Annotated in this window: 50 protein-coding genes and 1 pseudogene (2 of these 51 cut by a window edge); 19 read left to right on the top strand and 32 right to left on the bottom strand. The window is 49.4% G+C overall.

Features of this window, described 5'->3' with window-relative positions; genetic code table 11:
* From AC1S5B_RS20705 to AC1S5B_RS20715, 3 genes are all read right to left on the bottom strand, one after another.
* A protein-coding gene (locus tag AC1S5B_RS20705) for a two-partner secretion domain-containing protein (RefSeq protein ID WP_482037594.1) crosses the window boundary here: on the bottom strand, positions 1 to 4,340 show its 5' portion. Its footprint begins 1,753 nt before the window's first position; the window shows 4,340 of its 6,093 coding nt (coding positions 1–4,340); the start codon lies at positions 4,338 to 4,340; its stop codon lies beyond the left edge, outside the window.
* A 75-nt stretch (positions 4,341 to 4,415) separates the two neighbouring features.
* Complete coding sequence (locus tag AC1S5B_RS20710; protein WP_482037595.1) at positions 4,416 to 7,034, bottom strand: CHAT domain-containing protein; 2,619 nt, start codon at positions 7,032 to 7,034, stop codon at positions 4,416 to 4,418.
* 468 nt (positions 7,035 to 7,502) lie between these two features.
* Positions 7,503 to 7,817 carry a TniQ family protein gene (locus AC1S5B_RS20715; RefSeq protein WP_482037596.1) on the bottom strand — a complete coding sequence of 105 codons (315 nt, stop codon included), beginning with the start codon at positions 7,815 to 7,817 and terminating at the stop codon, positions 7,503 to 7,505.
* Between the two features lie 280 nt (positions 7,818 to 8,097).
* Here AC1S5B_RS20715 and AC1S5B_RS20720 point away from each other — a divergent pair, with 280 nt between their 5' ends.
* A complete protein-coding gene (locus tag AC1S5B_RS20720) occupies positions 8,098 to 8,310 on the top strand; it encodes a hypothetical protein (RefSeq protein WP_482037597.1) in 213 nt (70 codons plus the stop codon).
* On the top strand, positions 8,234 to 9,013 hold the full coding sequence (locus tag AC1S5B_RS20725) for a transposase (RefSeq protein WP_482037598.1): 780 nt from the start codon (positions 8,234 to 8,236) through the stop codon (positions 9,011 to 9,013). The genes AC1S5B_RS20720 and AC1S5B_RS20725 overlap by 77 nt, the downstream gene beginning before the upstream one ends.
* On the opposite strand, the gene AC1S5B_RS20730 is transcribed toward AC1S5B_RS20725, so the two are convergent.
* The 6 genes from AC1S5B_RS20730 to AC1S5B_RS20755 all read right to left on the bottom strand — a co-directional run bounded on the left by AC1S5B_RS20730 (position 8,994) and on the right by AC1S5B_RS20755 (position 14,170).
* Positions 8,994 to 9,386, bottom strand: coding sequence for a hypothetical protein (locus tag AC1S5B_RS20730; RefSeq protein ID WP_482037599.1), 393 nt, complete (start codon positions 9,384 to 9,386; stop codon positions 8,994 to 8,996). The genes AC1S5B_RS20725 and AC1S5B_RS20730 overlap by 20 nt on opposite strands.
* 142 nt (positions 9,387 to 9,528) lie before the next feature.
* Positions 9,529 to 12,066: a CPBP family glutamic-type intramembrane protease gene (locus AC1S5B_RS20735; protein WP_482037600.1), complete on the bottom strand. Its 2,538-nt coding sequence runs from the start codon at positions 12,064 to 12,066 to the stop codon at positions 9,529 to 9,531.
* Positions 12,067 to 12,118: 52 nt separating this feature from the next.
* Positions 12,119 to 12,328 (bottom strand): type II toxin-antitoxin system HicB family antitoxin, encoded by a 210-nt coding sequence (locus tag AC1S5B_RS20740; protein WP_482037601.1) that lies wholly within the window; start codon positions 12,326 to 12,328, stop codon positions 12,119 to 12,121.
* 40 nt (positions 12,329 to 12,368) lie between these two features.
* The gene (gene purB / locus AC1S5B_RS20745) at positions 12,369 to 13,664 is read right to left on the bottom strand and encodes an adenylosuccinate lyase (protein WP_482037602.1); all 1,296 of its coding nucleotides are present in this window, start codon (positions 13,662 to 13,664) and stop codon (positions 12,369 to 12,371) included.
* A gap of 70 nt (positions 13,665 to 13,734) precedes the next feature.
* The gene (locus tag AC1S5B_RS20750) at positions 13,735 to 13,860 is read right to left on the bottom strand and encodes a hypothetical protein (protein WP_482037603.1); all 126 of its coding nucleotides are present in this window, start codon (positions 13,858 to 13,860) and stop codon (positions 13,735 to 13,737) included.
* 25 nt (positions 13,861 to 13,885) lie between these two features.
* A complete protein-coding gene (locus tag AC1S5B_RS20755; RefSeq protein WP_482037604.1) occupies positions 13,886 to 14,170 on the bottom strand; it encodes a hypothetical protein in 285 nt (94 codons plus the stop codon).
* Between the two features lie 173 nt (positions 14,171 to 14,343).
* Here AC1S5B_RS20755 and ilvD point away from each other — a divergent pair, with 173 nt between their 5' ends.
* Positions 14,344 to 16,032: a dihydroxy-acid dehydratase gene (ilvD, locus tag AC1S5B_RS20760; RefSeq protein WP_482037605.1), complete on the top strand. Its 1,689-nt coding sequence runs from the start codon at positions 14,344 to 14,346 to the stop codon at positions 16,030 to 16,032.
* A 41-nt stretch (positions 16,033 to 16,073) separates the two neighbouring features.
* On the opposite strand, the gene AC1S5B_RS20765 is transcribed toward ilvD, so the two are convergent.
* Positions 16,074 to 18,062: a DICT sensory domain-containing protein gene (locus AC1S5B_RS20765; protein WP_482037606.1), complete on the bottom strand. Its 1,989-nt coding sequence runs from the start codon at positions 18,060 to 18,062 to the stop codon at positions 16,074 to 16,076.
* 154 nt (positions 18,063 to 18,216) lie between these two features.
* Complete coding sequence (locus AC1S5B_RS20770) at positions 18,217 to 20,139, bottom strand: glycoside hydrolase family 10-like protein (RefSeq protein ID WP_482037607.1); 1,923 nt, start codon at positions 20,137 to 20,139, stop codon at positions 18,217 to 18,219.
* Between the two features lie 196 nt (positions 20,140 to 20,335).
* Here AC1S5B_RS20770 and AC1S5B_RS20775 point away from each other — a divergent pair, with 196 nt between their 5' ends.
* Positions 20,336 to 21,241 (top strand): methylenetetrahydrofolate reductase, encoded by a 906-nt coding sequence (locus tag AC1S5B_RS20775; RefSeq protein WP_482037608.1) that lies wholly within the window; start codon positions 20,336 to 20,338, stop codon positions 21,239 to 21,241.
* A gap of 59 nt (positions 21,242 to 21,300) precedes the next feature.
* On the opposite strand, the pseudogene AC1S5B_RS20780 reads toward AC1S5B_RS20775, so the two are convergent.
* Positions 21,301 to 21,631: pseudogene (locus AC1S5B_RS20780) on the bottom strand (IS1-like element transposase); the annotation flags it as partial.
* Positions 21,632 to 21,903: 272 nt separating this feature from the next.
* Here AC1S5B_RS20780 and AC1S5B_RS20785 point away from each other — a divergent pair.
* From AC1S5B_RS20785 to AC1S5B_RS20805, 5 genes are all read left to right on the top strand, one after another.
* Positions 21,904 to 22,107 carry a hypothetical protein gene (locus tag AC1S5B_RS20785; RefSeq protein WP_482037609.1) on the top strand — a complete coding sequence of 68 codons (204 nt, stop codon included), beginning with the start codon at positions 21,904 to 21,906 and terminating at the stop codon, positions 22,105 to 22,107.
* Between the two features lie 48 nt (positions 22,108 to 22,155).
* Positions 22,156 to 23,148: a sedoheptulose 7-phosphate cyclase gene (locus tag AC1S5B_RS20790; RefSeq protein ID WP_482037663.1), complete on the top strand. Its 993-nt coding sequence runs from the start codon at positions 22,156 to 22,158 to the stop codon at positions 23,146 to 23,148.
* Positions 23,145 to 23,975, top strand: coding sequence for an O-methyltransferase (locus AC1S5B_RS20795; protein ID WP_482037610.1), 831 nt, complete (start codon positions 23,145 to 23,147; stop codon positions 23,973 to 23,975). Before AC1S5B_RS20790 ends, AC1S5B_RS20795 begins: the two co-directional genes overlap by 4 nt.
* Before the next feature lie 87 nt (positions 23,976 to 24,062).
* Positions 24,063 to 25,412 (top strand): ATP-grasp domain-containing protein, encoded by a 1,350-nt coding sequence (locus AC1S5B_RS20800; RefSeq protein WP_482037611.1) that lies wholly within the window; start codon positions 24,063 to 24,065, stop codon positions 25,410 to 25,412.
* A 3-nt stretch (positions 25,413 to 25,415) separates the two neighbouring features.
* The gene (locus AC1S5B_RS20805; protein ID WP_482037612.1) at positions 25,416 to 26,432 is read left to right on the top strand and encodes a D-alanine--D-alanine ligase family protein; all 1,017 of its coding nucleotides are present in this window, start codon (positions 25,416 to 25,418) and stop codon (positions 26,430 to 26,432) included.
* A gap of 101 nt (positions 26,433 to 26,533) precedes the next feature.
* Here the strand turns inward: AC1S5B_RS20805 and AC1S5B_RS20810 are convergent, their stop codons facing one another.
* From AC1S5B_RS20810 to AC1S5B_RS20820, 3 genes are all read right to left on the bottom strand, one after another.
* Positions 26,534 to 27,874 carry a hypothetical protein gene (locus AC1S5B_RS20810; RefSeq protein WP_482037613.1) on the bottom strand — a complete coding sequence of 447 codons (1,341 nt, stop codon included), beginning with the start codon at positions 27,872 to 27,874 and terminating at the stop codon, positions 26,534 to 26,536.
* Between the two features lie 117 nt (positions 27,875 to 27,991).
* On the bottom strand, positions 27,992 to 28,633 hold the full coding sequence (locus AC1S5B_RS20815) for a DUF948 domain-containing protein (RefSeq protein WP_482037614.1): 642 nt from the start codon (positions 28,631 to 28,633) through the stop codon (positions 27,992 to 27,994).
* A 9-nt stretch (positions 28,634 to 28,642) separates the two neighbouring features.
* On the bottom strand, positions 28,643 to 28,993 hold the full coding sequence (locus AC1S5B_RS20820) for a YtxH domain-containing protein (RefSeq protein ID WP_482037615.1): 351 nt from the start codon (positions 28,991 to 28,993) through the stop codon (positions 28,643 to 28,645).
* A gap of 688 nt (positions 28,994 to 29,681) precedes the next feature.
* Between AC1S5B_RS20820 and AC1S5B_RS20825 the strand changes: the two genes are divergently transcribed.
* Positions 29,682 to 31,787: an S-layer homology domain-containing protein gene (locus tag AC1S5B_RS20825; RefSeq protein WP_482037616.1), complete on the top strand. Its 2,106-nt coding sequence runs from the start codon at positions 29,682 to 29,684 to the stop codon at positions 31,785 to 31,787.
* Between the two features lie 112 nt (positions 31,788 to 31,899).
* Here AC1S5B_RS20825 and AC1S5B_RS20830 read toward each other — a convergent pair whose 3' ends face one another.
* Positions 31,900 to 32,640: a PspA/IM30 family protein gene (locus AC1S5B_RS20830; RefSeq protein WP_482037617.1), complete on the bottom strand. Its 741-nt coding sequence runs from the start codon at positions 32,638 to 32,640 to the stop codon at positions 31,900 to 31,902.
* A 40-nt stretch (positions 32,641 to 32,680) separates the two neighbouring features.
* Positions 32,681 to 34,135: an SPOR domain-containing protein gene (locus AC1S5B_RS20835; RefSeq protein WP_482037618.1), complete on the bottom strand. Its 1,455-nt coding sequence runs from the start codon at positions 34,133 to 34,135 to the stop codon at positions 32,681 to 32,683.
* 281 nt (positions 34,136 to 34,416) lie between these two features.
* Here AC1S5B_RS20835 and AC1S5B_RS20840 point away from each other — a divergent pair, with 281 nt between their 5' ends.
* Both AC1S5B_RS20840 and AC1S5B_RS20845 read left to right on the top strand, forming a co-directional pair.
* Positions 34,417 to 34,977 carry a DciA family protein gene (locus AC1S5B_RS20840; protein ID WP_482037619.1) on the top strand — a complete coding sequence of 187 codons (561 nt, stop codon included), beginning with the start codon at positions 34,417 to 34,419 and terminating at the stop codon, positions 34,975 to 34,977.
* Between the two features lie 373 nt (positions 34,978 to 35,350).
* The gene (locus AC1S5B_RS20845) at positions 35,351 to 35,821 is read left to right on the top strand and encodes a hypothetical protein (protein ID WP_482037620.1); all 471 of its coding nucleotides are present in this window, start codon (positions 35,351 to 35,353) and stop codon (positions 35,819 to 35,821) included.
* A 43-nt stretch (positions 35,822 to 35,864) separates the two neighbouring features.
* Here AC1S5B_RS20845 and menB read toward each other — a convergent pair whose 3' ends face one another.
* From menB to AC1S5B_RS20870, 5 genes are all read right to left on the bottom strand, one after another.
* Entirely contained in the window at positions 35,865 to 36,698 is an 834-nt protein-coding gene (gene menB / locus AC1S5B_RS20850) for a 1,4-dihydroxy-2-naphthoyl-CoA synthase (protein ID WP_482037621.1), read from the bottom strand.
* A 79-nt stretch (positions 36,699 to 36,777) separates the two neighbouring features.
* Positions 36,778 to 38,532 (bottom strand): 2-succinyl-5-enolpyruvyl-6-hydroxy-3-cyclohexene-1-carboxylic-acid synthase, encoded by a 1,755-nt coding sequence (menD, locus tag AC1S5B_RS20855; RefSeq protein WP_482037622.1) that lies wholly within the window; start codon positions 38,530 to 38,532, stop codon positions 36,778 to 36,780.
* Positions 38,532 to 39,869 (bottom strand): S-layer homology domain-containing protein, encoded by a 1,338-nt coding sequence (locus AC1S5B_RS20860; RefSeq protein WP_482037623.1) that lies wholly within the window; start codon positions 39,867 to 39,869, stop codon positions 38,532 to 38,534. The genes menD and AC1S5B_RS20860 overlap by 1 nt, the downstream gene beginning before the upstream one ends.
* Before the next feature lie 75 nt (positions 39,870 to 39,944).
* On the bottom strand, positions 39,945 to 40,742 hold the full coding sequence (locus AC1S5B_RS20865; protein ID WP_482037624.1) for an RDD family protein: 798 nt from the start codon (positions 40,740 to 40,742) through the stop codon (positions 39,945 to 39,947).
* A 16-nt stretch (positions 40,743 to 40,758) separates the two neighbouring features.
* Complete coding sequence (locus AC1S5B_RS20870) at positions 40,759 to 41,733, bottom strand: hypothetical protein (protein WP_482037625.1); 975 nt, start codon at positions 41,731 to 41,733, stop codon at positions 40,759 to 40,761.
* Positions 41,734 to 41,824: 91 nt separating this feature from the next.
* Here AC1S5B_RS20870 and AC1S5B_RS20875 point away from each other — a divergent pair, with 91 nt between their 5' ends.
* Positions 41,825 to 42,778, top strand: a complete 954-nt coding sequence (locus tag AC1S5B_RS20875) for a stage II sporulation protein M (RefSeq protein ID WP_482037626.1) — start codon at positions 41,825 to 41,827, stop codon at positions 42,776 to 42,778.
* A gap of 329 nt (positions 42,779 to 43,107) precedes the next feature.
* Here the strand turns inward: AC1S5B_RS20875 and patD are convergent, their stop codons facing one another.
* The 4 genes from patD to AC1S5B_RS20895 all read right to left on the bottom strand — a co-directional run bounded on the left by patD (position 43,108) and on the right by AC1S5B_RS20895 (position 45,614).
* Positions 43,108 to 43,491, bottom strand: coding sequence for a heterocyst frequency control protein PatD (patD, locus tag AC1S5B_RS20880; RefSeq protein ID WP_482037627.1), 384 nt, complete (start codon positions 43,489 to 43,491; stop codon positions 43,108 to 43,110).
* A gap of 28 nt (positions 43,492 to 43,519) precedes the next feature.
* Positions 43,520 to 43,963, bottom strand: a complete 444-nt coding sequence (locus tag AC1S5B_RS20885; RefSeq protein ID WP_482037628.1) for a hypothetical protein — start codon at positions 43,961 to 43,963, stop codon at positions 43,520 to 43,522.
* Between the two features lie 81 nt (positions 43,964 to 44,044).
* Complete coding sequence (locus AC1S5B_RS20890) at positions 44,045 to 44,824, bottom strand: PIN domain-containing protein (protein WP_482037629.1); 780 nt, start codon at positions 44,822 to 44,824, stop codon at positions 44,045 to 44,047.
* Positions 44,825 to 44,918: 94 nt separating this feature from the next.
* The gene (locus AC1S5B_RS20895; protein ID WP_482037630.1) at positions 44,919 to 45,614 is read right to left on the bottom strand and encodes an alpha/beta fold hydrolase; all 696 of its coding nucleotides are present in this window, start codon (positions 45,612 to 45,614) and stop codon (positions 44,919 to 44,921) included.
* A gap of 248 nt (positions 45,615 to 45,862) precedes the next feature.
* Between AC1S5B_RS20895 and AC1S5B_RS20900 the strand changes: the two genes are divergently transcribed.
* Positions 45,863 to 46,180 (top strand): hypothetical protein, encoded by a 318-nt coding sequence (locus tag AC1S5B_RS20900; RefSeq protein ID WP_482037631.1) that lies wholly within the window; start codon positions 45,863 to 45,865, stop codon positions 46,178 to 46,180.
* Positions 46,181 to 46,324: 144 nt separating this feature from the next.
* Entirely contained in the window at positions 46,325 to 48,052 is a 1,728-nt protein-coding gene (locus AC1S5B_RS20905) for a succinate dehydrogenase/fumarate reductase flavoprotein subunit (RefSeq protein WP_482037632.1), read from the top strand.
* An 82-nt stretch (positions 48,053 to 48,134) separates the two neighbouring features.
* On the opposite strand, the gene AC1S5B_RS20910 is transcribed toward AC1S5B_RS20905, so the two are convergent.
* Positions 48,135 to 49,193, bottom strand: a complete 1,059-nt coding sequence (locus tag AC1S5B_RS20910; protein ID WP_482037633.1) for an adenosine deaminase — start codon at positions 49,191 to 49,193, stop codon at positions 48,135 to 48,137.
* A 655-nt stretch (positions 49,194 to 49,848) separates the two neighbouring features.
* Here AC1S5B_RS20910 and AC1S5B_RS20915 point away from each other — a divergent pair.
* The 4 genes from AC1S5B_RS20915 to AC1S5B_RS20930 all read left to right on the top strand — a co-directional run bounded on the left by AC1S5B_RS20915 (position 49,849) and on the right by AC1S5B_RS20930 (position 53,719).
* Positions 49,849 to 50,667 (top strand): phytanoyl-CoA dioxygenase family protein, encoded by an 819-nt coding sequence (locus tag AC1S5B_RS20915; RefSeq protein ID WP_482037634.1) that lies wholly within the window; start codon positions 49,849 to 49,851, stop codon positions 50,665 to 50,667.
* The gene (locus AC1S5B_RS20920) at positions 50,642 to 51,661 is read left to right on the top strand and encodes an aldo/keto reductase (RefSeq protein ID WP_482037635.1); all 1,020 of its coding nucleotides are present in this window, start codon (positions 50,642 to 50,644) and stop codon (positions 51,659 to 51,661) included. Before AC1S5B_RS20915 ends, AC1S5B_RS20920 begins: the two co-directional genes overlap by 26 nt.
* A gap of 80 nt (positions 51,662 to 51,741) precedes the next feature.
* Positions 51,742 to 53,100 (top strand): adenylosuccinate synthase, encoded by a 1,359-nt coding sequence (locus AC1S5B_RS20925; RefSeq protein WP_482037636.1) that lies wholly within the window; start codon positions 51,742 to 51,744, stop codon positions 53,098 to 53,100.
* Between the two features lie 55 nt (positions 53,101 to 53,155).
* Entirely contained in the window at positions 53,156 to 53,719 is a 564-nt protein-coding gene (locus tag AC1S5B_RS20930; RefSeq protein WP_482037637.1) for a 50S ribosomal protein L25/general stress protein Ctc, read from the top strand.
* Between the two features lie 47 nt (positions 53,720 to 53,766).
* Here the strand turns inward: AC1S5B_RS20930 and AC1S5B_RS20935 are convergent, their stop codons facing one another.
* The 5 genes from AC1S5B_RS20935 to recQ form a co-directional block, all read right to left on the bottom strand.
* A complete protein-coding gene (locus AC1S5B_RS20935) occupies positions 53,767 to 54,693 on the bottom strand; it encodes a phosphodiester glycosidase family protein (protein WP_482037638.1) in 927 nt (308 codons plus the stop codon).
* A gap of 81 nt (positions 54,694 to 54,774) precedes the next feature.
* Positions 54,775 to 55,437, bottom strand: coding sequence for an IS630 family transposase (locus AC1S5B_RS20940; protein ID WP_482034977.1), 663 nt, complete (start codon positions 55,435 to 55,437; stop codon positions 54,775 to 54,777).
* Entirely contained in the window at positions 55,329 to 55,718 is a 390-nt protein-coding gene (locus AC1S5B_RS20945) for a helix-turn-helix domain-containing protein (protein ID WP_482034976.1), read from the bottom strand. The genes AC1S5B_RS20940 and AC1S5B_RS20945 overlap by 109 nt, the downstream gene beginning before the upstream one ends.
* 161 nt (positions 55,719 to 55,879) lie before the next feature.
* Positions 55,880 to 56,098, bottom strand: a complete 219-nt coding sequence (locus AC1S5B_RS20950; RefSeq protein ID WP_482037639.1) for a chlorophyll a/b-binding protein — start codon at positions 56,096 to 56,098, stop codon at positions 55,880 to 55,882.
* Positions 56,099 to 56,220: 122 nt separating this feature from the next.
* Positions 56,221 to 57,671 carry the 3' portion of a DNA helicase RecQ gene (gene recQ, locus AC1S5B_RS20955; protein ID WP_482037640.1) on the bottom strand. The gene runs 775 nt beyond the window's last position, so 1,451 of the gene's 2,226 nt are visible here — the last part of the coding sequence; its start codon lies beyond the right edge, outside the window — the gene reads right to left on this strand; it ends in the stop codon at positions 56,221 to 56,223.

The raw sequence follows: 57,671 nt of genomic DNA on the forward strand, positions 1-57,671 counted from the left end.
TGACCGGAAACCGTTGAACCTGAGATCTGGGCACCATTGTTGAGAGTTACTTGTCCCGACCCGTTACCATTCACTGTGATATTACCTGCTCCACCACCAACAGCATTACTCTGAGCAAATAATCCACTACTAGCAATTTGATTGGGGCTTTGGTTAGGGTTGAGCGTGTTACGTTGATCAATTGAGATTTGCAGAGTGTATTGCTGTGCAGGACTAAGAAAAGTGGGCGTGACAATGGGTTGCCCCAGTGTTGGCTGATTAGGGTTTCCAGGAATAATTGTTGTTCCCCCAGAGTAAGGAGCAACGGCAAGAATATAAGTACCAGGGCGATCAAATTGATAATCTAAGTAAGAGTCACGGATATTTGTACTACCGCGTTCTTGTCCCTCAGGGCGAGAGTCATCATTTCTGGCTAATAGGAAACTTTGGTTTGCCGCCGCATCATATCGAAAGAGAAAGAGTTCAGTATCGTTAAAGCCGCTATTAGCATTATCAATATCAAAGACTGCGCGGTTTCCAGTACTTGGAATATCGAACGAATAATAATTAACCTGCCCATTATTACCAGTGACAGTCTGATGCGGAACAATTGTAGAAAAATCGATCGCGACTTGAGACGCTAAAGAAAATCTCCCACCAGCAATGTTGTTGGGAAAAGTAGAACTGGATGTCCCTGAAATTGTGACATCAGGTGAGTTAATGGTGATGTTTCCCGCTGCCCCCCGCCCCTCGGCAGCAGTGATAACTTGTCCCCCATCAAGTAGTTGTAAACGATTAACGTTGACCTCTATTCCTCGACCCTCCTGGTCACTACGATTTAAGGTACTCAGAAACGCGCCATTCTCAACCAGCAGGCTGTTACCAGTGACAGCTCCACCTGCCGCATTATTGATGATGATTGAACCACCTTGCCCACTTTTAGCAGTGTCGGAAGATGCCAACAACCCACTGAATAAAGGTTGTCCATTGAAGGGGGCCGAGCCAGAAACAATGATGTCTGGGGCATTGATTACAATGTTGCCTGCATTGCCACCAAATGCCGTCACATTACCAACGCCCGTTGTCCGAGTTTCGACCCTGGCTCCGCCTGTAACCGAAACGCCCCCGATTCCGGTTTGCAACAACACATTGCCACCCTGCCCTAAACCAGCCGTGTTGGCATTTACAAGCGCCCGATCGGAAAGTGTAATTTGTCCCGATTGACTTGTGACGGCAATATTGCCTCCAATTCCCGTGCCACCTGCGGCCCGGTTGGCAATCTCAGGCTGAACATTGCTGAATAAGCCGCTGTTGAGTCCCTGATTAGAGTTGCGATCGCTCAGACTAAAAACCCCTGTTCCTGGGGTTTGCAAAGAGTTTTGCACTGAGACTTGCAGTCGATATGCATTTGCTGCTGCCATGGGTGTTCCCGCGAGAGGGGTATTATTGGCAGCAGTGGTTGGAAATTGCCCTACTCCCAAAACGTATCTGCCTGCGGAGTTGAAGTTGAAGGCAAGACGAGAATCACGACCACTGATGCTACCTGCATTCGCTGGAAAAAAGTCGTCATTACTCACCAGCAGTTGCCCAGTTTGGGCATCGAACAAAAATACTTGTGTATCCGCAATAACGGGAGCAGCAGGATCTGAAACATTGTTATCAATATCAAAGATGGCACGGCTTCCATCCTGAGTAACAGTGAAGCCATAGTAATCAAAGTTAGCAGCGGCTCCCAAATTAGTTCCACCTGCTGCGTTGCCAGCGGCATTGGGAGTGGCAAAAATGCTGCCCGGTTGTCCCGTAGGATTTCGCTGCAATGAGATAAACGGTATTACGTCTGACTGCTCCACAAGAGGGTTCGGTGTAGGATTATTTGGGATTTGCCCATCCAGTTCAAGAATCGTAAAGGTAGTTGGATTAGTAAACGAAGAATTCACCACAGGTAGTGTAGTGCGACTGCCAGAAACTGTCACATTGCCCACTGCATTAACCGTAATGTTTCCTGCATTGCCAAAACTGGAACTGGTGGTCAGCACCTGTCCACCACTGAGAATGTTCAGGTTATTCACATTGATAGCAATATTGCCACCTGGAACCGCTGCCGAAGAAAGACTGGCTGTACGGGCACTGAGAAACCCACCGTTTTGTAAGGTCAAGGTTCCAACCCGATTTGCAAGACTGTTAATGGTGATGTTACCGCCTGCACCACTACCCAGTGTGTCGGTCAAGATGCCACTATAAAGCAGCGACTGAGGATCAAAGTTGGCGATCGTTGCAGTATCCGTAAACGTTAATTGAATATCACCCGCTGCCCCAGCCCCAAAGGTGCGAGCCTGCACGCGTCCTCCCTGATCTAGGGCAAAGGTATTCGTAGTGATCGTAATATCGCCGCCATTCGCTGTTGCAGAGCCAGTACTCTGCACGGATGCATTAATCTGGCTGCTTTGATTAACTGTCACAGAGTTGGCGTTGATCGCAATGTTGCCTCCCGGCGCATTGCCAGCCGTTGTAGCGTTTAGAGCAGATCCACCCGTAAGAGAAACGTTGCCAGCCGTAATATCAATTGGACCTGCTACAGCAGTGGCGGCAGTGCCAGCATCAACGGCTGTAGTCACCAGACTATTGTTTCTAACGGTCACTGTGCCATCAACAGCACGCACTCTCACTCCTGGATTTCTGAAGCCAGTTCCTCCTAGACCGCTAATGCTGGCATCGATAAAAGAGTTATCAATCTCAATTGACCGACCGTTCCCGACAGTGAGATTAATTTCGCCCCCCTGTGCTTGATTTGTGGACGTAGTTTGTAAAGAGGAGTCTGTAATGGCGAGAGTGGCAGGAATATTGGCGTTACCGGGAACATTGATGTCAATCAAGCCGCCAGTACGATTTGTCGTGCCGTTCAAGTTGTTGGTTGCCGTCAAAGAACTTCTGTTGATGATCACCCGTTCTCCTGTAGGCGTACCAAAGGCAGTTGTTCGTCCAACGAAGATACGTCCAAAAATTCCATCACTTTCAATATTGCTGTCTGTCATTTCAACATTTCTGGCAGCACTAAGGAAAATGTCTCCAGCCTCGCCGTTAGGGTTACTGTTTGAAGTTGTGAGAGAGGCACGGTTAAGAATAACTGAACCACCTGTGGAGTTTAGCTGAATGATACCAAAGCCAGTAGCGGTGTTGCCGGTGGCGATAATTTGGCGTGGAGCAGTCGGGTCGGGACTGGTAAGGTTGATGTCACCAACAGCGGTAAATTCGACTCGTAAAGGGATGCCTACAAGAGTAGTAGAAACATTGCCATTGGCGGTGATGGTTCCTCCAGATCCCAGGATGAACGCGGGACGAATAGGGTCAATGGCTGCATCCAGCGCGTTAATGACCACGTTGCCGTAAGCAATATCGCCGCCTGCATTTACTTGTAGAGAAGCACCGGTGTAGTTCCCAACATTAAAATTTCCTCCCATTGTGATGATAGGGTCATGCAGACTAACAAAGTTTCCGATTTCTCCCCGCAACGTGCGGATGGTAAAATCTCCGTCGCCTGTGAAGTGAGCATCGGTTGAAATCACTCCATTACTAACGAGACCAATATTACCGCCACTAACAAAGGGTGTCTGAGACAGATGATTCAGTGCCAGGATATCAATGCCCTGATTGCCCTGAATCAGCATATCCCCGCCCGATCGCGCCACGAAGGGTTCTGTCACCGTATCGCGGATTTTGACGGTATCGGTGGCATTCAACGTCAGGTTGCCGCCTGCTTGCAGTTGTCCTTGCAGATCTAAATTGTTGGATGCCAGGGTCAGATCTTGTCCGGTTGCGAGGATGCCGCGATTGGTCAACATGGCGGGGGGATTTGCCCCATATTGCAGTCCAATTGGAATATTGACTTCGACTAAGGGGACGGTGCGATCGCCATCTGCCGCAAACTTTTGCCCATCCGGAAAGTTGATCGTATTGGCGGTGGTGGCGAAGAAGGAACCGGAGACATCTAAACGGGCATTGGGGCCAAAGATAATGCCGTTGGGGTTCATGAAAAACAGGTTGGCACCGCCACTTACGCCCAAGAGTCCATCAATGTTAGAAATACTGCCACCTGTGACGCGGCTAAAAATGTTGCGGATGCCTGCGGGATTGGCAAAATAAACCTGGTGATTAGTAAGAATCCCAAACCGCTCAAAACTGTGAAACAGTGCCGACCCGCGCCGCAAACCGCCATTGATATCAGTACGAATACCGTTAATCAGGGTAGAGGAGTTGTTGCCATTGCCCAGAGTGGCATCGGGCACAACCTGAGTTGCTGCTGGAGTTGCAAATCCTGCTAGGGCAATGGCGGCTAGTAGGTATAACCAGCTTAGATTAGGCATCTGATTGCCTTTGGGAGTCCTTCGGATAACTTCGCTAACGTGAGATGAATCGCGGTGCAACATAGAAATCTCCGGTTATAACCAATTGCCAACAAGAATGAACGGTGCCCAATAGTAGGGATGACGGCGGAATTGCGGATCGGCGAGAATTGCCTTTTGTGCCTGTTGCAGCGCCACTGCTTTGGACACCCGACGGGTTGCTACGGCTTGATAAAAATGCTGCATCAAGATTGAAGTGGCGGCATCATTCACCTTCCACAAGCTGGCAACAGTGCTTCTTGCGCCAGATTTCAGGGCAATCCCTGCTAAGCCTAGAGGTGCGCGATCGTCGCCACTGGCAGTTTCGCAAGCGCTGAGTACCAGAAGTTCAATTGGGGTTGTGCGGGTAGCACCGCTGCTACTGAGCGCGATCGCCAGTTGGTCAATTCCAATTACGCCATCGGATGCCAGAAGAAAGGTTTGGTCGCGATCAGAGCTAAACTGTCCGTGGGTTGCCAGATGGACAATCGGTGCCTGAGATTTTTGCAGCGTTTGCTGAAATTGGTCGCGGGTAAACTGGGCGTTGAGTTGAACTGTGGACGGGCGAATTTCCCGTTGTAAATCTTCTAATTCAGGCTGAACAAAAGGCAATTCTGAAAAGAACTTAGGAGCGCTACCCGGTAAAGTTACTGTGCGCGATTCGGTTAGCCCAAAGGCAATGCCAGAGAGAGCTTTTGCCTGAAGCGGCTGTGGGCTGGTGAGCTTGAGTCCGGGAGTGGTGGCAAGGCTATATTTCTCAATTAGAAACTGTTTGCCATCAAACAGAGCCGCCATCGGAATATTGCGAATTACCCCATCCAGCACAAAAACGATAGTTTCCACTTTTTGCCGTTGCAGTTCAGCCTCGATCGGAGTAATCAGCCATTCATACAACTGTTTGGACGGTTGGCGAAACTCTAAGCTAATGCGATTCCGCAAGCCGTCTTGTAAGGCTCTTACGGTAGTCGCGACAGTCGGTTGGGATACGGGCTGATTATATAAGCGGGTTTCCTGTCCAGCAGCGCTAACGATGATGGCAATCCGATCGGGCAGTATGATCGGATAAACGATCGCGGTTTTTTGCGGCACGAGAATTTTATCGATTTCTACCTGAGATTGAAAACAGGCGGCGCGGAGGTAGTTATTAATCTCCTCCAGTTGCAGCGACTCGATCACTTCGCGGGTACGGCGCAAAGTGTCCTTATTAGGTTGGGAATTATCTTTGGGAAGCAATAAGCTAATAAGCTGACGGTGCACTGGTTCCAGCGTTTCCTGATCCACAAGCTGCGTCTCGGCGTTGATGCCCAACAAATCACTACGGAGCGTCCGCAGGGTGTTAACTGCTTGGGTGTAAGACTGGATAGCGGCAGCGCGTTTGCCCTGTTGCTCTTGTAGTCGCCCTAGTTGCGCCAGCCAGCGGTAGGTTTGCTCCGGGGCATTGGCAGCTTTTGCCATCAATACTGCCTGTTCGGTGGTAATTTGAGCTATCCCAAATTGCTGACTCAGTTCCTGCGATCGCCCCAAATTGCCCAGCGCATTGGCAATGAGTCGAGCATCATTCAAGTTTCTTGCCTGCTCAACTGTGGTGGTTAGCAGGGTTATAGTCCCTGCAAGATCAGCAGTTGGCTTCAGCTTCTGCAACCGTAGAGAGCTATTGGCAAAGTTTAATCGGGCTTCAATCCCAGGACGATTGGGGGGCAGTGCCAAAATTTCTGGTTGCAAAGTGGCAGCGAGTTCGGTGGCAGTTTCCCATGAATTAATCTCAATCAACAGCGCCAGCCGATTCAACTGTGCCCGCAGTTGGTTGGGTGATGGGGTAGAGGCAATCTGTTCGTACAGATTCAGAGCCGTAGTGGTGTCGCTCTCAAGTTGTTGCTGTTCCTGAGTTCTCAAACCGCCAATGCTGCGAGTTTCACGGATTTTGGCATAGAGCAGGTTGGCGAGAGTGAGTTGGCTGGCGGCAATATCTAGTGGATTTTTCAGGCGTTGAGCCATTGTCAAACTCTTCTGAGTCACTTCTTGAGCCGTGATCAGGTTGCCTACGATCCCGATTGCCTCGCCCACGCTCCGGAGACCAGCAGCTTTGACGCTAGACTCTGGCGGTTGCTGTAATCGGTCTTGTAGGGGTAGCAAAATTTCCTGGTAGGCGCGGCTGTGCAAACCCATTGCTTGAAGTGCCTGGGATTGGCGCACCTGACTCTGAATCTCACCGTTGATGTTGCCCAATTGTCGCTGCATCAATGCGGTGCGCTTCCAGGTTTGTAGGGCAGCTTGGGCATCGCCTTGAGCCAGTTGCAGTCGCCCTTGCACATTCAGCACTTGCGTCAGAACAGTTGACTTTTCAGACGTATTCGGGGTCGTTTGCAAAGTTTGGAGACTGGCGGCGATCGCCCGATTTGCTCCCGTCCAGTTTCCCTGTTCACTGTCAATCAAGGCAAGATTGCTGAGGGAGATCGCCAAAGCCAAGCCATTCCCTGAACCCTGAGCTTGCTGCTGCACTTGCTGAAGCAGTGCCCTAGCTTCGTTCAACTGCCCAGCTTCGTAACGCTGGCGGCTCTGTCGAAGTAGCTGTGCAGTGGCTTCGGATGTTTGACCAATGGCGAGGTGATTGCTCAAAATGATCGAGAGCAGAAAAGCTGTGAGCCAGAGTAATCCACGACGCATGGGTTTGGTCATTGAAGGCAGGATGGCAGGAGGGAATAGGCTACATTACAAATTTCTATCTCATTGGGCGAATTTGACAATAGACTATGGTCAGTGCTTTAAGCAAGCTTCATCAGTAACCATCCAAATGATGGTTTTAGACACATCTATATAAAAATAAAACAAAATCAATTTCAGGTAAGTTGAAACTTCATCTGATGTGCGTCAAGGTGATGTGGTTTTAGTGAAGTAAATCAACTATCCCGGTATGGTTAACCTAAGCAGGTAGTCGCCCCAACTGCTTGGATTCAAAATCGGACTTGCCTGTTTCCGTACATCCGGCTTCTCTCCAATTTGCTTCATTATCTGGAGTAGAAACTTGTCAATATCGAAAAGCACGAATTCAGCGTAATCATATTGCTTGTGCTTTACTCGTTTGGGGCCGTCTGTAAAATCCGCTATAGTTCTAGCAATGCCATGAATGCTTCCTCCATCTTCTGATCATATCGTCTGAAGGACTTGCTGCGATCGCTTCTGCGGTAGAAAGGCGGTATAGAAGGGATAGAGAGTATGGTTCTGAATTAACTCCTCCACCGTGATCCGCGAAATCAGACCTAGATTCCTGGCTAATGCTTCTAGATTGCAGGGAAGATCAGCAGTCGAGATCGCATTGTTGGAATTGAACAGTTCCTGCATGGTGAGCTTGAGACCCGTATTGCCACTGCGAATGTGATAGCGAGCCAAGATGCTGTAAAGAATTTCGTCAGGATAGGGTTTGGGAAAGAAACTAAAAATGGCAAAGAAAGTCTGTGCCAAATCCTCACTACATGGAAGAAAAGGCCTGTGTTGGTTAAGGTGTGCCAATGATATAGGCGGCGGCGATCGCGACTGTGATGGCATCGATCTGGAGGCAGCGTTTTTCTAATGGAAGTCCAATCACGAGCACTGGGTTGAGTTCCAAAGGTAAAGTTTCGAGTTCAAAGATCGGAGTTTCTAGATCAGAGGTTAGAAAGTGTTGGTTAGATAGAGGGCGATTTCTCGATCATGTTCAGCACAACGCGCCATTAAGACAACTCGGAAGCAGATTTTAATACCTATGCCATTGAGAGTTCGAGTAGAAATCGGAGCGATTGTATCTGAGTCTGGACACAACAGTGGTGTGGAATTGTTTCTGTATCGTCTGGGTTGGGGTGGTGTATCGGGGAAGAACCATCCCGGTTGCTTGGCGCGTCGTGGCACAATCGAGCAGCACGGTACGATTATGGACTATTCAACGGGTGCTGCGGCAAGCGGCACGACTGATGCCTGATGGAGTCGCCATTGTGTTGCTAGCAGACCGAGGTTTTGCCGATGGCAAGTTGATGAAGTACTTACGGGAGACTTTGAACTGGCATTTTCGCATCCGCATCAAACGCTCGTTCCAGTTTCAACTTCAGGGTCAATGGCACAAGGTTTCATCGGTGCAACTGCAAACAGGACAAGCCTACTTCACCCCCCGTGTGTCGATTGGTAAAACCAACCCCTACCCCAACGTTTACTTGGCGTTTGCTCATGACAAGTTGAGTGATGAAGATTGGGTGATTGTCAGTGACGAACCGACCACGCTGCAAACTTTTGCCCAATACCGATTGCGGTTTCAAGTGGAAGAATCTTTTTTGGACCTAAAATCGAATGGCTTCCACCTGGAAGCCTCCCGGTTGCGAGACAAGTTTGCCCTGACTCAACTGTGTGGTGTGATTGCCTTGACGATGCTGTTTTTGGTTTTACAGGGGACTCAGGTGGTGGCATCGGGCAAGCGTCGTTTAGTGGACACTCACTGGAATCGTGGAATGAGTTATCTCAAGTTAGGCTGGAATTGGATTCGTTTAGCCATCACCAAGCAATGGACAATTCATCTTTTTCGGTTTCTATCGGGTGCTTCTGACCCGCAACCTCCAATCGCTTCTAAGCGACAGCATGAACAGTTGTTTAATCGCGAATTCACTGTCCTTACTAGCTTCCCAGCTTCTTAGTTTTGTCAGTCAAGCAGGTGTCTGCACAATAACGTTTTGCTTGTTCCAATCCTTCAGTTGCTGATCGAAGTGCCGGACCGCTAACTTTATACCAAGCCATAAGTGGTTGGCGAGTATCAATTAATAACTTAGAGGTACGTTTAGCTTCCACTACAAGTCTGTTACGACCTCCAGTGGATAGCAAGTAGTCAACGTAACCAGATTCTATATGAGGCTCAGTGCGTATTCCTTGTCTATCCCAGCCCAAAACCTCAATCAGCATACGGTCAATAATCTGAATTCGTGTATCTTGCTCAGTTTCAAGCGGAGTGTTACCTTGAGTCAATTCTTTGAATAAGTTATCAAACTGTTCTTTTGCCAAGTCAATTTTCATAAATGCGAACTTGCGAGAAAGTATTAACCTGAACTGGTTTTATAGTGTAACTTTCTTCTGAAAGCTTTGCCTTCATTAAAAATATGAGACATCTTAGCTTGATTTCAGACAGTAATAGCAAAGAGCATTGCTGTCGTACAGGTTACTTAAAGTAAGACTGTGGATGTAGTTTTTCCATGCCGCCAAACAAGGTTAACCAGGCGGTGGTGACGACCCAGTGGATCACAGTAATGATCAATAGGGAACTGGTGAGAAAGTAGGTGAGGGTGCAGGCGATGCCGAGCAATCCGGTTAAGGTCAAAAACACAGGATCGAAGAACGTGGGATTGCCAGGTTTGTAGAAGGTTTTGGCGTTGAGTGGGTGGTAAGCGATGAACAAAATCAGGCTGAAGACTGCCCACAGAAGCCACATTTGCCCAGTGATTCCAGCACGAGGATAGGGCAGCAATAAGACGCGAAAAATGAACTCTTCGATCAGAGCAGGCATAAAAAATAAGCGTATTGCCAACAGCAGATAGTCTTGTTTGGCGGCGTTCCAGGGTTTGAATTGCAAAAAGCCTTGAGAGAAACCAATAGGTAGGGCGATCGCGCCATAGAGCAGCAACATCCCCAGCGCAATGCTTCCGTGCCCCCAGTTCGGCAGGCTAATTGCACCTAAGATCCGGTTAAACAGGATGGTCGCGATCGCAATGTTCGTACCGGGCAGTGTCCACTGCCCAAAAACTTGGGTGGGGGCGATCGGCAGAATATCAGGATTGTTGCCACCGACCTGATTGGTTTGCAAAAACCATAGTTTTGCACCATGTCGCAGAAATTGAATGCTGAGTTCATCCTGGGCTTGGCGGGGCAAAATCGTTCTCCAGCTTGTCAGAGCGGTCAGGATATTCCCAATTCCACCACTCGCGCGGACAAATTCCTGGGGTTGGATTTGGGTGCCAGAAAGAGCAGCAGCGTTCGATTTCCAGTCTTGTCGCACCAGTCCAAAAGGGGTGAGATCTCGTTGCAGATCGTTGCCTAAAGCAATCAACTGTTCAAATCGTTTAATGGTGGGATCTTGGGGATTGGCTGCCCACCAGCGTTGAATCTCTGGACTGGATTCAACCTGTTTCCGAATGGATTGCATGGTCGCAAACAATGCCTGGTTAGAATCCTGCACACAAGAGGTTGCGGCGGTGACGCTGGCAATTCCGGTGCCGTCGCCGGTGCGGTAGCGATCGCTAATAATGCGAAGTTGACGCATCAGTTCCGAAAAAGGCGAAATGGTGATGCCGCCGAAGTCATAATCCTGGGCGATCGCGTCCAGTTTGACAATCACATCGGTAACCGGACGAGTGCCCAGCCAACCCCGTTGTAGGTTGCCCATGTAATTTGTCCAAGAGTTTTCTCCCGAAATCACCCCTTCAATGTTGTTGGCGTAGACTTGCTGATATCCCACCTCTAGCTGAAGTTCGTTCGTAAATGGATCACGAATCACTTCTGCCATTCCATAGGCAAAATGTCCGGTGACCGTGCCCCCAACCGATCCCTCGCCGCTTCTGCCGCCCCTACCGCCAAACAGGTGCATGACTAGGGCGCGATCGCCTTCTTGCCATTGAGCGATAGCGGCTTCCGCAGTCTTCGCTTGGGGGTCGATTAGAACGGTTTGAATCGTGCCCTTTAGTTGCTCTGTATCGCGCCAATTTTGATGATTGATGTAGTCCAAACCCTTGCCTTTACTCAACAAGACTTGCTGTGGGTTGAGTTGAAACAGCGATCGCGGTTTAATTGCCTGCACAGTAAACAATCCCGTTTCATCTTGGGCACCGGATAGATACCAGCCTGCCGCACCTGCCGGGGATTTTTCCAACTCTCGCGGCGTGGAGGCATACACGCCATTGCCATCGATTGGCTGTTGGGGAATGCGAACCGTTGATTGCACGCCGTCAAAATCTTTGGTTGCTAGGTTGTAGTGCTGCACCCGAAACAGTTCACTAGTGCAAGGAAGCTCACCCGGACACGCTTTGGGAATGAATTGGGGCGGGGAGTTTGCGACTGTTCCTAAAATTTTCACGAGAGTAATATATCTGCCCGTATCTAACAGCGGTTCCTGCTCAATTTGTAAGGCGGGTTGACCATTTGGCTGCTGAATCACGGTTGCTGCGGTCAGCGATACAGTTACGTCATCTTTGGGTCTGGCTCCCGAGATCGCCTGCAACGAACCCACCCGCGATCGCCCATTCAAGCGATCGGCATAAAGATCCGCTTTCGTGCGGCGCAGTTCTGCCACCAGCGGCGAAAATTTCACATCCCGCGTTCCGGCTGCTACATCGCGCTGTACCGATGGTTTTTGGCTCCATTCCAGTCGGATCTGTTTACCAATCAAATTTGTTGCATCAGACGGCGCATGGGTGACTTCCATCCACACCCAATCGGTTGTGCCTTGCTGCTGGGCATCGGGCAAAATCAGCCGCCCTGTCCACGGGGCAACGGGGCGATATAAATCCGGGGGCAGCGTTTGTTTTAGTGGATAGAAGGCTGGCTGATTAAATGGCGCTCGGCTAGTGATGGCATAGTTCGATTCAATGCTAATGCCGGAACTGATGTGAAATAGCAGCGTGGCAGCGATCGCACCCATTAGGAGCAACACCCATCGAGTGAACCGCTTGCCATAACTAAGCGATGATCGCAGAGATCGAGCCATCTATTGCAACCTCTCTTCACGGTGGCTTTGAACAGCCTTTTGCTTCACTATCCTAGTTGAACCCGCGATCGCATTCCATCCATATATTTTCCGAAATGTCACTGCCATCTAATCGCAAGCCTTCCAGATGAAATGAGATCGCCTCTTGAATTAAAGTTTTCACTTCTAATAGAGTTTCGGCAACGGCGACACATCCCGGTAGGTCAGGCACATATGCCCCATAGCTAGACTCGCCCTTTTCAATCACAACGGCATATCGCATCACTCATCTTCCTCAAGTTGAGCCTGTTTTTGGTGCGCCTCTATATCCCTAAGCGCTGATAGATTTGGTCGAGGTTGCGGAGGTGGTGCATCGGGTCAAAGCAGGCGGCGATGTCTTCAGGCGTAAGCAGTGCCGTCACCTGGGGGTTTTGCTCGATTTGGGCGCGAAAGTCGCCATCGGGTTTATTCCAGGCAGTGTGGGCACAGGATTGGGCGATCGCGTAGGCTTCTTCTCGCTTCATGCCTTTTTCCACCAGGGTCAACATTACCCGCTGGCTGAACACCACGCCGCCGTAAACGTTCATGTTCCGGCTCATGTTATCGGGATAGACCAGCAGATTTTTGACCAAATCCGTCGTTTCCACCAGCATAAAATGGGTCAAAATGCAGGCATCGGGCAAGGCGACACGCTCGACGGAACTGTGGGAAATATCGCGCTCATGCCACAATGCCACGTTTTCAAGCGCGGCCACCGCATAGCCGCGCACCAGTCGTGCCATGCCCGTCAGCCGCTCAGAGCGAATCGGGTTGCGCTTGTGGGGCATGGCAGAGGAGCCTTTTTGCCCCTTGGAAAAGAACTCTTCCACTTCCAACACATCGGTGCGTTGCAGGTTGCGGATTTCAACGGCGATGCGCTCAATCGAAGCCGTTAGCAATGCCAAATGGTTAAAGAAATTAGCATGGCGATCGCGCGAAACGACCTGAGTAGACGCACAATCGGGTTGTAAGCCCAATTTCTGGCAGGTGAGCGCTTCAATCTGTGGATCAACATTGGCATAGGTGCCCACCGCGCCGGAGATTTTGCCCACGGCAATGTCGTTGTGCAAATAGGAGAGGCGATCGCGATGGCGCAACATTTCCGCCAGCCAACCCGCCAGTTTGAAGCCAAAGGTAATCGGTTCGGCGTGAATCCCGTGCGATCGCCCAATCATTACCGTGTCGCGATGCTGTTGCGCCTGAAACCGAATCGCCTGAATCACTGACTCAAGCTGGGTCAAAATCACATCCAGGCTAGCCACCATTTGCAGCGCCAACGCCGTATCCAACATATCTGAACTGGTCATGCCCAGGTGAATGTAGCGACCCACGTCGCCCACATGCTCATTCACATTCGTCAAAAAGGCAATCACATCGTGCTTGACTTCTTTTTCAATCTCCAGCACGCGCTGCGGATCAAATTTCGCCTTCGCCTTAATTTCTGCCACTGCCTCCGCTGGAATGTAGCCCAAATCTGCCTGAGCTTCGCACACCGCGATCTCCACATCCAGCCAGGTTTTCAGCTTGTAATCGTCTGTCCACAAGTTGCCCATTTCGGGCAGAGTATAGCGCTCAATCAAGGTTCGTGTCGCACAATATAACCGTCATATTTTACTGCACGACTGCATTCCGTGCGCTCTAAATAAGTAACTACGCTTTCAACTCGCTGACAATCGCGATCGCTAAATGTTTGACCTTGGCGATGCGATCGCGTCGGGTGTATTGAGCTTTGTGAAACGCACCAAGACCAATTGCGGATTTTGAGGGTTGAATCACTTGCGATTGCGTTGTGTGAACACCGTTAAATTTCTTCCTCATCCTGGTTTTTAGTGCGAGAAGACTGAGAGATTAAATGAAAGCTATTCATGGTGCTGGCAGAAGTTTTGCTGGTTGTGGTGGTGATTGCAGAATTCGATCCGCTGGTTTGAGACGTTTGGAGCGCTTCCGCTACTGGATGATACAAAATCGTCATTAAACAAGAGCATCCTGCTAACAGCAACAGATCCAGTTCTTTACTGTTAGGCTTGCGAAACCGATTACGGCTACGAATTGAAGATTTGACTGAACTGTGCTGACGACTTAACATGCTTTCCTTTATATTCACTGAACCCGATTTAACCGAATGACTCTTAACAATCTTCTCTACTGATCTAGACTGCTCAGAAAAAAATCGGTTCCGAACAGAAAATACTATAACGCAGCAAGTGTTCTGCGAAAATTAGGAAAGCTAAACTGCCGATCTAAATGTGGAAAAACGACATGTCTGAAAATTGGAGAAGTAAGGTTGTGACTGAGGGCGTGCAGCGATCGCCCAATCGCGCCATGCTGCGAGCCGTGGGATTTGGCGATGGCGATTTTACCAAGCCGATTGTGGGGGTTGCCAGTGCCCACAGTACTATCACCCCTTGCAATATGGGGATTGCGCCCCTCGCAGCGCAAGCAGAAGCCGGCATTCGGTTGGCTGGCGGAATGCCTCAGATTTTTGGCACGATTACCGTCAGCGATGGGATTTCCATGGGCACGGAAGGAATGAAATATTCCCTGGTGTCGCGGGATGTGATTGCTGATTCGATTGAAACTGCCTGTAATGCCCAAAGTATGGATGGCGTGTTGGCAATCGGGGGCTGCGACAAAAATATGCCCGGTGCCATGATTGCCATGGCGCGAATGAATATTCCGGCACTGTTTGTTTATGGCGGCACCATCAAGCCAGGAAACTTGGCAGGAGAAGATCTGACCGTTGTTAGTTCCTTTGAAGCAGTCGGGCAATACAGCGCGGGTAGAATTGACGAAGTGCGGCTGATGGCAGTGGAGCGGAATGCTTGCCCTGGTGCGGGTTCCTGTGGCGGTATGTATACCGCAAATACGATGTCTTCAGCCTTTGAAGCCATGGGGATGAGCCTGATGTATTCTTCCACGATGTCAGCAGAGGACTCTGAAAAAGCAGAGAACACGGCACTGGCAGGAAAAGTGTTGGTGGAGGCGATTCGTCACAATCTGCGTCCCCGCGATATTATCACCCGTCAATCGATCGAAAATGCGATCGCGGTGATTATGGCAGTCGGCGGTTCAACCAATGCAGTGCTGCACTTTTTGGCGATCGCTCACTCTGCTGGAGTCAATCTGATACTGGATGACTTTGAAACCATCCGCGCTCGCGTGCCCGTGCTGTGCGATCTGAAGCCCTCTGGTCGCTACGTCGCCACGGATTTACACCGGGCAGGTGGCATTCCCCAAGTGATGAAAATGCTGCTGAATCACGGCTTGCTGCATGGCGATTGCCTGACGATTACGGGAGAAACGATCGCAGAACGGCTCAAATCAGTATCTGATGAACCTAGATCAGACCAAGACGTGATCCGCCCGTGGAGCAACCCGATGTATGCCACTGGGCATTTGGCAATCCTCAAAGGCAACTTGGCAACTGAAGGCGCGGTCGCCAAAATCACGGGCATCAAGAAAGCCCAAATTACTGGACCTGCACGAGTGTTTGACTCGGAAGAAGCCTGTTTGGATGCAATATTGGCAGGGAAAATTGTCGCCGGGGATGTGATCGTGATTCGCTATGAAGGTCCGAAAGGGGGACCCGGAATGCGGGAAATGCTGGCTCCCACTTCCGCAATTATTGGAGCGGGTTTAGGGGACTCTGTGGGCTTGATTACCGATGGGCGCTTTTCCGGCGGCACCTATGGCGTAGTCGTGGGGCATGTGGCTCCTGAAGCCTATGTGGGAGGCGCGATCGCCTTAGTTCAAGAAAACGACTCCATCACCATTGATGCGGCGGCTCGCCTGTTGCAGGTGAATGTGTCGGATGAAGAATTAGCACTCCGCCGCGCCGCATGGCAGAAACCCAAACCCCGATATACCGCTGGCGTGTTGGCAAAATACGCCACGTTAGTGTCTTCTAGTAGCTTGGGTGCCGTCACCGACTTGCACGTCAATCCATAAAGCCTTGATGGTGTGAGAGTATGGGTGAATACGCCGAGGCTTTAGCGACGGGCTTTTGATCCACGGAGGGTTTTCGCAGATTTCTCTTCTTTTTCGGGGGGAGAGAGCGGCAGGGTTAGATGAAATTGACTACCTCGGTCTTTCCCTGCCGATTCTGCCCAGATGCTTCCACCCATGCCCGTCACAATTTGACGGCAAATGGCAAGCCCTAACCCGGTGCCTCCGGTTGATCGCCGCAGGGCACCCTCTTCTTGGTAAAAGCGATCGAATACGGTTTCCAGGCGATTAGGTTCAATGCCGCGCCCCGTATCAGAAACCGTGACTTCCAGCATCTTGCCGCCGTTGGTTTGAGCTTGAATTACCACTTTGCCGCTGGGTTCGGTAAATTTGCAGGCGTTGTCCAATAGTTTAGATAACACTTCTACGACCCATTCGCCGTCGGCTTGGATTAACGGCAGTTCAGACGACACTTGAGTCGTGATTTCGGGTAAGCCCCCGTCTAGCTGCCGAGATCGCACACTGCTGAGGGCAAGATCGACACATTCCTGAAGGGGCAACGGCTCTACATGCCATTGAATTCGCCCACTTTCCAGTTTAGAAAGCGTCAAAAAGTCTTGGATCAGTTTTCGCATCCGTTCTGCATCAGTCAACGCCGTGTTTAGCATGACTTGGCGCAGTTCCTCAGGCATATCGGGTTCCGTGGAAAGGCTTTCTAGGCACACTTGAATTGTGGAAAGTGGAGTTCGCAATTCATGTCCAGTGATGGCGATTAAATTACTCCGAGTGCGATCGAGGGCGGCAAGCTGTTGGTTCAAATCTTCCAGATTGGCATAGGCTTCCGCCTGAATCAGCGCCACCCCAATTTGGTTGGCGATCGCCTCGATTAACCCCACATTGCTCTCATGCCAATCATGGGCGGTATTGCGGCAATGATGCACTTCCACCATCCCCAGCAAGCGATTTTGATGCACCACGGGCACCATCAGCCACGCCGCGATCGCCCAGCGCTGTACTTGCTCTTGGGGTGCTACCATTTCTTGTTCTCGCAGCAGCCACATATCCGCCTGGGTATTGGGCACATACATCGGGTCTTGATGCTGCGCCACACACTGAAACAGGGGATTGTCTGCCAGATTCCAGCGTTGCCCAATCAGAGATTCCACTCCATGGCTCAGTGACTCATGCTGAAGGGAGACTGTGGCATCCGTAGCGCGGCATCGATAGATCAGACAGCGGGAGGCTTGTAGAACTTGCCCCAATTCCTGCACGGCGACCTTAAAGATTTCATCGGGATCGAGCGATCGCCGAATTGCCGAAGTGATCGAATTGACCAATCGCTCTCGTTGTTCTTGAGCCGCGATGGAGCGATACGCCTTCAGCAGCTTATATTGTCCGGCTTGAATGTAGGTGACCAAGCGCTCGGCAAAGGGACCGGGATCAACGTTATTGAAGTTGGCTTGGGTGTCATTCAACAACGCGGTCTGTGCGACTGCCACTTTGTCTGCGAGTTCTGGGCGATAGAGCAATACTTTCGCCAACAGCAACTCTGCTGCCTTACACGCCACCGATCGCTCAAACGTCCAAATGCCCTCAAATCGACGAGATTGATCGGGCGGCAACGGTAAAGATGAGTCTCCAGGCGTGGTATAAGCCTGCCGTTCACGACAAATCAAACAGGCGGCATAACGAGAGCCGATTACCACTAAGTGCCATTCTTGGGCAAGGGCATCGGCTGGCTCAAAGGCGATCGTTTCATAGCGATCAAACCGATTGACAAAATCAGTTTCCGGTGCTGCCAATACATAGACCTGCTCTGTGCGATCAGCAATTCGCAAATAACGATGGGCTTCCTGCCGATAAAATCGCTCCCGCTGAAAACTGGCAATCACCACAGGCTGATCTGTGCCCGCCAAAACCTGATCCTCCATCGCGTGAGACAGCGCCGTGAGAGAGGACTTGAAGTAAATTTGGGGTCTTAGCTCTGGCAGGGCGACTAACAGATCTTCCAGAATGGAAGCGGGGCGACTCATCAAGATAGAACTCTACTTGGATAAACGCGGAACCATCCCGTTCAGATGCGGTGACAGTTCCCAAACTGCGAAATCTAAGCTCACTATACCGCCTCAGCCTTTCGGCAGAAAGGTTTATATGATTCTTATTGTTCTTTGGACTGCCGGACTTTACCTAGGGCAACGGGGTAGGCAGCCAACCGCCCACAATGCTGGGGCGGGTCACGGGTGGCGTGAACATCCGTTGAAAGGAAGATTTACGATCTTGTGAAGGTTCGTTGCTCAAATTCCACATGGTTTCGTAGAAAAAGAACGACATTCCAGAAAAGCCGCGATCGCGGGCAATTTGAATTTTTTGCTCAATAATACTCATGGGCATAGGTTTAGTTCTCAGCCCCGTAAGAACTCCGATCGCCACGGGAACGTGTTTTTTCGCCTCTTGCACGTCGGGTTGTTCTAACTCCGAAATAAACCCCGTTGGATCGGTGCGATAGGCTTGCAGTAAAATCTCTTCCACATAGCCCAATCGCCGCCAAGTTACCCAATCTTGCAGATAATTTTCGTAGGAAAACGTTTGTGAATTGGGCGATAGAGAAACTGTAGCGTAAGGTTTTCGGGCTTTAACAATGGCAAACACTCGCCCCATAAATTCGGTGATTTTATTTGCCCGCCAGCGAAGCCACTGCGGATCTTTGGCATTCACAGGCGGCTCTTTCCCTGGGTTTTCTTTTTTGTAGAGCGCAATGGTGTCAGCATCGTAGCCAAACTCGGAGGGCAGCCCCATGTGATCATCAAACTGGATGCCGTCCACGCCATATTTAGACACAATTTCGTCTACTAAGCTCAGAATGAACTGCTGTACTTCAGGTTTGAAGGGGTTGAGCCACACGCGATCGTATTCGCCTTCCTTCCACACCTTGGAGCCATCTTTGCGCTGAGTCACCCATTGAGGATTGCGTTTCACCAGTTCAGAATCGGCAGGAGCCATAAAGCCAAACTCAAACCACGGCATCACGGCGATGTTATTTTGTCGTCCTAGCTGCACCAGTTCCGCCAATGGATCGCGTCCTCGCAGCCCCGGTTCACGCGGGTCGATCGCGTCCCCTATCGCTTGCCGCATCACCTGACTGGGATAAAGCGTGTAACCCCAGTTCCACACCACCGGATAGACTGTATTAAATTTGAGCGTTCCTAGTTCCTGAATAGCGCTGCGGAGCAATTGCGGATTGAACAAAACCCGACTGTCAATATTCGTTAGCCAGACTCCTCGAATCTCTTGAGTAGGAAAACTGGGTTGGGGCAGTGGCGGCAAGGGCGGACTGGGGTTGCTAACGACGGGCACAACTACCACGGGAAACCCAACCGGAGTCGTCCCTGTTCCGGGTTTAACGGCAACGGGTGGCAATGGGTTAGAACGGGCGCTGGCAATCCATTGAGTCGGCACTAAAGCAGATGTGGTTGGCATAGCTTGGCATAGTGCCGCAGCCAGTTCAGCGCGGGTAATGGGTTGATTTGGATTAAACCGTTTGGGGTCAGGCTGATTAATAATCAGGCGATTTTCTAGAGCGGCAGCAACGGAAGCTCTGGTATAGTCGGGAACCATTCTGCCATCTTTAAAAGCGGCTCTTAGATCTTTAGATTCTCGCTGTCTGGCGGTGTAACGTAATCCTGCGGCTAATCCGCCGAAGGCTTGCGATCGCGTCATTAAATCATTCGGTCGAAACTCATTTCGCTTTTCTCCCAGCCAAAATCCTGTTTGCTGAATGTATTGAATCGCTTTGGCATTGGGGTTGTCTGAACGCACATCTCGAAAGGCGATCGCTTTTTGGGTCTGGGTCATCCCTGGAAATGCCCGTTGTACCAGTGCCGCATATTCCGTCCGCGACACGGCGGCATTGGGTCGAAATGACCCATCTGAGGAGGGAACCACAATCTTTTTGCCTGCCAGCGCGGTCATACATTGCCGCGACCAGTGTCCCTGCAAATCGCCACCCTGACTTTGGGCAACAGCAGAGAATTGTAGGGTTAACAGTGACCCAAAAGAAGTTAGGGGAAGAACCAGCCATGCAACGGTAGATTGCCAACGATACTTAGACATAGGTGCCATATTCTCAGAACGCCATATGTTACCCAAACTCAGGGAGAAGCCGCCGCTCAGGAAGTTTTTGCAGTTTCTGGAAGCGGTTCACTAGAAACTTCTAATAAGAATTTGCTACGGTTACAGTCACCCTATAAAGTAGCAGCTACGCTGATAGCAAGCACTCTATTTTGCAACGCCGCACCGTATTACATCAATGCTTAGTTCCTCTTCTCTTTCATCCTTTCATCAGGCGATTCAGTCGGGTGATTTTCTGATTACGGCAGAAGTTGCCCCGCCGAAGGGAGGCGACCCAGCACACATGCTATCTATGGCGCACCTGCTGAAAGGGCGTGTGCATGGGGTCAATGTGACCGATGGCAGTCGGGCAGTGTTGCGGATGTCGTCCCTAGCTGCCTCGGTGATTTTGCAGCAGCATGGCGTGGAGGCGATTTGTCAGGTTGCTTGCCGCGATCGCAATGCGATCGCACTGCAAGCCGACTTGATGGGCGCTCATGCATTGGGCATTCACACGATTCTGGCACTCACAGGCGATCCGGTCAAAGCAGGCGATCACCCCAACGCTCGTTCTGTGTTTGAACTCGAATCAGTACGCTTGCTAAATCTCATTCAAAAACTCAATGGTGGAGTAGATTTTAATGATAAGCCGCTGCCTCATGGCGCAACCAATTTACTCGTTGGCGCGGCTGTTGATCCTCAATGCGGCAGTTGGTCGGGACTACAGCGTCGATTTGAACGCAAGCTTGCGGCGGGGGCGCAGTTTTTTCAGAGTCAGTTAATCTCCGATTTTGATCGCCTAGAGAAGTTTATGACCCAGATTGCGGTAGGGTCCAACAAGCCAATTTTGGCAGGAATCTTTCTACTCAAATCAGCCAAGAATGCCCAGTTTATTAACCGTTGCGTTCCCGGTGTTCATATTCCTGATGAAATCATCGATCGCCTTGGTGCGGCGGCTGAGCCGCTTCAGGAAGGCATGGTGATTGCTGCGGAACAGGTGCGACAAGCGCGTGACTTGTGTCAAGGCGTTCATATGATGGCAGTGAATCGAGAAGATTTGATTCCGCAAATTCTGGATTTAGCCGGGATTCCACCGCTGAGTTAGAGATCCTATACCTTTCATGTCTATCGAGGTCAATCGCGATCGCGCTACATCCATAGATGAACGATCGCTTGAGTCGGTTCAAGTTGGGCTAAGCATTTCTGATTGACGGCTTTGAAGATGACGATCCTTTTTTTAACGTTTCAGTCACGGTGGTTCGACTAATTTTGAGGACTCGCGCTGTGTCGCGAGTGTTACTGCCGTTAATTGCCATATCCACAATCTGTTGCTTCACTTGGGGCAGATACCCTCGATAGGCATACGCTCGAATAAAGGTGAAACGGGAGCACTCAGAGTTACGACATCTATAGCGTTGCTTCCCCTCATCCGATTGTCCATGCTTGACGACATCACTACTTCCACAACTGGGCAAAGAACGGGTTCAGGTACCATGGCAGAAACTTTTAGGCAGCAGAAACTTTTAGTTTCTCTCATTTCCCCAGATCCTAGTCCATTACCGAACTCATGAAGCACTAGATCAAGCTTTAACCAGGATTATCAACAAGTGTATTTCGGCTGATGATGCCCTTGCTGGTTCAATCACTGTGGCTTATTCATCTGAAAATTGCTGTAAGTGTTTGATTCACTTGATAATGATTAGAAAAGTTGTTAAGTTGTGTGAAGAGTTGTCGAGTCGCACACCGTCGGGACATCAGGAAAATTTCATGGATAACGTCCAAGCAACTTTCAGATCTACGGAAAACGCTTTTCATGTTGAGGGATATGAAAAGATTGAATTTAGCTTGCTCTATGTGGATGGAGCCTTTGCGCTTGAGAATCCTGAGATTGCAGAAAGCTATCGTCAATTTGGGCGCTGTTTAATGGTGGTCGATGCAGCGGTCTATAGTCTCTACAGTGAGCAGGTCTAGGCTTATTTTAAGCACTATGAAATTGACCTAACGATCTTTCCGGTCACGATTAAGGAGACAGACAAGACGTTGCGGACGTTTGAGCGGATTGTTGATGCATTTGCAGACTTTGGGCTGGTACGCAAAGAGCCTGTTTTGGTCGTCGGCGGTGGCTTAACCACTGATGTGACGGGCTTTGCCTGCGCTACCTACCGCCGCCGCACGAACTATATCCGAATCCCTACGACGTTGATTGGGCTAATTGATGCCAGCGTTGCGATCAAAGTTGCAGTCAACCACGGTAAGTTGAAAAATCGACTGGGCGCTTATCATGCGTCTCAGAAGGTCATTCTAGATTTTTCCTTTCTAAAAACACTCCCTGTGGCTCAAGTGCGTAATGGCATGGCGGAGTTGATCAAGATTGCCGTTGTTGCCAACAGCGACATCTTTGATCTGTTGGAAGCGCATGGCGAAGAGCTTTTGCACACCCACTTTGGCTACTTAAATGGAACGCCTAAGCTACGTGAGGTGGCACACAAGGTCACCTATGATGCGATCAAGACCATGTTGGGTCTAGAAGTGCCCAATTTACACGAGCTAGATTTGGATCGGGTGATTGCCTATGGTCATACCTGGAGTCCGACCCTAGAGCTAACGCCAGAGATTCCCATGTTCCATGGTCACGGGGTCAACATTGATATGGCATTCTCGGCAACCATTGCCCAGCAGCGAGGTCATATTTCGATCTCTGATCGCGATCGCATTTTGGGATTAATGAGCCGTATTGGTCTGGCGATCGATAGCCCTTACCTCACTCCTGAGTTGTTATGGAAGGCAACAGAATCGATTAGCCGGACGCGGGATGGCTTGCTGCGAGCCGCAGTTCCTCACCCAATCGGTCACTGTGCTTTCATCAATGATTTGACCAGGGCTGAGTTAGATAGCATCTTGTCAATTCATAAGGAGATTTGTCGTGGCTATCCTCGCGGTGGCGATGGCGAAGATATGTATATGTCATCGGAGACATCTGGCATTCCTGTTTCAGTGGGTGCAGAAGCATGACATTAGTTTCCAGAGCACTGAACCAGCCCAGACCTGTGACTCCGTTGGGCATTCTAGCGGCGAAGCTTGAGCATCTCAGCCAGCAGCTAGAAGCATTAGACATTGATACCAATCTGAAGTCTGAACTGCGGCAAGCCTATGAATTGGCAAGTGGACTAGATCCCTACCTGAGTCACTGTACAACGCCGGAATCTCCGGCTCTAGCGTCACTTGTTCAACGTACCCAGGCAGAAGACTGGAGCCAGCGGTTTTCTGACAGCGAGACTGTACGGCAGTTAGAGCAGGAAATGCTCTCAGGACATGTGGAAGGTCAAACTCTAAAATTTCTGGTGCATCTCACTCAAGCAAAGCGGGTGTTGGAAATCGGGATGTTTACTGGCTACTCTGCCCTCGCAATGGCTGAAGCTTTACCGGATGATGGCGAAGTGGTTGCCTGTGAGGTCGATGCTTATGTGGCGCAGTTTGCCCAGCAATGCTTTAGCGAATCTCCGAGTGGTCATAAGATTTTGGTCAAAGTGGCACCGGCGCTGTTGACGCTCAAGCAATTAGCCGCTGATAAAGAAACGTTTGATTTAGTGTTTATCGATGCCGATAAGGCGGGCTATGTAGACTATGTGAATCTTTTGCTAGACACTGATTTGCTGGCACCGAACGGTTTGATCTGTGTCGATAATACGCTGATGCAGGGACAACCCTATTTATCGGGTGAGTCTACGGCGAATGGAATCGCGATCGCCACGTTCAATCAAACTACCGTAGATGATCCTCGGCTAGAGCAGGTATTGCTTCCTTTGAGAGATGGTCTGACGCTGATTCGCCGAGTGTGAGTCATCCCTCTACATCGATCTTCCGTCAGTCTTGTGGAGGAGTGTGTATGTCCAAGATTTTCTTTGTGGTATTCCAAATTATTGCTCATGATGGTTTTTCACAAGGAAGATAATAGTCAGCTAAGAACGATAGCGACAACCGTAGTGAAAACAGTGGCAACTCTGAGCCTGCTGCTGTTGGTGTTACCGTTCAACCTTGCACTCACCGCGATCGCGTGGCTCAGAGCAATGGTCATCAGACCATCCAGGATGGTGACAGCGAATCCTCAAACTATCCTGATCAGCGGTGGCAAGATGACGAAAGCGCTACAGCTAGCGAGATCGTTCCATTGGGCGGGTCATCGAGTTATCCTCATCGAATCCCATAAATATTGGCTTACAGGTCATCGGTTTTCTTGGGCAGTCGATCGCTTTTACACCGTCCCTAAGCCTCAAGCAACGGACTACATTGATGCGCTCTTAGAGATCGTACAGAGAGAAAGAGTCGATGTTTATGTTCCGGTCTGTAGTCCCGTTGCCAGCTATTACGATGCTCAAGCCAAACAGTCAATCTCAAAGTATTGCGAGGTAATGCACTTTGATCCAGATATAGTTCAAAAACTGGATGATAAATATGAGTTTTCTGCGATCGCGTCATCCCTAGGTCTTTCTGTACCTGATTCCTATCGCATCACCCAACCTCAACAAATACTAGACTTTGATTTTTCTAGCCAAGAGCAAACCTACATTCTTAAGAGTATTCCTTATGATGCCGTGCGGCGGTTAAATCTGACTCAGCTACCCTGTAGGACACCGCTGCAAACAGCCGCATTTGTTGAGGAATTACCGATTTCTGAAAGCAATCCTTGGATTATGCAAGCGTTTATGACCGGGCAAGAATACTGCACTCATAGCACGGTACGGAATGGAGAGCTGCAACTGCATTGTTGTTGTGAATCATCAGCCTTCCAGATCAACTATGAAATGGTGGATAAACCTGAGATCAAAGCGTGGGTTAGACAGTTTGTTGGCGGTCTAAAGCTGACAGGGCAAATTTCCTTTGATTTCATTCAGGCAGAGGATGGGTGTATTTATGCGATCGAGTGCAACCCTCGCACCCATTCAGCCATTACGATGTTCTACAACCATGCCAATGTCGCGAGGGCTTATTTAGAAAGCAATTTCCCCCTTACTCAACCCCTAAAATCCAGTCGCCCCACTTACTGGCTCTACCATGAAATTTGGCGGTTGGTGACGCATCCCACAAAGATAGGACAGCGGTTGAAAATTATTTTTAGCGGCAAAGATGCAATTTTTGACTGGTCTGACCCGCTTCCTTTTTTGATGGTTCATCACGCCCAGATTCCCTGGCTGTTGCTAGAAAATTTGCGGCAGCTTAAGGGCTGGCTTCGGATTGATTTTAATATCGGTAAGCTGGTTGAGCTAGCAGGAGATTAACTCATGACACGGCGTATTTTACACCTAGTCGGGTCTGCGGTCAGCGAGTTTTACTGTGATTTGTCTTGCCTTTATGCTCAAGATTGCCTGGAATCTACTGCGAATCCAGCGCTCTATGAATTCTACATTGCCTACATTACGCCCGATCGCCAATGGCGGTTTCCAACCGATTTGAGTCGTGACGCGATCGCGTCAGCTACACCCCTATCTTTTACAGAGGCAGTTCAGCCTCTCACCACCCTCAAAATTGATGTAATGGTGCCCCAGATGTTCTGCATCCCTGGCATGACCTACTACCGAGCTTTATTTGATTTGCTCAACATTCCTTACGTGGGCAATACTCCAGATGTGATGGCACTGACTGCCAATAAAGCGAAAGCCAAAGCAGTGGTGGCGGCGGCAGGGGTTCGTGTGCCTCCAGGAGAACTGCTTCGCCCCGGAACCCATCCCTCCATTGCGCCGCCCGTAGTGATCAAGCCTGTGGATGCAGATAACTCTTTAGGGGTCGTTTTAGTGAGAAATCGCTCTGACTACGATATTGCTTTAAAGACAGCTTTTGTTTATGGCGATGAAGTACTGGTCGAGACGTTTATCGAATTGGGGAGAGAAGTGAGATGCGGTATCGTCGTTCAGGATGGGCAGCTTATCTGTTTGCCTTTGGAAGAATACAGCATGGATAGCGATCGCAGACCCATTCGGAGCCACGCGGATAAGCTAAACCAGAACGAAAACGGCGACTTAAATATGGTTGCCAAGGATAGTACCAAAGCCTGGATCATTGATCCTGACGACCCAGTTACAGAAAGGGTTTGGGACGCTGCTAAAAAATGTCATACCGCTCTAGGATGCCGACATTACAGTTTGTTTGATTTCCGGATTGACCCAAGCGGGCAACCCTGGTTCCTAGAAGCCGGACTGTACTGTTCTTTTGCTCAAAAAAGTGTGATCTCGATGATGGCAAAAGCCTCTGGGATTCCTTTGGAGAAGCTTTTCCACAACGCTTTAAACAACTTACATTGACAACGTGATAGGCGACTAAACCCACTTTGCCACAAGCTGAGTCGAGGGATATTAGTGTCCATCAGTGCGGGTCAAATTGTTGCGACCGAGGTATGCCTTAGCTATCCACCAATGGGCTGAAGCCGTTTTTGAGCGCCCTTCAGTAGGGTTTGAGCCTCCGAGTAAACAGTGGTATTAGGGGTAACCCGTCTTAAAGTCTTTTCAATATCCCGCAGTTGACTGATTTGCCGAGTTTGCAACATTTTTGCTCCCGGCTGAACTGAAGCAAGCAAGGATATTTGCAACTGCTGAGCTTGCTCAAATGCCTGGACTGATTGCTGCTCTTGCTGTAAACGGATTCGCACAGAACTAAGCTTTGCTCGATATTGGCTCAGCAATTTCTGGGCTTGAACATAATCAGGATCGTCTGGCTTAATCGTTTGCAGGTTTGCGATCGCCTGATTCCACAGCTTTTCCGCTTCCTGCCACACTTCCACGCCCTGCGCTTTGCCTGTGGAAAATTGTTGCGCCGTTTCCGCTGAAAATTTTGCCGCCTGTACCAAGTTGCCCGATCTCGCATTGCCGACACTAAAACCTACCACCTGCTGAAAGTCTCGTTCATACGCCTTGAGTTTTGTTTGAGCGTTGCGTCCTGCCAAGGTTTCACGGGGCACTTCTTCTAGTTGATCCATTCCTTGCTGCCATTGAGCGATCGCGTCCTCTTTTTTAGCTTGATTCGGCGCTGATTGATAGGATCGCTTCGCCGTATTCACCTCTGTATCTGCCTTTTGTAGCTGGGTTTGAGCATTTTTCTCCTGAAATAAACGCGCATCCATCCGGGCAACATCTTTGCGTGCCTGCTGAAACTCATCTAGGGTAAAGCGCCAACTACAGCCAAACCAGCCGCAGTACGCGCTGGGATAATAGCCTAAAAACCAGACAGGCAAAGCATCGAGGTGTTTTTGGGCAGTATTCACTTTAGTAGTGCCCAAATCAAAATCGGCGGGGCTAGTCGCGTTATTGACTAGCTGATCGGCTTGTTCTGTGGTGGCGATCGCCTGTCGATAATTGTGATCCATACTCATAAAACTGGGCAACAGCACCATGGGCATCATCCGCGCCACGGGATACCGAATCATGGGATAAGGCAAATTCAAAAACCAGATGCCGCCGACAATGCCGCCTACGGCGATCGTACCGAACTTAATTGAGTTCCATAGGGCAGAAGGGGAACGATTTGCCTTTGCCGCTTGTTTCAATACTTTGGGGTTGAAATTGGGAAACAGATCATCTAGAGTATCGCGTAACTCAGATTCAGTCAGAGGAGTTCCCGTTTGCAGCCGCAGCTTTTCGAGTCGTTTTAGCACAATCTGTTGCTGCACCTGCGATGCCACATCGTTCGTGTTCATCCGTTGCAGTTCAGCGTTCAGAATTTCAAAAGCCTTTTTGTTGAGGCGAACCATAGATTTAAGAAAGAACCGAGTTTACAGACAGATTCAATTCAGAAACACTTTATTCCTGACCTAAACATCAGTGTTCCCATCTGCACTGTAAAACTGCGACCTTAAAACTGCGATCGCTTAAATATCATCTGCTAAATAGCGTGGATCTTCCACCAGGGTCACATCTGAAGCAGAACCTTTGGATGGAATTCCTTGTGCATGATGGATTTGGCTTGATTTGGCTGCATTCTCAGAACCGTAAGTATCCGAGGAATTTACTTCGGCTGGATAGTTTGTTGCTTCCACAGTCAAACGTGAATCTGGACGAACGGACAACCGCTCTTCTGAGGATTCCAACCGTTCACTACTTGACTTGCTAGGAGACAAGCGATCGCCCGATCTTCGAGGAGGAGACGGCGATCGCGTAAAGGTTTTCCAGGCAGTTTTCATCCCTGAAAATAAACTGCGGGTGCCAAGCTGAACTTTTTTAGCTTGCTTGCGGGCACCGCTCAGAGACTGATCTACCTGCTTTGCCACTTGTCCAGCACTTTGTACCCCTTCACTCAAGTCATCCGTCAGGTCGGTAATTTCCATGCCCGTCAGCCGAATCGCTTCTAGGGTCGGTGGAAATTCCCGCCGCAGGGTTTCAAACAGTTTGTCTGCACTCCGGGCGGCGCGTCCTAGTTCCTTTAAGGTGGGAATTGCAACGATCAGTACAATCGTCAAGCTGGCGGTGACGAACAAAAAGGATACAACTAGCCAGAAGAGAGGATTGTTCACAGGGGTAGGCTACAGAAGAGTGTCACGGGCAGGAGTTTGAGTTTGAGTCGCGAGGGCATCAGATTCTTCCAAGGCTTGATGTTGCCGCTGAGTGGCTTCCATGCCAGCCGCGATCGCATCCTTAAGGCGCACCAACGTATTATCCCAGTTTCGCACCGCCGACTCTGAAAGGCGATCTGCCTGGAGTTGCACCGTAGTCGATAAATCCTCTGCCATTTCGGGTAAAGCATCCGCCGATTTTTTCAAGATCTGACGAGTCTCGCGACCCGTTCGAGGGGCTATCAAAATTCCTGCGATCGTACCAGCGGCGGCTCCTAGCAATAATCCTCCCAAAAATGATCCAGACCGATTATTCGACATATTTTCAGCCCTATCCTTAATCATTCAGGGGAAACTTTGAATCTATTTTCGCCCATTAAAGCTCTTATCTTATCAATCTTTGGCAGAGCGGGGTGTAGGAGGTTTCGGGTTTCAGAATTGACTTATCTTTCTTCCTGACCCCTATTTCCTGTCCTCCCCCTAATCCCTGCCTGCCTGCCGACCCCTGAAACCTGAAACCTGATTAAAACCACTCTGCCGCCAAAGAGATTGGCCCAGGTTGATGAGGGACAAAAGCTTTTGGATTTTCTGAATTTTTTGCTCTAAACCTTGGTAACTATATCTTGCTCTATTCACGCTCGAAGTTGCTTTGTTAAGTTTGGTGGGTGCATTGTAAAGCAGTCGATAGAAATATTGTTCAACCGCTAAGATACTACCCGCTATTTTGGTGAGCCGCAGTTTCAGTGCCCAAAGGGTTTGGGCAAGACGCAGGCAAATTAGCCCCAGAACAACGTTAGTAATAACCACAAACAGAACCATCGCAAAATGAGTAAATGGGCAAACGGTAGATTTAAAAAGTGAGCGATCGCGTTTCTTGTTTTTGATTGCTGACTCTTGAAACCAGAAAACGCCTTTCGACTATTGTAGTGATGACTTCCTAGGACGGATACCCCTCATCCCAGATTGGGGCAATGCATAGAACATGACTGATCACCACAGGAGAGAAAATATGGTTCAAGCTGCACCTGCTGCTACTCTGTACGTCAATTCAGCAATCGGCAATGATACCGCCGGAGGATCTCAGTCGGCTCCCTTCAAAACCATTGGTCGGGCGTTGAAGCAGGCAAAACTGGGCGATCGCATCCAGCTTGCTCCCGGCACCTATAGTGCTGCTAGCAGCGAAGTGTTTCCCTTAGCGATCCCTGCCGGGGTCACGGTGATTGGCAATGAAGCTACGAAAGGCGCTGGCGTTGTGATCAACGGCGGCGGCAGTTTTGCCAGTAAGACCTTTGCGGGACAAAACATTACCCTGCGGATGGAAACCAACGCCCAACTGCGGGGGGTGACCGTCACCAATCCGCTGACACGGGGAACAGGGGTTTGGATTGAATCGACTAATCCAGTGATCATCAACTGCACCTTTACCAACTGTAAGCGGGAAGGCATTTTTGCGACTGGGAATGCTAGCCCTGCGGTCTATGACAATGTGGCGACCCGCAATGATGCAAATGGCTTTAGCATTGTGCGAAATGCTAAGGGTGAATGGCGGCGCAATGTGTGCCAAAACACGGGCTATGGCTTTTCGATTGGCGATCAGGCGGCTCCACTGTTAGCAGAAAATCAAGTATCTGAGAATCGATCGGGCATCGTGCTGGGTCAAGAGTGTCGTCCGGTGCTGCGATCGAACGTGGTAGAACGCAATACTAGCGAGGGCTTGACGATCATCGATCGCGCCCTTCCTGACCTCGGTAAAGGGCAAGATCCAGGGAGGAACATCTTTCGAGGCAACACCGAGTTGGATATCAACAATGCCACAGCAACCCGACTACTCTGTGTGGGCAACCAGATTAATCCGGTTAGAGTCAAAGGGTTGATAGAACTCTTGGCAAACGAGATCCCTAATCCTGCGCCGTTGCCGCCTCCCACGCCTGTGCCACCTCCAAACCCTGGCGAACTCACCGATATTGAAGGACATTGGGCGGCTGGATTCATTCGCGGACTGGTTGCCAAGGGCTATATCAGCGGTTTCCCTGATGGCACCTTCAAGCCCCAAGCACCGATTACCCGCGCTCAATATGCCGCCATTATTTCCAAAGCGTTTAGTTTACCTGCCAAACAAGCAGCGACCTCATTTGTGGATGTGGTGCAAAGCTATTGGGCATTTCCCTTTATCCAAAAGGCAAACCAAATGGGCTTTATTTCCGGCTTCCCTGATGGTTCCTTTCGTCCAGATCAAAATTTGACGCGGGTGCAGGCGATCGTCTCGTTGATTGGTGGCTTGGGTTTGACGGGAGGACTGTTAGATGTGTTGAGCTTCTACAGCGATCGCGTCCAAATTCCTAGCTATGCTGCCGAAAAAGTGGCAACCGCAACCCAACGCCGGATTGTGGTGAACTACCCCACGGTGCGTCAGTTAGAACCGATGCGAGATGTGACGCGCGGCGAAATTGCGGCGCTGGTCTATCAATCGTTGGTGGCGCTGAATCAGGCACCCGCGATCGCCTCACCCTATATTGTCAGCCCTGATTTGACCAGCGCCGCTTTCACCGATATCGCTGGACATTGGGCAACCGACTTTATTTCTGCTCTGGCAAAGCAAAACCTGATTGGCGGGTTCGCTGACGGCAGTTTCAAGCCAGATATTGCCATCAATCGGGCGCAATATGCGGCGCTGCTGGTCAAGGCGTTCAATCCTTCACCCAAACGGGATGCGATCGCGTTTTCTGACATTCCAGCCACCTTTTGGGCAAAACCATTTATTGATCAAGCCTATCGTGCCGGGTTTATTTCAGGTTTTCCTGATGGCTCGTTTAAGCCCGACCAAAACATTCCCCGGTTTCAACTGCTGGCATCACTTGTCAGCGGCTTGGGCTTAACGGGCGGAGATTCTAGCCTGCTTGCTGCTTATGACGATCGCGCCTCCATTCCCCAATACGCCCAAAACCAAATGGCAACGGCAACGCAACAAAGGCTGGTGGTTAATCATCCAACCCTACGGCAGTTAAACCCCGTGCGCGATACTACCCGCGCTGAGGTTGCCGCCTTTGTCTATCAAGCTTTGGTACAGTCCGGGCGATCGCCTGCGATTACTTCACCCTACATCGTCTCTGTTTAAGCTAAAACGCTGCCTTTCTGTTTAAGCTAAAACGCTGCCTTAAAGTGCGATCGCTCCTTATTCTGCTGCTACAGAGCAAGGAAACAATCACTAGAAAAGGCTATGGCAAACACTAACCCTCGCGGATTTGTTGACGGAGCTTTTCTAGCTCTGGATCAGCGGCTTGGGCTGGCAGTTGAGCCGTGGCACTGGTGCCAGAAAGCGCTTGGGATTTCATGGCTTCTAGCTCGGCATCAATATCATCGGCTTGACCCAGTTTTTCAAATCGCTGTTCCAAATCATCCATGCTGAGTTCGGTAATTGCTTCCGATTGCGCCTCTAGTTGCAGCACTTTTTCTTCCATGCGATCAAAGGCTTGCATGGCGCTACCGGTGCCCACATTTCCCATCATGTCGTTAATTTGCTGGGTCGCTTTGGCAGACCGGGCACGAGCAATGTAAAGATCTTTCTTCGTTTTCGCCTCAGAAATCTTGCTTTCCAGCTTTTTCATGTTTTGTTTAAGCTGGTCTACCACGACCGATTGCTGCGTTAGTTGGGTTTTCATCGCCGTAGCGGTTTCTTCATAGGATTTGCGGCGCACTAATGCTTCTCGTGCCAAATCATCCTCCCCTTTTTGCAGGGCAAGTTGCGCCCGTCGATACCAGTCGTCGGCGGTGGTTTGCGCTTGAGAATATTGCCGCTCGGTGCGCTTTTGAGTTGCGATCGCTTGGGCTACTGCTTGCCGCAGTTGAATCAAGTCGTCTTGCATATCCAGCACAACCTGTTCCAAGATCTTTTCGGGATCTTCTGCTTTGCTGACCAACGCATTCAAGTTGGCACGAATCACCCGCCAGATTCGATCAAAAAATCCCATGACGTTTCCACAGGTAAAAGAGCATGTTAATCATACTACCCTACCTTTTCGGTTCAGACTTTGTTCCTTCGGGCTTATAAATTTCTGCCTGCACTCCTTGTTGGCGTAATTCTTCAACACGGGCTTTAGCAGCACTTTCATTTTCAAATGAACCAAGCTGAACTTTTGCGCCCGATGGATAGTTTTGCAAGTAGGCATCGGGCACTTTTTGCTGCGCCTCGTTCAAAGAGCGATCGCTGCTGTAAGGAGTCACCACTTTATAGTTAGGCTCACGGATATATTCTCTGACCTGAATGGGTGGCTGGGATGCCGCTGGAGCAGGAGAAACTGTGGGTAGCGCTTCCGGCGATACAGGCTTAACTTTGATCGGTGGTGAGGGATACGATTTCGTAGGCGCGGCATAGCTTCGCGCTGGGGCAGATCGGTAGGGTTGAACAGAGGGTCTGTAGCGGGGAATGGGGGAAGAGGCTTGAGGCTGCGAAACTTTAGGAGGTAGAGGCGTTGACCTGGAGGGGGGAGCAACTGGGGCGATCGGACTAACCGGATCGGGCAGAGGTTCGGCAACCCTCAACGTTGCAGCATTAGTTGGAACAGGCTCAGAAGATTGCGTTAACCCAGTAGAGCCTGATTTGCCAGACAGACCTAGATTGACAGATTGTGTCCCTTCACTTGAGCTTGCTCCAGCGTTCAGGGGAGGAACACCATTGCCACCAGAAGGCGATACTTCAACGGAGCCTAAGGTTTGTAGGTTTAGGTCAGGAAATTCGCGGCTGGCAAGATTGGGCTGCGGCACGCTAGCCATTCCAGCGGCAGGAGTATTGGAAGTCGCAATATTTCCTCCCTGAAGATTGGCAACCGTTTGTGGCTCGTTGCCATTAAAGAAACGGCTAATGCTAGTTGGATTCATGACCAAAAAGCCAAACGTTGCACTAGAGAGCAGTAGCAACAACATCGATCCCATGCCCAACGGGGTCAATAAACTTTGAAAAAAGCTCTGCTCTGCTTGAACTTCTGCTTCTTCAGCGGCGAGGCTTTGCAATAATTCAGATGATTCTAAATAGTAGTCTGGGCTAATTTCGTCTAGGGCTGAGTCTGCTCCACTGGCAACCTGTGCCGCATATTGAGCCGCAAGTTCTTTGAGTTCAGAGACGTTTGCGGTGGATAAATTAGCGTGTTCGGGTAGAGCCATGATCGCCAGATCCAGCCCGATCTCATCTGCTGAGGGTTGGGTCTGTTCAGTGTGAAATGCCATATGCGGCAGGGGTGCAAACGATTCAGCGATCGGCGCAGTTGAGATCAGATCAAGACTTTTGGGCGCTTGTCGATAAGCCGCAGGGCGAGGAGAATAGGTCGCTTTGCCAAGCGCTTTTTGCCGCCGATACCGAGCAAGTTCTTCATCAAGCTGAATGTCAGAACACGCAAAAGCTCTCTGTAACAGCGGATGCAGCGATTGAACACAAGCCTTAGAAGACGTTATTGTAGAAGACTGACGCATTTCAAAACCCCCAACCAATTCCTCATCAAATCATCCAAGCGATCCACCCCAAACCTACTAAAGTCCAATGCCTTAAAATCGAGAGAGTGCGATACTATCTAGCTGACTTGCGCTATGACATGCCTGCTGACGATCCCCAAGGCAAAAAACGGACTCCATCGAGTATCAATAATACATTGAACCTCAAGTAGCACCTGAGCCAAAGTTATACACTCCTTTCTCTAAACTTGATCACATTTTTAATTACATTTCTTGATTTTTTATTGCGGACTGTGTAAATCATGGCTCTTCATTCGCTTAACCATGTTCTGGGGTCTTTAGAAAGTCAGTATAAGCCGCAACATCAGCAGCAGCTTCAACAGATTTTGGGACATTGGCAGTCAGTGGTTGGAGTGGTTGTTGCAGCGCAAACTCGCCCAACCTCAGTGCAGCGAGGGGTGCTTAAAGTTGCAACTTCCAGTTCTGCGTGGGCACAAAATTTGGTGTTTGAGCGCCAGCGCATTTTAGAGAAACTAAATCAGGTTTTGTCGCGATCGCTCACTGATATCCGGTTTTCTACGGCTCAATGGGCAGAGATTCCTCTAGCAACCTTTCCCGGTGAACAAGAGCAAACAGCGCTATGGCAAGCTCATCCTAGTCGTTTGCCAGCAGGCACCATTTCTCTAGTCAACTCAGCCGCATTACCGTCAGATACGCCGTTGGCAGCATTTCAACAGTGGGCAGCGATGATGCGATCGCGCACCCAATACCTGCCCCGCTGCCCCCAATGCCATGCACCTACTCCAATCGGGGAACTGGAGCGCTGGCAGGTTTGTTCACTGTGCATAGCAAAACGCTGGTAGCTAAGCTATGAATTACTCAAGCAACCGCTTCTAACGTGATACTAATCACAGGCTTAAGTGAGCTAGAGCATACACATTTTTTTTAAAAGAGCCAAGCTTAGATAGCGTCTACCAAACTAACGACTTAGTGATTCGGAAAAATATCAATCATCTTGTTGATGTTTAATCCGATCCCTAAACTCTTTCAAAAGTAAGATTCTTTCTCTAAGAGTGACTAGATAAAATGTCCTCATAAACTGATAATTTCTGCCTTAGAAAAACTCACTTTAATGAAGTTTTATCAAAAAGCCGCTTTTAGTTTCACCTGATCCCTGCTGCTTTTTCATGCAAATCCGAAAGGTTTACGGAAAACACACCTAAATCAGGTTTTAGATTGCTTAAATCTGAAGAGAATCTAAACTCATCTTTTTATCTTGAACCGCTCAAAGTCCACTGGCGCTGTGAATCCAAGATAGAAGTGCTTCTAAAACGTAAAAAATTGTTAGTTAAAAATAGAGATCAGCATTTCTTGCTCACTTTAAAAAATTTTATGAATCCGCTCGAACCCTCAATATCCTTATGTCGTCACTGTCGCTACTACCTTCCTGAAGGACGACGCGGAGGGCACTGCCAAAAGCTCGATGTTTCTGTTAAAAGTCAGTGGAATGCTTGCAGCGTGTCAGCTCCTCCTTTTTTGCCGCCTTGGAATGGATTAGGAGACATTATGATTTGGCAGCAAAAAGCATTAGAAGTGCAAGAGGCTGTTGAAGCAAGCGCTTTTCGCGAGAATCTTGGTGATTTAGAAGGGGTATCCCACCCTGCACCAATGCCCCTTGGCGTTGAAGCCTCATCCAGTTGGGTTTAAGAATTTGCATTTAGGTTGGTGTTGCATACACGATTGATCTGTCTTATGGGAGCCAGGGATACTGCCGAAAATCGGGCGATCGCTTTTCTAAAAACGCCTGCTTTCCTTCGGCTCCCTCTTCAGTCATGTAGTACAGCAGGGTGGCATTGCCAGCCAGTTCTTGCAATCCAGCTTGACCATCGCAATCCGCGTTAAAAGCCGATTTTAGGCAGCGAATGGCGATCGGGCTTTTGGCTAAAATTTCTTGCGCCCACTGAATTCCTTCAGCGTCTAGTTGTTCTAAGGGAACCACACAGTTCACCAAGCCCATATCCAAGGCTTCAGCCGCATTGTATTGACGGCATAAGTACCAGATTTCCCGTGCTTTCTTTTGCCCTACAAGACGGGCTAAATAGCTAGCACCAAAGCCGCCATCAAAACTGCCAACTTTGGGTCCTGTTTGCCCAAAAATGGCGTTATCAGCCGCGATCGTCAGGTCGCAGAGAATATGCAGGACATGACCACCGCCGATCGCGTATCCTGCCACCAGTGCGATGATCACTTTGGGCATAGAGCGAATCAGCTTTTGCAAATCCAGCACGTTTAGACGAGGAATTCCCGCTTCATCTACATATCCTGCTTCGCCTCGAACGCTTTGATCACCACCCGAACAAAAAGCATACTTGCCGTCTGTGTGAGGTCCTGCTCCAGTAAACAAGACGACTCCAATCCGCGTATCTTCACGAGCATTCCAGAATGCATCATACAGTTCTACAACCGTTTTAGGACGAAAGGCGTTGCGCTTATGAGGGCGGTTGATGGTGATTTTGGCGATTCCGTCAGCTTTGTGATACAGAATATCTTCGTAGGTTTTGGCAACTTGCCAGTCAATTTGCATACAGTGCTAGGGATTAGGGGCGAGGGGCGAGGGGCAAGGGACGAGTAGCTAAGGCAAATTATCTGAAACCCGACACCTCTTAATCATTCATCTTTGCAGCAAAGGTGCCCAAATTATTCTGCCGCCATTGAGCATCTGCTTTGCGATCGGTGCAAAGTTCCAAAACACGGATGCCAGATTTGGGCAAGGGGTTCAGTTTCTCTGCTAGCTGATCCCAAGCGGTAATTCGTTCGTGTTCAACTCCATAGGTTTTACAGAGGTTGGCGAAGTTAATAGATTGGGGCAGGGCAAAGAATTCTTCAAAGGGCAAATCAAACTTGGCGATCGCTAACATTTCAAAAATGCCGCCGCCGTTGTTATTGATCAACACGATGGTTAAATGTCCCTCAAAATGCGGTCGGAGCAGAAAGCCGTTGGTGTCGTGCAGCAAGGCTAGATCTCCAGTCAGCATGACGCTGCTGTGGTTGCGATGGGCAATCCCCAGCGCAGTGGAAAGGCTGCCATCAATGCCGTTCGCGCCCCGATTGAAAAAGGGCTGAATTCTAGAATTACCAGGAATCCAAAAAAAATCTACGTCACGGACGGGGGTACTGCTGCTGATAAATAGGGGCGTGTTGGCAGGCAAACAACGGGAGAGCATCCAGGCAGCTTTTCCTTCAAACAAGTCGGTTGTTTCGCTCAAGGCGCGATCGCGGTTTTGGCGAGTTTCAATTTCTGCGGCCTTCCAGAGATGCCAGTAAGGACTGACTTGAGCAGCATTCAAATCCCGTGCTGACAGTTTTGCCGCTATCTGCTCCACTGAAACATGTAAATGAATCGTTTTGCCGTGGAGTGGATCTAGATTGCGATCGCTGGGATCAATCACCCATTGCAAGGGTTGAGTTGCGGTTAGCCAGGTTCGCAACTGTTTGCTGGTGGACATATCGCCAATCCGCAAGACGATCGCAGGGGTTAATTTTTCTGCCCATGCCGCATTTCGCAAAATCAGATCGTAGGTAGAGATTAAATTGGGAATTAAATCGGCGTAATTGCGGAGTGGAGACAGCCCTTCTGCAAGGACGGGATAGCCCAGAAAGCTGGAGAGATCCGCGATCGCTCGGCAGTAAACTTCAGGGTCATTTGGTTGAGCCAATCCAGCGACGATGATGCCCTGAGGTGAGGCTTGCCAGTCATCCAAAGGGAGTGGAGAGATGGAGGGGGGGAGGGGGGGAGGGATGGAGGGGATAGCGGAAAAGAACTGGGTGGCGTTGAAGGTGAGGGCTTGAGCTTGGACGTAAGGTTCGGGGATAGGGGCAAGCGGTTCGCGTAGGGGGACATTTAGATGAACCACTCCCGCGACTGGAAAAAGCGCACGATTCCAAGCGTGAATGATGGTTTGGCGTAGGTAAGCAAGCAAGGCAGGCTCTACAGACGCGATCGCCAGTTCGGTGTACCAGTTGGGAAAGGAGCCATAGAGTTTTTGCTGGTCGATCGCTTGTCCGGCGTTACAATCGCGCAGTTCTGGGGGGCGATCGGCGGTGAAGATCAGCAGCGGCACCCGACTTTCATAGGCTTCGATCACAGTCGGATAGAAATTTGCGCCAGCCGTGCCAGAGGTGCAAACTAATGCCACGGGTTGATGCTGTTGACGGGCAACCCCAAGCGCAAAAAAAGCCGCAGAGCGCTCATCTAGCACCGGAATTGCATCAATGTCAGGATGATTGGCAAAAGCGATCGCCAATGGAGCCGATCGCGATCCCGGACAAATCACCGCTGTCTTCAAACCCAATCGAGCCAGCGTTTCCACCAAAATGGAAGTCCAGGCTAAGTTTGTGTTAGTAAAATCAATCGACATTATCCTCCCGGTTTCAGGGCTTCTTGAGCCGCAATGCCATCTCCTTGATAGCCAAAATAACCCAAGGTAGCGGCGGCTTCGGCACGAGTGACGGCTTTCTTCGACTGGAATATAGTTGTGTAGCCAAAAGCACGACGGATATTAGACTGATCGCCGTTTTGAAAATCTGCCAATACTGCCCGCTGCGCTTTGGGATCAATTCGGGCGGCATCTTGAAAACCCCAGGTTTGCTTGAGCGTATCTAAACTGCTGGTGGGCAAAGGCTGCCGAGTGTCCATGGGCACCTTCCACAGCAACAGGTTCTCGCGACTCAGTTGAGCATCAGGGCGAAAGTTGACCGCTGTTAAATCACCCGATAACGGACTGGAGATAATTCCCGCTTCTGCCAACCCTTGAATCGCTGCAAAATCGCGATCGCTGGCGGGAACATCCCGAAAAATGGGTTGAGAACTGCTGGATGCGGGACGAATTTGTTGAGCCACGCGATCGCGATAGAGGCGATTATTTGCAGCAAACAGCCACCGCACATACTCTCGTCGCGAAACCGGTTTATTCGGTGCAAAGTTGTTATTGCCAGCTTTCTCGTTGCCGCCCGACGACAACTCTAAAACGCCAAGTTGGGCAAGCGCAGTAATGTACGGCTGCAATTCTTTGGGCGCTTTATCGATATCGCTGAAAGAATTGGGCGATAACGTAATCACTGGCTGACTGGATAGCGGGGGCTGACTGGATGGTGTGATTTCATCCGAGCTTCCCGACAATCCTAGAAATGCTTCGTCTGGTGTAGTTGTCGGTGTGGATGCCGTTGGTGATGGGCTGGGAGCCGCCCCAAGCAAACTGCCTTGCTGATATTGAATGGTAAAATCTGTGCCAGCCGTAGAAGCAGGATTGGATGAATCTAGCTTGGGCTGGATGGCAATACTGACTTTCAGGTCGTTTCGATTGGCGGTTAGGGTTCCCTGGGTTGTGCTTAGGGGCGATTCCTCCAGCGTCCAGCCATTGGTTTGGAACTGCTGTTTGTAGAAGGCAAAAACGCGATCGCTGCTATCTGAACTTTCCCATTGAGCGGTCTTGTCTGTTTCATTAACCGATTGCAACACTGCCGCTGGATATTGGGGAATTTCTACGGGAAACGTCGTGGGTAGTTTTGCTTCAGAAGTTGGGGTTACAGTTGGGGATGGCGTTGGAGCGATCGCTTGTTCATCTACAACCGTTTCTTTGAGCTTAGAATCAGCCGCCAGAGAGGTTTGCAGCGATTCTCCTAACCCACTATTGGCGCAACTGGTCAACAGTAAGCAACAGAACAATATCAATGAAGCCGACAAACGATGAAACACGGGTTATATCTTAGCAAAATCTCCTACAGCCCTACACTAGCGTAAATTAGCGGGGTAGAGTTCGGAGTTCGGAGTTCAATACGGTTGTTTATCGCTCATCTGTTGGTATGCGATAAATACCGCTTCCAGGAAGTCGTCGGAGGTGGTGTTTGGTGGGGTGGTTTCCATTGCCAGCAGTGATCGAAGTTGTCGTGCCAGTTCCATACTTTTTTCTGCACGGGCTGACAGAGGCATGGTGGTTCGCCGCTGTAAATATTCTCGAATCACGGCATAGTCATCGGGTAGAAGTTGGTTGAGATCGGCACTGTCAGGCAATTGAGCGGCTAGGGCTTCGGCTTTGGCTGAAAGGGCGATCGCAGCTTTTTGATTCCCTTGAGATTCTTGAATCACAATCGTTCCGGCTGCCCAGTCGCCAATTCGCTTTTCTCGCTTGCCAAACAGGACAAACAAGGAGCCGATAAAGAAAAAATCATCAATTGGGCGCAGCAGCGATCGCAGGGTTGCCTGCACCATGCGAACCGCTCGCCCATCATCCCGTACAACTCGAATTTTGACCCAGCGCTTACCCGGAGTTTGTCCTTGCCAAAGGGTTTCAAACCAAATGAAATAGCCGTTCCACAAGGCAAAGTTGAGCAATATGAAAATTGCGATTAGCCACAGTGGAGCCGAACTATAGTCCCTGCCAATGGATTCTAAAGTACCTAGTAGCCCAATCGCTACCACAAACCAGATAATCCAAAAAGCCAGAATGATCAAAGTCAGGATTGAGTAGTCGATCGCCAACGCCAAAACGCGGCTGCCAATTCCTGCCAATGTAAACTCTAGCTCAACGCTTTCGGGCGTGGCTAACGAAACTCGATTGAAATAGCGCATGATGGCATTCCTGAGATTAGCGATCTCGCAGTTTTAAGCCAAACCCTTCCTGCCGAGTTCGCAAATCATGATAGACCGCTGCTTTAATAATTTGCCACAGCGGTAGCACTACCACAGACAATAACAAGCCAATGGCGTAGCCAATTAGCGTTGATAAAGCATTCCCAATCGCTAGCGCATCGGGGTTGTCTCGAACCAATCCCAACACTAAGCCTTGGGGAATGATGGAAATCACTTGAGCAACTAAATAGAGCGGCAGAGTGATAGTAGACGTAATCAGCAAGACTAAAAATACTCGCCAAACATTGCCCTTCGTCAAGCTCCAGAAACGCTTCACTGATTGAAGTGCCATTATTTGGGGTTCGGTTGCTAAAGGAACTTCTGCCGCAAAGAGTCGAGCGCTCAGCCAAAAGAAAGCCGCGATCGCAGCGACAATAATCAGCAACAGCAACGCCCCCCCAATCATCATCAATCCAGGGTTCGGGGAACCCCCGCCAGCGCCCCCGACTGCCACAAACAGGGCAAAGCCTAACAGCCCCGCGACGATATAAACCCCAAGAACCAATCCAGAAGCAATTAGCCCAACCCAGATTTGAACTGCAAAAAAGCTCCACTTACGAGAATTGACAAAGCGTCGAGCGTCCGTGAGCGCTTCAGGCTCGTTTGTGAGTTCTCCAAAGGCTAAGCGCGTAATCAACGCAGAGTTTGCTAAGGATTTGGCAGAGCAAAATACTGCTAACACAATCATGGCAACAAATCCTAAAACTCCTAGCCCAGCCCCTGCTGTTGGTTGCTGCGTCGCACCAATGATGACTGCTACGATCAGACCCAGGCTAATCAGTCCTAAAATTGGCAGCAATGACCAACCGACCGCCGCCAATGCAATGGGCAAATAGTCTTGGAACTTTTCTCGGTAAAGCTGAAAGCCACTGCTGACAATATTGCCAACGCTGAGCGGCTCTACGGAGGACGATCGCGATCCTTGCGCCATGACTTACGCTCCTGTTAAAACGATGAATGATGCCGCTATCCTAATCCACTTATTTTCGTTATTTGCAAATATAAATATCTATTAAACATCTATGGACATTCAGCGCTGGATTGGGAGACGACAACCCAGTTGGCAAGCCTTGGAGGCTCTCTTGAAAAAGTTGGAAAGCAAGGGGTTAAAGTCGCTTAAAGCAGAAGAAGTTCGGCAGTTGGCTAGCCTCTATCGCTCGGTGTCGGCTGACTTGGCGCGGGCAAAAACCAATCAGGTCGGAGAGGGAATCACCCGTGATTTGCAAGCCTTGACCACTCGCAGCTATGCTCAGGTGTATCAGGGCGATCGCAAACAGGAATGGCGAGCCGTGCTGGAGTTTTATCGCTGGGGTTTTCCGGCGGCAGTTCAGCAAACAGGCGGCTATATTGCCTTTGCCACAGCGCTGTTTGTATTCGGTGTTTTAGTGGCATGGTGGCTGGCATGGCATGATCCGATGTTTATGACGCTGGTGCTGCCCACAGAAATGATTGAAAAGGTGCGAGATCGCGGCGAACTGTGGATGGGTTCCATTTTGGGGATTGAGCCACTCGCCTCCACTGGCATCATGATCAACAATATTAAGGTGTCGTTTGCGGCGATCGCGGGTGGCATCACTGCCGGACTGGGCACCGCTTATATTCTGCTTTTCAACGGCTTAATGATTGGCACCGTGGGCACACTGGTTGGGCAAAATAATCTTGCTATTCCCTTCTGGGCATTTGTCTTTCCCCATGGCGCGCTCGAACTGCCTGCAATTTTTCTGGCAGGCGGAGCAGGCTTTTTGCTGGCAAGAGCCATCCTGTTTCCGGGCAAATACCGCCGCGCGGATGCCCTCAAACTCTATGGAATGCAGGCAGCAAATTTAGTGTTTGGCATTGTGCCTATGCTCGTGATTGCTGGCATCATTGAAGGCTTTATTTCTCCACAACCTGCGATTCCTGATCTAGTCAAGTACGCGATCGGCACTGGACTATTTGGATTGCTGGTTTGGTATCTCAGCCGTACAAGGAAGTAGAAGATAACCAGAGCGGTTGGAAGAACTTGCTCAACAACTTACGTTTAGTCATCCAATCTTTAATCTGTTTTAACGGGCTTAAGCGCTGGTTACAGATATTTACGATCGCCTCGCATGGTGGTGGATTTAAGCTGCTCATGGCTAAAATAAATTAGCTTGTTTGTTCAGTCGTTCATCGGTTGAATCTGCAACTGATGTTTTCATCTGCTTAGAGTGACCAAAGAGAGTTGTACCGTTCCAATGGGTATGAGGTGCAGTCAATTAGATCGGTGACCGGGAAGCGGACATATTTGAGGTATTCGCCTAACCGAGGCGATCGCCCACAACCGTCACTGATCCTCTAGCAAGCCGTGGCAATATCGCAGTAACAGAGTGAGGCGATCGCCCATTTGATTTAACCGTTGCTCAACGGTGGCAGGTTGCTTTGCCGCCTGCAAAAACATCATATCCATGTTCAATAAGCGTAATTGCTTATCAATTTCAACATTAAACGACTGCACCTGATGCGTTAGTACTGGATCTAATTCATCTAGATTTAGTATCCAAATGTGAGTTTGAAAAAAAGCTTGTAAATTTGTCACAGCCGCCTTTAGGTTAGCGGAGTTATTATTTTCAGCGATCGCCTGATTCAACCCAATCACGTCCTGCTCAAATTTCTGATAGGTTTGAAAATATTCAGGCGGCAACTTGGGGATCTGCTCAAATTGCGTCATAGATTCACCTTGCCAAAATCTAACAGCATTACTTAGGTGGTTCCATCCGGTAGACTTTACCCGTTGCATTGGTGCGATAGACCCAGCGCTGAGTGTCATCAGAAAACACAACCTGCCAGCCCGGAACCATCATCTGAGTACACATCTCGTCCGCTTTTGCCAGCCCCAAGCAGCCATCTGACCAGGTTTTTTGAGTGGATTGCACCAGTTGCAACTTATTCGCTGGAATGCCAGTTTGTTGACTCAACTCTTGCCGTAACGTGTCGGCTATGGTTTCAGGCAATTTTGCTTCCGCCCTTGGGGTCGTCTCGGCAGGCGCGTTGCTAGGAATTGGGCTAATGGATGGCATTTCAACAGGCGGCACACTATCCGCGATCGCGCTCATCCTTCCTCTCAACCCTAACGCGATACCTCCCAATAGCAACAGAATTAAAATGCCCTGAACTACTAAAGTTGAACGTTTTATCTTCATTCCTGTCCCCTTGACCTCTCACGTTACATTTTTGGTTAAACCCCGTTATTCACATCAAGCCTGATACCTGACCCCTGCTCCCTATTTTCCTACGATTGGGATCTGCTGCCACATTTGATTAAAACTAGCAGGGCTAATAAACCGCCAAGCGATCGCGCCCACAGTGACGATCACGATTAAGTTCACGACATTTGCTAACAGGCGTGACCAGTGGGCAGGGCGACGGGTAGGAGTCTTACGGGCAGAACGGGAAATTACGGGTGTGGGAGCCGTAGCCAAGCGACCTGTGGGCTGGGAAGTATAGGGTTTAGGGCTAACAGTTTGGCGACTGGTAGCAGAGGTCGTAGCCGTTTCAGGCGATCGCGTCAACTGTAGATAATGGGCAACAGCCGCAGGGCGGCGCTGGGTTCGGCTCCATTGCATGAGCGCTGCCAACGGAATTCCACACAAGTTTTTGGTGTTTAATCCTTGGAGCTTCTGCAACATGGGTTGATCATTAGCAACCACAATCACCAAGCTCTCGCGTCGCCGCCGTGCCACTCCATAAGCGCACTTCAACACCTCTAGCGATAATCGCGCCCGTTGACTGAGAGTATGCCCATCGGCAGGCTTAAGTGAGGGATGCTCTGCGATCGCCAAACTTACCTGCCAGCCGCTGGTGGGATAAAATCGGGTAAATTCGCGGGCAGTGGCTTCAATGGCGGGTTCTGGAGCGCGATCGCAGAGTGCATTCATTGCTTCTAGCACTCCCTCGATCACCAAACACTCTCCCAATTGAGAAAACTGCTGCCACTCACGAGTTTTACCCGCTAACAAAGCAGTCGTATCAAACACAATCACAAACGAGGGTAAGAGAGACATAAATCTGATAATCAACCCGAATGAGTTCGATGAATTACTGAGGCAGAATGCGACGGTTTCACTTCTATCAACAGTTCTAAATTGGTTTAGATACTTAAGCAGGGGTGCAAGTAGAACTATTGGTCGCCGCTACTTGGATAACGTCTAAAACTTCTTTTGCATGAGAAATCATTGCGACGTGGCTTGATTCTAGAGCAACGGTTGTTGCGCCCATGCGTTTAGATAACTCGCGCTGCAAATCAGGTGGAACAGATTGGTCGTTGTTCGCAATAACATACCAGCTTGGCTTACTTTTCCACGCTGGCGAATCTGCTTTCGCTTCCAGTAATGATACAGATGGTGCCGTCTGAGTCGCATACATTAATGCGATTTGTTCGGCTGAAAGGTCGCCTGCAAGAACTTTTTGTACACCTTCTTTTGAAATCCAAATAAAACCCTCTTGTTCTTGAAAATGCGGCGATGGATTGCCGTATTTACTCATCAGATCGAGCATTGATTCGCCAGCATCAGGCGCAAGCGCGGCAATGTAGACTAAGCCAGAAACTCGTTCGTCGTTGCCAGCTTCAGTAATCACCATACCGCCCCACGAATGACCCACCAAAATACATTGACCTTCAAGGCGAGCCAAAGCGCGTTTCGTTGCAGCAACATCATCGTCTAGCGAGGTGAGCGGGTTTTGAACTGCAATCACTTCGTAGCCTTCTGCCAATAGCGGTGGAATAATTTGACTGAAACTAGAGGCATCTGTCCAGAAACCGTGAACTAGCACGATGTTTTTAACTGCACTCATGAGTGTTCTTCCTTTTTACCGCCGTAATGTTGGTCACATTACTTCTGAATCTACAAAGCTTTAGGATGACCCCCATTGCTGAAGCTGGAAAATATTGATCTCTGTCTGTTCAACAGTGTCTACCAAAATCCTAAAGCAGTAGTATGGTATGAAAATTAATTACTACACTAAACAAGCATGATTGCTTGGGTGTAACTTAGAGTTAATAGATTTAAAGCCGTCATACTAACAAACCTTTAAGGGCAGTTATGAATAACCTATCAAAGTACCGGATGAACTGCACTCTCTCTTTTGGTGACATTTATGGTCAGATTATTGTTTGGCTGATGGTCATTTTCTTAAGCCTGTCTGCTGCTATGGCATTGATGGGAGCAAGTAAACCCATTTTTGCGATCGCAATTGTGGGGCTAATTTTGGTGCTGACAGTTCCTTTTTTATTATTCGCATTTGTCACGACTCTGTTAAATCATATTGAACTGACACAGCTTGATCCTGCTGTAGAAAAGACCATCAACACCACGCCGATCGCGACCCCCAGCCAACAAGCGGCTCAAGTTACTGGATAATGGAGAAGGATTCGGCAATTAGGTTTCAGGTTTCGGGTTTCGGGTTTCGGGTTTTAGATTCAACCCCCTGTTTCCTGTTCCCTGCCCCCTGTTTCCTGCCCCCGTTCTCTGACCCCTGACCCCTGAATCCTGAAACCTGTTCCCATGCTCGAACACGACGTAATCATCATCGGCGGCGGATTAGCCGGATCACGCGCTGCCCTGGAAATTGTTCGCACGAATCCAACACTAAGCGTGGGGCTAGTCGCCAAAACTCACCCGATTCGATCGCATTCTGTGGCGGCACAGGGCGGTATGGCAGCTTCTCTGCAAAATGCCGATCCAACCGATAGCTGGGAAGCCCACGCCTTTGACACCGTGAAAGGCTCCGACTATCTCGCTGATCAGGATGCCGTTGAAATCCTCACCCGAGAAGCGCCCGATGTGGTGATTGATTTGGAACACATGGGCGTGTTGTTTTCCCGGGCTGCTGATGGACGCATTGCCCAGCGTGCTTTTGGCGGACATTCCCACAATCGCACCTGCTACGCTGCCGACAAAACTGGACACGCCATACTGCATGAACTCATCTGTAACTTGATGCAGTATGGGGTGACTATTTACGACGAATGGTATGTGACGCGGCTGATCTTGGAAGATGGGCAAGCAAAAGGCGTGGTCATGTATCACCTGCTGGATGGACAGTTGGCGATCGCCCGTGCCAAAGCGGTCATGGTTGCCACGGGTGGCTATGGGCGCGTTTACAACACTACCTCGAATGATTACGCCTCCACAGGCGATGGGCTGGCAATGACCGCACTCGCCGGGTTGCCCTTAGAAGATATCGAGTTTGTCCAGTTTCATCCGACGGGGCTGTATCCGGTGGGCGTGCTAATTTCGGAGGCAGTGCGAGGCGAAGGTGCCTATCTGATTAATCATGAAGGGCGCAGGTTCATGGAGGACTATGCACCCAGCCGGATGGAACTGGCTCCGCGTGACATCACCTCACGGGCAATGACGCGAGAAATTCGGGCAGGGCGGGGGATAAATGCCGATGGCAGCGCTGGTGGACCGTTTATCTATCTCGACTTACGCCACATGGGTAAGGAAAAGATCATGAGCCGAGTCCCATTTTGTTGGGAAGAAGCCCATCGATTGCTAGGCATCGATGCCGTACATGAACCCATGCCCGTTCGCCCCACGGTGCATTATTCTATGGGTGGCATTCCAGTCAACACCGATGGTCGGGTACGCGGCAGTGCCGATGAGTTGGTAGAAGCTTTTTTTGCAGCGGGGGAAGCGGCGTGTGTGTCGGTGCATGGAGCAAACCGATTGGGTAGCAATTCTCTGCTGGAGTGTGTGGTGTATGGTCGCCGGACGGGTGCCGCGATCGCTGCCTATGTCCAAAACAGAAAACTACCCGACCTCGATGAAACCCGCTATCTCACCGAAGCCGCTGAGCAAATCCAGGCACTGATCGAGCAATCTGGCTCCTACCGGATTGCCCAAATTCGCCAGCAATATCAAGACTGCATGACCCAATACTGCGGCGTATTTCGGTCAGAAGCAACGATGCAGGAAGGAATTGTCAAGCTCAAAGAGATTCAGCAGCTTTATAGCCAGGTGCGGTTGGATGATAAAGGCAAAGACTGGAACACCGAATTGATAGAAGCTTTAGAGCTTCGCAGCCTGATGATTGTGGGTGAAATGATCTTGACTTCTGCCTTGAACCGCAAGGAAAGCCGGGGTTCCCATGCGCGGGAAGACTACCCCGATCGCGATGATGTCAACTTTCTCAAACATACCCTCACCTACTACTCTCCCGCAGGCATCGACATCCAATATATGCCCGTCGTCATCACTCAATTTCAACCCCAAGAGCGCAAATACTAACCCACTAATCATCTATTAAATCACCAGCATCCGAGCCGCCACCGAGCAGAGAAAGTATCCTATGATAAGCTCTTGAGAGATCTTACCTAGCGGATGCTGGGTATTTTTCAAATACGTTTTTAGACGAGTCAGGGTGGAGCAAGCCATTGAGTAAAGAAGCCGGACGTTGACCATAGGGCCAGGCAAACGCATGTTTAAAGGCAGCATCCTGACACGCCTGTAACTGCTCAAATCCAATCACATCATGGGTTAGGAGATTTTCATACTCAAAAGGCAGTCGAACATTGTGCAGTCCAGCATTGTCGGTACAAATCGCAATATCTACCCCTGCTTCAAAACAGCGATCGAAAACTTGCTTTAGCTGCGAGATTTCATCTAATGTCCCTGTTTGTAAATACGTGGTTGGACATATCTCCAAACATTGCTTCTGCTCAGCGATTTGTTTAAGCAACTGAGGCTGTTGCAGCGGAATTTGAATTCCATGACCAATTCGCATTAAGTAAGGCAGCAGTTCGGCATGACAGCCATCGCGAGTCTCGTAGAGATGCCCGGTGGTGTTTAACCCCAGCGATCGCGCATAAGCATAGAGCCGCACAAACTCCTCCATCCGCTCTCCATAGTGATTATCCCCCCCTGCTATATCAATTCCACACACATAATCTCGATTTTGCGCCGCCAGATCCACAATGGCGCGATTCACCTCATACGGCAACCGGACATGCATACATAAGATCTGACTGGTCACAATCGGATACTCACTCAGTTGGCTAGACTGTCCCACCACCCGCACAATTTCCGTCATCAAATCAATTCGTTCAGATTGCCTCAAATCAGCAGGAGTTCGTAGATAGGGCGTGTAGCGTAGCTCCAAATAAGCCAAATTCTCGAAAATATACGCGCCCCGCATCAATCGATAAATGAAATAGGGCAAAGCCTCAACAGTCTGTACCCCTTCCACTAAAGTATGAAGCTCCAAATATTCATCTAAAGTATTGCGAGGACGCGTGTAAAAGTCTTCAAACTCTGAATAATCAGGAAAACGCTGAACTAATTCAGAGCCGTTGCGTTGCAAATAACGCCATAGAACTCTGGAAACAACCGAGCCGCCCAAGTGACGATGTAGGTCAGCATATAAAGCCACAAAAAACCTCTTGAATAGTACTAATGGTCAAATCAATTACGGTAGATAAGACAACCGCAAAAAATTCATCCTTCTCTAGATCATAGGAAATATTTATTGGTTCAGCGTCAAATCCGCGTCCAACTGAATGATTTGACTGTAAGAAATAAGCTCATAACCCGATGGGCAACTAAAGTTAGCCCGCTCTGAGGGAAGCAAGCTATATCCCCCAGCCCCTGCTACGCAAGCCCTGTGGTCTACTCCCAAGGCAGGAGAAGGAGAGCAAGATTTCTCAAAGTCCCTCTCCCATCGCGGCAGAGGGATTAAGGAAAACTCATATCAAAAATGACTTGAAAAGGACTGGTTTCAGTAAAGTACTCAAAACCTCTGGGTTCATCTAGATCTCTACTTTCTTGACATCGTTATTAAATGCCAGGAATTCTTGCTGTCTTTGCTATTGCTCATTAAGCAGATTTACAGAATTTTTATATCCTCCTTTAAAAAAATTATTGCTTCTTTATAGGAAAATCCCTAAGTATTTCTTAGGATAGAGAAAAATACAGCAGCTTTATGCTGTCGGGAGCCGGACAAGTCTTAGTTATTAGGTTTCTGAAGATTAAGCTTTCAGCAATCGATCAAATTAATTACAAGTATTTTTTATCAGGGTTTAACAGTCATGGAATATACAGAACGACGGGCGGCATTTGAAAAAAATGGATTTGTTGTTTGTAGGAAAGTTTTTACCAAAGAGGAAATGGATACTCTTTTGGAAGATATTAAGGAAGCCCAATTGCGAGATGACAACGATACGTTGACGCGGGGTTCGATGGTTTTTAGAATCAGCATCTTTTTCAAGAGCTTAAAGCTTCAACAATTTGTTTCTCAGCAGAAAGTTATAGACTTACTGAAAGACTTAGCGGGTCCAGATATTTGGGTGCGTTGGGATCAGGCGGTTGCCAAAGGACCTGGAGCAGACACTTTTCCTTGGCATCAGGACAATAACTACAGTTGTCTCCTAGATACGCACTATCAATTTTGGGTTGCTTTGACTGAGTCCAACGAAAATAACGGTGGGCTATGGCTGCAACCCGGTTCTCACAAGCAAAGCTTGCCCTATCACAAACTTGGGCATGAGGTTGTGTATGACGGCGTGCCAGAAAACCCCGTGTTGATTACTGCTGAGCCGGGAGATGTGGTTATTTTCTCTTCGTTTACGCTACACAGCACTACGCCCAATATCACTCAAGAAACCCGTTGGGCTTATGTTGTTGAATACATGTCGCTTGATCACTATGATCCCTATGTTGAGCCGCCTTACTTTGTTGTGGCGCGAGATGGCAAATCTAGCCCAGAGTTTGTAGAGACCTATCGGGGTAAGGAGAATCGGATGAATCGATTGAAATATAAGTTTATTAATTGGACTCCTGATAAGTTAGTGCCCAGTTTGATTAGAAAGGCAAAGCAAACTTTTGGTTCACCATTGGGAAGCCGTTGATATGGAGTACCGCATTCTAGGGCGCACGACTCTCAAAACGTCTGCGATCGCGATCGGAACTTGGCAACTCAGTGGTCCTATCACCCTCGACGGTAAAGCCGATGGATTCACAGACGTGGGGCGTGATCAGGCGATCAACTTGATTCATGCCTGTGAAGATTTTGGGATCAATACAATTGACTCGGCAGAAGTCTATGGAGATGGCGAAGGCGAACGGCGAGTGGGAGAAGCTCTTCAAGGTCGGCGCGATCGCTGGATTGTGAGTACAAAATTTGGCTTGCGGCGGGGTGACACTGGAAAACGGATCATTGATTGCCATCCCCAGACCATTCGGAAAAGCTTAGAAGGGAGTTTACAACGACTGCAAACTGATTATGTAGATCTTTATCTCTACCACAGTCCTCCAAATACCAAGTCGCTAGAGCAAGGAAAGGAGATTTTAGATACTTTGAAACAAGAGGGAAAAATCCGGTTCTACGGCATTTCCACCGATGATGCAGACTTAGTAGAACACCTGATTTGCAAGAATGCTGTAGAGGCGGTGATGTTTTCCCAATCGTTGCTCACCTACCCTGAAAAAATGCTCAACTTAGTGCAGAGCCATTCTCTAGGTGGCATGATACGCGGCGTGTTTGAAGCAGGATTGCTGACTGGTAAATACTTTCAGCACAAACCGCAGTTGTCTAAAGATGATATTCGCTCGCCTTGGATGAATCAGGCAAGAACAGAACAGTATGCGGTTTACCAATCTTTGGTGCCGGATGGCTTTTCGATGACTGCCCTTGCGTTGCGCTACGTGTTGGATTTTAATACGACTCATACGGTAGTTTTGGGAGGCAAAGCGATCGCAGACTACCAAGATGCCCTTGAAGCCTTTAAACTTTCTCCACTTGATCCCGAAACCCAAACGGCTTTGGCAACCCTGAGGCAAGCTCTTCGACAGAGATCGTTCAAACGTCGAGTTGTCAATAAACTCAAACGTATTTTCACTTGAGTTTCAGTGCTTGGGTTGACATAAAGGTCAAACGGTCTTGATAATAAGAGTTTGTGCAAACTTTAACGTTATAAAAAGTCTTGGCTAACGTCATTGTAGTGGGTGCCCAATGGGGCGATGAAGGAAAAGGAAAAATAACAGATCTGCTCAGCAACTCAGCGGATATGGTCGTTCGCTATCAAGGCGGAGTAAATGCTGGGCATACCGTTGTTGTTAACGATCAAACCTTTAAGCTGCATCTCATTCCATCAGGGATTCTTTATCCTGATACGGAATGCATTATCGGATGTGGCACGGTTATTGATCCCAAGGTGTTGTTAGGCGAACTGGATCAGCTTCGAGAGCTAGGGATTTCAACAGCGAACCTGCTCATCTCTGAAACTGCCCATGTAACAATGCCTTATCACCGCCTAATTGATCAGGCATCGGAAGAGCGTCGAGGGGAACACAAAATTGGCACCACTGGGCGCGGCATCGGTCCAACCTATGCCGATAAGTCGGAACGAACTGGCATTCGGATGATTGATTTAATGGATGCCGATTCGCTGCGTAAGCGGCTTCGTTGGACGGTTGAATACAAGAATGTCATCCTAGAAAAACTCTATAACCTTCCCCCGCTAGATCCGCAGGCTGTGATTGAAGAATATTTAGCTTATGCAGAACGCTTGCGTCCTCATGTGATTGATTCTTCGGTGCGAATCTACGATGCAATTCAGCGCAAACGAAATATTTTGTTTGAGGGGGCGCAGGGAACCTTACTTGATTTAGATCATGGAACCTATCCTTATGTAACCTCTTCTAACCCTGTGGCAGGGGGGGCGTGTGTGGGGACAGGGGTAGGTCCGACCATGATTGATCGCGTGATCGGGGTGGCAAAAGCTTATACGACCCGTGTTGGAGAAGGTCCTTTTCCGACAGAACTGCATGGGGAAGTGGGTGAGTTGCTCTGCGATCGCGGTGCCGAGTTTGGGACTACAACCGGACGGCGGCGACGGTGTGGCTGGTTCGATGCTGTGATTGGTCGGTATGCAGTGCGAATTAATGGGCTAGATTGTCTGGCAGTGACTAAACTTGATGTATTAGACGAACTGGATGAAATCAAAGTTTGTGTTGCGTATGAAGTGAAAAATGAGCGCCGTCATGATTTTCCTAGCAATTCGCGAATCTTTGCTCACTGCGAACCCATTTATAAAACCGTTCCCGGTTGGAAGCAATCGACCTCTAACTGTCGGTCTTTAGACGAATTGCCGAAACAGGCGCTAGATTACCTCAAATTATTGGCAGAGTTGATGGAAGTTCCGATCGCGATCGTCTCCTTAGGAGCAAGCCGTGATCAAACTATCATCGTTGAAGATCCAATCCATGGACCTAAACGCGCTTTGCTCTATACCAACGGCACGACTTCCGCCGAACCTACCAGTCAAACGATTCAAGTCTAACGGCTTCAGTCCAATGGCTAAAATTTTTCTAACTCTTTACCCTTGATTTTTTGCTATGAAACTTTCGATTGAATGCCAAACTCGTCCTGAGGGAAGCAAACCCAATGCTCTTCGCCAATCTGGTAAATTGCCCGCTGTTTTGTATGGCCATAAAGGAACAGAGTCTATTTCTCTAGTGCTGAGTGCAAAAGAGGCTGAACGGCTCATGAGACAAGCTTCGATTAATAACACCTTGATCGATATTACCGTTCCTGAAGTGTCTTGGGCAGGGAAAGCCTTGCTGCGAGAAGTCCAAACCCATCCTTGGCGGGGCACACCTTACCACGTTAGCTTTTATGCCGTTGCCGATCACGGCGACTTAGAAGTGGATGTTCCTATCCATTTTGTGGGTATTCCAACCGGAGTGAAACTGGGCGGAGGGTCTTTAGAAACTGCGATGGGATCTTTAGCCGTGCGATGTGCAGCATCTCTTATTCCTGAAGGGATTGAAGTGGATGTTTCTGACCTAGAAGTAGGCAGTGCAATTCATGTTAGTGAACTTGTGATGCCAGAGGGTGTAGTTGCAGTCTCTGATTCAGAACGGGTAGTGGCAAGTGTGGTGGCAGGTCGCGAAGAATAGTCTCGCTAAAATTTGCTGATTCACGAATTGATTCCAAAGCCAGGGAGCTATTTCTCTGGCTTTTTAATGGGCTGAATGATTAAGGCTGATTTAATCGATCGCCCAATCGGCTTGCCAGACTGATTCACTTTGCCGAAAATCGTTTTACCCTGGTAATAGAGTGAAGCAGAACTGCCACCATCTAGGTTCATTGCCGTTTCAATTCCCAAGGTTTTCATAAAATCCGTTAGCTCTGGGATCGTCATGCCGCTGTTGCTTGGATTTTCAGGCTTTTGTGCCACCATTACCCAAATAATTGTATTGTTGCGGGTGATGCCGATCGCGCTCCGAGCGTTTAGCTGATTTACTCCTAACGGATCGCGAATCACTTTTTGGTTACGCATCTCCAAAAAGCCTTCCTCTTCTAAAGTGGCATTTGGCAGCAGTTGAGGCCCTGCACCCAAAGAGTCTTGAAGCTGGCAGTCGGGGCGGGGAATGGTTTGACGGCGAGTAATGTCATACTGAACGACTTTTCCACATTGATACCGACGAAATTCAGAGCGATTGAGAATTTTATCGAGGTAAGGTAACAAGTCGGGATTAGTCATCAAGCGCGGATTGTCTTCAGGCTGGGCGATCGCGTTGCCTTGCAGCGTAACGGGCGAAATTGTTTTCTGGTTTTCGGGATCAAAGTAGCCCCCGTTAATCGCAGCGATCGCCCCATACCGTTGAGCTAATTCTCCAATGGGTTCTACAGTGCCCGATACCGCAGGCGTTACTAAAACCTGACTCTGTGTAGATATCGAAACTGTGTGAACGACACTCCGCGCTAGTGTATAAGTCTTGTATTCAACAGTGTTTGGGCTAGGTGGGGAAGTTGTGGTCGCAGTTGGAGCTGTGGACGGAGCGCTTGATGAAGGTTTGGGCGATCGACATGCAACCAAGCTTAGGCTAAGTCCTATCAAAAAGAAGCTCCCGATCTGAGCTTTACGCATAGTTTCCTCGACACACCGTACAGATCCATACTAAAGATTGTGACAGCGTTCTGAGTTCACAGCTTACAGCGGTTTGCAGACTCATGAGGGACAGTAGCAGCAGTGGGCAAACCAGTTTCGCAAATGCTTCGGATTCATTAAATCCATCGCCGTTGCAATCAGCGTATCGACCCGTTTCGAGGTCGTCGGCGAGAACTGCCTTAAGAAGGCTTTTAACTGCGACCACCAGTGTTCTATGGGGTTAAATTCCGGGGAGTAAGGAGACAGGTACAGCACCCTTGCGCCAACCGCTTCAATTAGAGGTGCTATCGCGTCTACTTTGTGGGTCGGCAGATTGTCCATGACCACAACAGCCCCTTGCCAGAGTTGGGGCACAAGACACTGGGAGACATAGACTTCAAAGGCAGCCGCGTCCATCGAAGCATCCATTGTCATTACAGCCAGGACTTTTGAGACCGAGATCGCACCAATGACACTCACCTTACTACCGCGATAAAAGGGTTTGAAGTCGTAAGCTCGTGCTCCAGACCTTGCACGGGCATGCGTTCGCATCAGTCCCAGCAAAACTCCCATCTCATCAAGAAACACTAAGTCCTTGAGGTCTACCCCCTTGACTTGGGTCCAATACTCCGCTCTTAAGCGTTGTACGCGTTCGCTCGTCGCTTGGTGGGCGCGGAGTGTTTTTTTTGGCGTGGTAAATCTAGTCGCTGGAATGTCCGACACATGGTGCTTTGGCTTACCCATAGTCCAGTCGCATCAAACAATAACTCACAGTATTCTGCCAAGGTCGCATCGGTCTGTTGCTCGAAAATCGCCATCAACTGATCTTGATGCTCCATCACCGCACTCACCGACCCACCCTGCTTGCGTGGCACCACATGACCTTCTGTCCGCTTCTGAGTGACCCACCGCTCGACACAGTTTTTGCTGACACAGAAGCGCTGCGCTACTTTTCTGAAAGAGCTATCTCCTTGTTCAATCGCACTGACAACTCGTTCTCGCAAGTCGATGGAATACGGCTTCATTCGTTACCTTCTTTTGCACCACTTTAGTGTCCCCTATCTGAACGCAAACCGCTGTAACTCTATGCAAAAAGCCCTAGGGAGAGCTAGGGCTGATGTATGAATCTCGTTCACTTAGCAGCTAAACACCTTGATGGCTTTACTAGAGCCATCACCATATCCGACTAAAGGTTGGACAAGTTGGACAGAAAACCAATCACCCCATGCCCCGTAAAGACTTCTAAAGCTAACAAGGAGACGAAACCAATCATTGCCATGCGTCCGTTGAAGAGTTCTGCGTATTTGGTAAAACCAAACTGAGGTTGATCAGTGACATACATTTTTGGCTCAACTGCATAAATGTTTTGTCTTCCGCCTTCTTCAACCACAATGCCGTTTTTCATGAAAGTCTCCTGACCTGTTTGTGTAACTTTATGTAAACTAACATAGCAGGTAATGTTACAAAATTGCAACATTAGATTTAAAAATGTAACAAAGCGTGGTTAGTTTGGCTCCTAGTAAGCAGCTATGACTGCTCTAAGTTTTCCCGTCGCCAGTATGCCTGCACCAAATGAATCTCGTCGTAACCATATACTTCTCCCAAATAATCGCGAATCTGGCGGCGTGAGTCTCCACCAACAGTCGCGATCGCGTGCAAAATTTTCTCTTGGCGATCGAGCGGCACTAGGTTATTGAGCGGAATGTCATGTTCCATCTCAATTAGTTCTGCTAAATGGGTCATGACCGTACTCATCCGCAGATTGCGCTGCTCGGCAATTTCAAACGGTTTTAGCCCCTGCTGAAAAAGCTGCAAGGTCAGCCGATGGGTATCTGAGGGAGAACGATGCACCGGGGTGAGCAGAGGTAACCCAACGGGCGAAATAGTCGATGCCGAAGACGTTAAGGAAAGCCCTTTTTCTATCCGAAATTCGCGGATTTCAGATAGAAAAATATCGCCATATTGATCCAACTTACGGCTACCCACGCCAGAAATTTGAGAAAATTGAGCGCGGTTTAAAGGCTGCTGTTGTGCCATTAAGCGCAGGCTAGCGTTCGCAAATACGACGTAAGGGGGCACAGATTGCTGATCGGCAAGCCGCTTCCGCAGTGCTTGCAGCCGCTGGAAGAGTGCTTCGATGTTCTCATCCGTTTCGTTTCCGGGTTGCGCAGTTTGGGAACGACCGGGCGCAACGGCAACACTGACTGATCGCTGTTTTCGCAACACTTCCCAACTCAACTCATTCAGCTTCAGCACCGAATAACCATCGCTGCTTTCATCGACTAAGCCTTGATGCACCAGCGATCGCCCTAACATTCGCCACTCCTCAGCGCTGCGATCCTTGCCAATGGCATAAGTAGACAGCTTTTCATGCCCATTTTGCAGCACCCGCTGGCTCTTGGAACCCCGCAGCACATCTACCACATAGCCCATGCCAAACCGTTCTCGCACCCGCGCCACACAAGAGAGAAACTTTTGGGCTTCAATCGTCCAGTCTTCTACGGGTTTGGGATTGCAGCAGTTGTCGCAATTGCCGCAGTTACCCGGAAATGCTTCGCCAAAATAGCCCAACTGAATAATCCGACGGCATTCCGTCGCTTCGGCATAGTTGACCACCCGGCGCAATTGTTGGCTGGCAATCCGCTGCTCGTCTTCCAAGGGGTCACCTGTGGAGGGATCAACTTTTTGGCTAATCAAAAACTCCACGGTTTTAATATCGCCTGCCCCATAGAACAGAATACACTCGGCGGGTTCGTCGTCTCGCCCTGCCCGACCCGATTCTTGGTAGTAGCCTTCAATGTTGCGCGGCAGATCGTAATGCACCACAAAGCGTACATCTGGCTTGTTGATGCCCATGCCAAATGCAACGGTGGCAACCATCACCTGCACATCGTCTCGGATGAAGCGGTTTTGATTGTCGGTGCGGGTTTCGGTTGTCAATCCTGCGTGATAGGGCAGCGCTTGAATTCCGTCGTTTT

The organism is Leptolyngbya sp. CALU 1928, assembly GCF_056784215.1.

Coding starts and splice junctions, on each gene's coding strand:
- AC1S5B_RS20710 (WP_482037595.1), bottom strand. CDS start 7,034: ATGACCAAACCCATGCGTCGTGGATTACTCTGGCTCACAGCTTTTCTG.
- AC1S5B_RS20720 (WP_482037597.1), top strand. CDS start 8,098: ATGCCATTGAGAGTTCGAGTAGAAATCGGAGCGATTGTATCTGAGTCT.
- AC1S5B_RS20730 (WP_482037599.1), bottom strand. CDS start 9,386: ATGAAAATTGACTTGGCAAAAGAACAGTTTGATAACTTATTCAAAGAA.
- AC1S5B_RS20735 (WP_482037600.1), bottom strand. CDS start 12,066: ATGGCTCGATCTCTGCGATCATCGCTTAGTTATGGCAAGCGGTTCACT.
- AC1S5B_RS20740 (WP_482037601.1), bottom strand. CDS start 12,328: ATGCGATATGCCGTTGTGATTGAAAAGGGCGAGTCTAGCTATGGGGCA.
- AC1S5B_RS20755 (WP_482037604.1), bottom strand. CDS start 14,170: ATGTTAAGTCGTCAGCACAGTTCAGTCAAATCTTCAATTCGTAGCCGT.
- ilvD (WP_482037605.1), top strand. CDS start 14,344: ATGTCTGAAAATTGGAGAAGTAAGGTTGTGACTGAGGGCGTGCAGCGA.
- AC1S5B_RS20765 (WP_482037606.1), bottom strand. CDS start 18,062: ATGAGTCGCCCCGCTTCCATTCTGGAAGATCTGTTAGTCGCCCTGCCA.
- AC1S5B_RS20770 (WP_482037607.1), bottom strand. CDS start 20,139: ATGTCTAAGTATCGTTGGCAATCTACCGTTGCATGGCTGGTTCTTCCC.
- AC1S5B_RS20775 (WP_482037608.1), top strand. CDS start 20,336: ATGCTTAGTTCCTCTTCTCTTTCATCCTTTCATCAGGCGATTCAGTCG.
- AC1S5B_RS20785 (WP_482037609.1), top strand. CDS start 21,904: ATGGATAACGTCCAAGCAACTTTCAGATCTACGGAAAACGCTTTTCAT.
- AC1S5B_RS20795 (WP_482037610.1), top strand. CDS start 23,145: ATGACATTAGTTTCCAGAGCACTGAACCAGCCCAGACCTGTGACTCCG.
- AC1S5B_RS20800 (WP_482037611.1), top strand. CDS start 24,063: ATGATGGTTTTTCACAAGGAAGATAATAGTCAGCTAAGAACGATAGCG.
- AC1S5B_RS20805 (WP_482037612.1), top strand. CDS start 25,416: ATGACACGGCGTATTTTACACCTAGTCGGGTCTGCGGTCAGCGAGTTT.
- AC1S5B_RS20810 (WP_482037613.1), bottom strand. CDS start 27,874: ATGGTTCGCCTCAACAAAAAGGCTTTTGAAATTCTGAACGCTGAACTG.
- AC1S5B_RS20820 (WP_482037615.1), bottom strand. CDS start 28,993: ATGTCGAATAATCGGTCTGGATCATTTTTGGGAGGATTATTGCTAGGA.
- AC1S5B_RS20825 (WP_482037616.1), top strand. CDS start 29,682: ATGGTTCAAGCTGCACCTGCTGCTACTCTGTACGTCAATTCAGCAATC.
- AC1S5B_RS20830 (WP_482037617.1), bottom strand. CDS start 32,640: ATGGGATTTTTTGATCGAATCTGGCGGGTGATTCGTGCCAACTTGAAT.
- AC1S5B_RS20835 (WP_482037618.1), bottom strand. CDS start 34,135: ATGCGTCAGTCTTCTACAATAACGTCTTCTAAGGCTTGTGTTCAATCG.
- AC1S5B_RS20840 (WP_482037619.1), top strand. CDS start 34,417: ATGGCTCTTCATTCGCTTAACCATGTTCTGGGGTCTTTAGAAAGTCAG.
- menB (WP_482037621.1), bottom strand. CDS start 36,698: ATGCAAATTGACTGGCAAGTTGCCAAAACCTACGAAGATATTCTGTAT.
- menD (WP_482037622.1), bottom strand. CDS start 38,532: ATGTCGATTGATTTTACTAACACAAACTTAGCCTGGACTTCCATTTTG.
- AC1S5B_RS20865 (WP_482037624.1), bottom strand. CDS start 40,742: ATGCGCTATTTCAATCGAGTTTCGTTAGCCACGCCCGAAAGCGTTGAG.
- AC1S5B_RS20870 (WP_482037625.1), bottom strand. CDS start 41,733: ATGGCGCAAGGATCGCGATCGTCCTCCGTAGAGCCGCTCAGCGTTGGC.
- AC1S5B_RS20875 (WP_482037626.1), top strand. CDS start 41,825: ATGGACATTCAGCGCTGGATTGGGAGACGACAACCCAGTTGGCAAGCC.
- patD (WP_482037627.1), bottom strand. CDS start 43,491: ATGACGCAATTTGAGCAGATCCCCAAGTTGCCGCCTGAATATTTTCAA.
- AC1S5B_RS20885 (WP_482037628.1), bottom strand. CDS start 43,963: ATGAAGATAAAACGTTCAACTTTAGTAGTTCAGGGCATTTTAATTCTG.
- AC1S5B_RS20890 (WP_482037629.1), bottom strand. CDS start 44,824: ATGTCTCTCTTACCCTCGTTTGTGATTGTGTTTGATACGACTGCTTTG.
- AC1S5B_RS20895 (WP_482037630.1), bottom strand. CDS start 45,614: ATGAGTGCAGTTAAAAACATCGTGCTAGTTCACGGTTTCTGGACAGAT.
- AC1S5B_RS20900 (WP_482037631.1), top strand. CDS start 45,863: ATGAATAACCTATCAAAGTACCGGATGAACTGCACTCTCTCTTTTGGT.
- AC1S5B_RS20905 (WP_482037632.1), top strand. CDS start 46,325: ATGCTCGAACACGACGTAATCATCATCGGCGGCGGATTAGCCGGATCA.
- AC1S5B_RS20915 (WP_482037634.1), top strand. CDS start 49,849: ATGGAATATACAGAACGACGGGCGGCATTTGAAAAAAATGGATTTGTT.
- AC1S5B_RS20930 (WP_482037637.1), top strand. CDS start 53,156: ATGAAACTTTCGATTGAATGCCAAACTCGTCCTGAGGGAAGCAAACCC.
- AC1S5B_RS20935 (WP_482037638.1), bottom strand. CDS start 54,693: ATGCGTAAAGCTCAGATCGGGAGCTTCTTTTTGATAGGACTTAGCCTA.
- AC1S5B_RS20940 (WP_482034977.1), bottom strand. CDS start 55,437: ATGGGTAAGCCAAAGCACCATGTGTCGGACATTCCAGCGACTAGATTT.
- AC1S5B_RS20945 (WP_482034976.1), bottom strand. CDS start 55,718: ATGAAGCCGTATTCCATCGACTTGCGAGAACGAGTTGTCAGTGCGATT.
- AC1S5B_RS20950 (WP_482037639.1), bottom strand. CDS start 56,098: ATGAAAAACGGCATTGTGGTTGAAGAAGGCGGAAGACAAAACATTTAT.